This window comes from Streptomyces sp. NPDC028308 (assembly GCF_055565855.1).
Genome location: NZ_JBVHTO010000003.1, coordinates 115343 through 161156, shown reverse-complemented (window position 1 = coordinate 161156; position 45814 = coordinate 115343). Strand labels below are relative to the sequence as shown.

Here is a 45814-nt window from a genome sequence, read left to right as displayed (position 1 = left end):
CGGAGCGGCTCAACGGGGACCAGAGAGCAATCTCACGGTCGGGCCCAAAAAGCCCACGCAGGTTCGAATCCTGCCCTCTCCGCTCGTCGTATACGCGCCCGGCTTCCCGCGGCCCCGCCCCACCGGCCCGCGCGGCCCCGGTGCCGCACACCGTCGGCGACCCCCGCGCCGACGGACACCCGCGCCCCGGCGCACCGCCCGGCACTGGGCGGTGCGCCGGGGCGCAAACACGTTCGCACCTATCACCCCTTCCGGTTGACCTCTCCCGTATGGCAACCGCGCAGCTCAGCGCCCCTGCCGACAGGACTCGGACTCGTTCAGCAGAAAAATACCTTCTCAAAGGAATTATTTTGTGCCAGGATGGAGTCGGGAGGAAACCCCGGGACGGAAACGGGCCCGGGAGACCGCCATGCGGCCTCGGCCGCAGAGGTGGACCGCCGTGACCGGCGGCCCCCCGACCACTCTCTGCCGCACTGATCGCCAAGGGGGAAACATGCTGACGTTCTCGATCCTCGGGGCACTGCAGATCCGCACCGCGTCGGGACCGGCCGAGATCTCCGGCGATCTGCAACGGACCCTGGTCCAGACGCTGCTGGTCAGCGAGGGCCAGTCGGTCTCCGGTGAGGCACTGGTCGAGGAGATGTGGGGCGAGGGCGCCCCGGACAACCAGGCAAACGCCCTGCAGGCCCACGTCAGCCGGCTGCGCCGCAAGCTGCGCGGCCTGGAGCCCGACCGCACCACCTCGCGCGTCACCATCCACCCCTCGGGCTACCGCCTGACGGTCAACGAGGGGGAACTGGACGCCGCCGAGTTCGTCGGGACGGTCCGCCAGGCCGAGACCCTCGGCTCGGGCTCACCGGAGGAGGCGGCCCGGTTACTGAGGCGGGCCCTGGCCATGTGGCGGGGGCCGGTCTTCGGCGGCTTCACCGGCGGGACCGTCTGCCAGCTCGCCGGCGCCCGCTACGAGGAGTACCGCATGCGGGCCATGGAGCTCCGCTTCGACGCCGAGCTGCGGCTCGGTCGGCACGCCGCCGTCCTGGCCGAACTCGCCGAGACCCACACGAGCCACCCGCTCAGGGAACGCTTCTGCGAGCAGCTGATGATCGCCCTGTACTGCGCGGGCCGTCAGGCCGACGCCCTGGACGTGTTCCGCCGTATGCGCCGCCACCTCGCCGACGAACTCGGCATCGAGCCCTCCCCCGCGCTGCGGCAGGTCGAGAGCGCCATCCTGTCCCACGACCCGGCCCTGTCCGGTGACGTGCGCGCTCCCCTGCTCCAGCTCACCTGACGCCACCGGCCCCCGCACCGCGTAAGCGGCACGTCAGCCGCTGGTCAGCACCGCCTGGAACGATCCGGATCGGAAGTGGAAACCGCCCCCCGACCTTTGGAGAACCACATGACCACGAGCCAGTCGCCGGCCCGCGCCGTGACGACCCGGGGGCGCGCGGAGGCCGCGCGTCCGTTACGCCTCTTCCTCGGCCTCGACGCCGTCGTGACCGGCGGCAACGGCCTCATCTACCTGTTCGCCGCCGGTCCGGTGGGAGACCTGCTCGGCCTCGGCACCGGCTTCCTCCGCGGCATCGGCGTGTTCCTCACCGCCTACGGCGCACTGGTCGCCCTGCTGGCCGCCCGTCCGGTGCCGTCCACCACGGCCACCAAGGTGGTCATCGAGGCGAACCTGCTGTGGGCGGTCGCGAGCGTGGCCGCCGTGGTCTTCGGCTGGCTGGACCCGAACACCGTCGGCACGGTGTGGACCCCGCTCCAGGCGGCCGTCGTCGCGGCCTTCGCCGTGCTCCAGATGAACGGCCTGCGCCGGCTCGGCAACTGACATCCCGTCCCATCCAGGGGGAGACATGAGGTCCCACGTCGCGGAGCTGGCCGAGATACGCCGCCAAGTACTGGCCGGCCCCAGTGAGAAGGCGACGCGGGCGCAGCACGCCAAGGGCAAGCTGACCGCGCGCGAGCGCATCGGCCTGCTGTTGGACGAGGGCTCGTTCCGCGAGGTCGAGCAGCTGCGCCGGCACCGGGCGACCGGGTTCGGCCTGGAGGCCAAGAAGCCGTACACGGACGGTGTCATCACCGGCTGGGGCACGGTGGAGGGCCGTACGGTCTTCGTCTACGCCCATGACTTCCGCATCTTCGGCGGCGCGCTGGGCGAGGCCCACGCCACCAAGATCCACAAGATCATGGACATGGCCATCGCGGCCGGGGCGCCGCTGGTCTCCCTCAACGACGGCGCCGGCGCCCGCATCCAGGAGGGCGTCACCGCGCTCGCCGGGTACGGCGGCATCTTCCAGCGCAACACCCGGGCCTCCGGCGTCATCCCGCAGATCTCGGTGATGCTCGGCCCCTGCGCCGGAGGTGCCGCCTACTCCCCCGCCCTCACGGACTTCGTGTTCATGGTCCGCGAGACCTCGCAGATGTTCATCACCGGCCCGGACGTCGTCAAGGCGGTCACCGGCGAGGAGATCACCCAGAACGGCCTCGGCGGCGCCGACGTGCACGCCGAGACCAGCGGCGTCTGCCACTTCGCCTACGACGACGAGGAGACCTGCATCGCCGAGGTGCGCTACCTGCTGTCGATGCTCCCGCAGAACAACCGGGAGAACCCGCCCGCGGTGCCGTGCGACGACCCGCACGACCGTCGCTGCGACACTCTCGCCGACCTGGTCCCGGCGGACGGCAACCGGCCGTACGACATGGCGGAGGTCATCGAGGAGCTCGTCGACGACGGCGAGTACCTGGAGGTCCACGAGCGCTGGGCGCGCAACATCATCTGCGCGCTGGCCCGTCTCGGCGGGCAGGTGGTGGGCGTCGTCGCCAACCAGCCTCGGGTGCTCGCCGGTGTCCTGGACATCGAGGCCAGCGAGAAGGCCGCCCGCTTCGTGCAGATGTGCGACGCCTTCAGCATCCCCATCGTGACCCTCCTGGACGTGCCCGGGTTCCTGCCCGGCGTCGACCAGGAGCACGGCGGCATCATCCGCCACGGCGCCAAACTGCTGTACGCATACTGCAACGCAACGGTGCCGCGGATCTCGCTGATCCTGCGCAAGGCCTACGGCGGCGCCTACATCGTCATGGACAGCCAGTCCATCGGCGCCGACCTCACCTACGCATGGCCCACCAACGAGATCGCCGTCATGGGCGCCGAGGGCGCGGCCAACGTCATCTTCCGCCGCCGGATCGCCGAGGCCGAGGACCCCGAAGCCATGCGGGCCGAGCTGGTCAAGGAGTACAAGGCGGAACTGATGCACCCGTACTACGCGGCTGAGCGGGGCCTGGTCGACGACGTCATCGACCCCGCCGACACCCGCGAAGTCCTCATCCGCTCACTGGCGATGCTGCGCACCAAGCACGCCGACCACCCCGCCCGCAAGCACGGCAACCCCCCTCAGTGACGGCACAGCCGCCCCCCAGTGACGGAGGTCCCATGCTCACTCCCCCGCCCCCCATCCGCATCGAGAAGGGCCAGGCCACGGACGAGGAACTGGCCGCCGTCGCGGCCCTGCTGCTCAGCCGTGCCGCCCGGGCCGGCGTCGACACGCAGGCGTCCACCCCCGGCACCACCTCCTGGCGCCCCCACGCCTTCCACGCCCCGCACAGCTGGCAGACGCCCTGAGCGGTGACGCGCCGAAGCGCCGGACCGGCCCCCTCTCCGCGGGGCCGGTCCGGCGCTTCGGCGCCCCCGGCTCCTGTCCGGCCACCGGCCACGCCCGACCGCCAAGGAGAACCCGCAGGTCAGATGGCCTTCGAGGCAGGCTCCAGGATCGCCACGCACTCCACGTGATGCGTCATCGGGAACAGGTCGAACGCCCGCAGCGTCCGCACCTTGTAGCCGCCGTCGCGGAAGTACGCCAGGTCGCGGGCCAGGGCCGCCGGGTCGCAGGCGACGTACGCGATGCGGCGGGCGCTCAGGGACGCCAGGTGCTCCACCGTCTTCTTGCCGGCGCCCGCGCGCGGCGGGTCGAGGACGATCAAGTCGACCTCGGTGATGCCGGTGCGCGGCAGGACCGACTCGACCTTGCCCTGCTCGACGCGCACGCGCTCGAAGCCGGCGAGGTTGTGCCGGGCGTCCTCGACGGCGCGCTTGCCGGACTCGATGCCGAGGACCGCGCCCTTGTCGCCGAGGCGGTCGGCGAGCGCGCCCGCGAAGAGGCCGACACCGCAGTACAGGTCGAGCGCCATGTCGCCCTTGCGCGGCAGCAGGCCCTGCATGACGGCCTTGACCAGGGTGTCGGCGGCCTTCGGGTGGACCTGCCAGAAGCCGCCGCTGCCGACCCGGTAGGTGCGGTCGTCGGCGCGCTCGCGGACGAACGCGCGGCCGTGGACGCGGTGGATGCCGCCGTCGTGCTCCTCGACGCGCATCACCGAGACCGGCCGGTCGAGCTCGACCAGGGGCAGCCGGGCGCCCGGGCGGGGCTCCAGGATCACCATGCGGTCCTGGGACCCCGTCGCGGCGATGGCCTCGACGGACTGCATCCCGGCCCAGTCGCGCTGCTCGATGCCCAGCTCGCTCACACCCTCGGCGGCGATCATGCAGTGCTCGATCGGCTCGACCTCGTGCGAGCGGTGGCGGCGCAGCCCCGCGTTGCCGTCCGGGTCCACGGCGTACTGCACGCGCGTGCGCCACGAGGGCACCTCGCCGGGGGGCAGCTTGTCGCCCTCGGCGGGCATCACCGTGCCGTCCCAGCCGGCCTCCTCGGGCGTGAGACCCGCGAGGCGCTGCAGCTGCTCCGCGACGACCTCGCCCTTGAGCCGCCGCTGGGCGCCCGGCTTGGCGTGCTGCCAGTCGCAGCCGCCGCAGCGTCCGGGGCCCGCGTAGGGGCAGGGCGCCTCGACGCGGTCCTTGGACGCGTCGATGATCTCGACGGCGTCCGCCCGCAGGAAGCGCGCGCCCTCCTCGCCCTCGGTCACCCGGGCGCGGACCTTCTCGCCGGGCAGCGCGTGCCGGACGAAGAGGACCTGGCCCTCGGACGTACGGGCGATGCAGTGCCCGCCGTGGGCGACGGGGCCGATCTCGACCTCGTACTCCTCCCCCACCAACGACTTCTTCGGTTCTGCCTGCATGGCGGGGTGACTCCAGATGCGAAAAGGGGGACGGCCGGACAACAGCCCACCAGTCTACGTGGACGTCGCCCGGCCGTTCACCACGAGCCGTTCGGCCCGCTCGGTCCGTCTCAGGTCTTGGGGCCCTGGGACTCCTTGTGGGACTCCTTGTGCCGCTCCTCGGCGGGTCCGCGGCGCACCGCGCCGGGCGCGTTCCACTCCTGGCGCCTGCGGGCGCGCTTCTTGGCGGCCTCGGAGGACTCCAGCTGGTAGGGCACGGAGGTCACCATGACGCCGGGGGTGAACAGCAGGCGGCCCTTGAGGCGCAGGGCGCTCTGGTTGTGCAGCAGGTGCTCGTACCAGTGGCCGACCACGTACTCGGGGATGATCACGGAGACCGCGTCGCGCGGGGACTCGCGGCGCAGGCCCTTCACGTACTCGATGACGGGCCGGGTGATCTCGCGGTAGGGCGAGTCGAGGATCTTGAGCGGGACGGTGATGCCGCGCCGTTCCCATTCCTCGCGGAGGGTCTTGGTCTCGGCGGGGTCGACGTTGACGCTGAGCGCTTCGAGGGTGTCGGAGCGCATCAGCTTCGCGTAGGCGAGGGCGCGCAGCGTCGGCCGGTGGATCTTGGAGATCAGGACGACGGAGTGGACGCGGGAGGGGCGGACGCTGTCGTCGGAGGGGCCCTCGGGGGCGGCGATCTCCTCGGCGACCCGGTCGTAGTGCTTACGGATCGCGCTCATCGTGGCGTAGAAGATCACCATGCCGAGCAGGGCGACCCAGGCGCCGTGGGTGAACTTGGTGACGAGGACGACGACCAGGACGAGGCCGGTGAAGAAGGCGCCGAAGGCGTTGATCGCGCGGGAGCGGACCATGTGGCGGCGCTTGTTCTGGTCGCGTTCCGCGGCCAGGTGGCGGTTCCAGTGCCGCACCATGCCGGTCTGGCTGAGCGTGAAGGAGACGAAGACGCCGACGATGTAGAGCTGGATCAGCCGGGTGGAGTCGGCTCCGTAGATGACGACCAGGAGGGTGGCGGCGCCGGCGAGGAGCACGATGCCGTTGGAGAAGGCGAGGCGGTCGCCGCGGGTGTGCAGCTGGCGCGGCAGGTAGCGGTCCTGGGCGAGGATCGAGCCGAGCAGCGGGAAGCCGTTGTAGGCGGTGTTCGCGGCGAGGAAGAGGACCAGCGCGGTGGCGGCGGCGAGCACGATGAACAGGAGGCTGCCCTTGCCGAAGACGGCCTCGGCGACCTGCGAGATCACGGGGTTCTGCACGTAGTCGGCGCCGACCGCGACGCCGTTGTGCAGGAGGTCGTCGGCCGGGTTCTCGGCCATGCGGACCTTGGTCACCATGGCGAGCGCGATGATCCCGCAGAACATGGTGACGGCGAGCAGGCCCATCGCGGCGAGGGTGCTGGCCGCGTTCTTGGACTTGGGCTTGCGGAAGGCCGGGACGCCGTTGGAGATGGCCTCGACACCGGTGAGCGCGGCACAGCCGGAGGAGAAGGCGCGCAGCAGCAGGAAGACGAGGGCGAAGCCGGCGATGCCCTGGTGCTCGGCGACGATGTGGTAGTCGGCGGTCGGCGCGCGCATGGTGTCGTCGAGGACGAGCCCGCGGAACGCGCCCCAGGCGATCATGATGAAGACGCCCGCGACGAAGACGTAGGTGGGGATCGCGAAGAGCTTGCCCGACTCCTTCACGCCGCGCAGGTTCATCAGGGTGAGCAGCACGATGACGGCGACCGCGCAGAGAACCTTGTGCTCGACGACGAAGGGGACGGCGGAGCCGAGGTTCTCGATGCCGGAGGAGATGGAGACGGCGACGGTGAGGACGTAGTCGACCAGCAGGGCGCTGGCGACGGTGAGTCCCGCCCGGGGACCGAGGTTGGTGTTCGCGACCTCGTAGTCGCCGCCGCCGCTGGGGTAGGCGTGCACGTTCTGGCGGTAGGACGCCACGACCGTGAACATGAGCACGACGACCGCGAGCGCGATCCACGGGCTGAAGTGGTAGGCCGACACACCCGCGATGGACAGGACCAGGAGGACTTCTCCGGGTGCGTACGCCACGGAGGAGAGCGGGTCGGAGGCGAAGACGGGGAGTGCGATGCGCTTCGGCAGGAGAGTCTCTCCGAGCCGGTCACTGCGCAGTGCGCGCCCGATCAAGATCCGTTTGGGCACGTCGGTCAGTTTGGACACGCAGAGGATCGTAAGGGTTCGAACGGGCGGCCGCCCACCCGCCACCCTGCATCTGCCCTACGAGTGAAATCACTGAGGGTTCCCGCTGCGGATTCCGTGGTCGACGAGATCCGCATGCCTATATGACAAAACCCCATCCACTGCTGCTTCTGGAGGTTCCATGCACACGACCGCGGAGCTCATCGGCGCCGCCGCCGGACTGGTCGGCCTCGGAATCCTGACTCTTGTCAGTGTGCGCAGCATCAGCCGCCGTTGAGGAGGAAAACCGCAGGCGACGTGCACAGGGGTGCCCTGCGCGCACCGCGCGTGTGTAGCTTGGGCGGCGGTCTGAGACCCTGTTCCACCTGAGCCGTGACCATTGACATCGGAAGGACGGTCGTGCACATCGTCATCATGGGCTGCGGAAGAGTGGGATCCGCTCTTGCCCAGACCCTGGAGCAACAGGGGCACACGGTCGCCGTGATCGACCAGGACCCCACCGCCTTCCGACGACTGGGCTCCGGGTTCGGCGGACGCCGTGTCACCGGGGTCGGCTTCGATCAGGACACCCTGCGCGAAGCGGGCATCGAGGAGGCCGGCGCGTTCGCCGCCGTCTCCAGCGGTGACAACTCGAACATCATCGCCGCCCGGGTGGCCCGCGAGATGTTCGGCATCGAGAACGTCGCGGCCCGTATCTACGACCCGCGCCGCGCCGAGGTCTACCAGCGCCTCGGCATCCCGACCGTCGCCACCGTCCGCTGGACGGCCGACCAGATGCTGCGCCGGCTGCTCCCCTCGGGCGCCGAACCGCTGTGGCGCGACCCCACGGGCGGGGTGCAGCTCGCCGAGGTGCACGCCTCCGCCGCCTGGGTGGGCCACAAGATCAGCCGGCTCCAGGACGAGACCGGGGTGCGCGTCGCGTTCCTGACCCGTCTCGGCGAGGCGATGTTGCCGTCCTCGCAGACAGTGCTGCAGGAAGGTGACCTGGTGCACGTGATGATGCGCACGGACGACGTCGAGAAGGTCGAGGCGGCGTTCGCCGAGGGCCCTGAAGAGGAGGCCGGTCACTGATGAGGGTCGCCATTGCCGGTGCCGGTGCCGTGGGCCGCTCGATCGCGGGCGAGCTCCTGGAGAACGGTCACGAGGTCCTGCTGATCGACAAGGCGCCGACCGCCATCTCGGTCGAGCGCGTCCCGCAGGCGGAGTGGCTGCTCGCCGACGCCTGCGAGATCACCTCCCTGGACGAGGCGGCGCTCCAGCGCTGCAACGTGGTCATCGCGGCCACGGGCGACGACAAGGTCAACCTGGTCGTCTCCCTCCTCGCGAAGACCGAGTACGGCGTCCCGCGGGTCGTGGCCCGCGTCAACAACCCGAAGAACGAGTGGCTCTTCAACGAGTCCTGGGGCGTCGACGTCGCCGTCTCGACCCCGCGTCTGATGTCGGCGCTCGTCGAGGAGGCCGTCAGCGTCGGCGACCTGGTGCGGCTGCTGCGCTTCAGCCACGGCGACGCCAACCTGGTGGAGCTGACGCTGCCGCCGGAGTCGGCGCTGGCGGGCACGCAGGTCGGTGACGTCGAGTGGCCCGAGGACACCTCGCTGGTCACGATCATCCGCGGTACCCGTGTCCTGACCCCCTCCCGGGAGGACTCCCTGGAGGCGGGCGACGAACTCCTCTTCGTGGCGGCGCAGGCCCGCGAGGAGCAGCTGGAGGACCTGCTGTCGGTGCGCCGCGAGGAAGCGACGAGCTGACGCACGGCGGTACGACGAAGGGGGCGCCCGGACCTGGTCCGGGCGCCCCCTTCGTCGTACCGGTGACGGCTACTCGGCGGAGCGGGTGGCGGCCTTCTCGGCGCGCTCCGCGCGCTCCTGGGCCTCCATCTCCGCGAACACGTCGATCGGCGCGGGCGCCTTCGCCAGGAAGACCCAGGTCAGCCAGACGGCGAGGAGGAAGGGCGGGATCTTCAGGGCGACCAGGACCCAGCCGAGCTGCGTGGTGTCGGCCCACCAGTACAGCGGGAAGAGCACCGCGCACTTGGCGAGCAGGATCAGCCCCCAGGCCCAGCTGGCCTTGGCGTACGCCTTCTTGCGGCCGGGGTTGCGGGTGCGCCAGGAGAGGTTCTCCTTGAAGACCGGGCCGAGGATCAGGCCGATCAGCGGGACCCCGCACAGGGTGGTGACGATGTACGCCAGCGCCAGGCCCAGCGTGTAGAGCATGCCCGGCAGGTAGAAGTCCTTCGCGTTGCCGGTCATCATCGCGAAGACCACGCCGAACGCGACACCGAAGACGCCGCTGAAGGCGTGCTTGACGGTGTCCTTGGTGACCAGCCGCACCACGACGAGCAGCAGGGACACCGCGAGGGCGGCGATCGCCGACCAGTGCAGGTCCTTGGTGAGCGTGAAGATGGTGACGAAGAGGAGTCCGGGCAGGACCGTCTCGACCATGCCCCGCACGCCGCCGAAGGCCTCGAAGAGCGCGGCCTCGGTCACCGCCCTGGAGTCCTGCTGGGCGTCTTGGGTCGGCTTGTCGAGCGACGTCACCGGCTACTCCCGTCCGAGCGGTCTGAGTTCGTACTTCGGGTTGAACAGCACCCTACGGCCCCGGCTCATCGAGACCCGGCCCGATGCGATGAGTTTGCGGCCCGGTTCTATGCCCACGATGGAGCGCCTGCCGAGCCACACCACGTCCAGGGCGGCCGAGCCGTCGAACAGCTCGGCCTCCAGGGCCGGGACTCCCGCCCGCGGCCGCAGCGTGACCGTGCGCAAGGTACCAGTAACCGTGACGATCTGCCGGTCCTGGCAGTCACCGATGCGCGTGCACCCGGTGGTGTCGGTGTCCTCCCGCAGCTCCTCCGACTCCAGGTCCTCCTGGGAGGTGGAGAGCCGGTCGAGCATGCGCCGGAACCGGCCCACCGGCTTTTCGGAACGAGGAACAGCACTCATACCGAAAGCGTACCGGGGGGTGCCGACAGCTACGTACCCGCGCAGGTCAGCGTTCGAACCGGTAGCCCATGCCGGGTTCGGTGACGAAGTGCCGCGGGTGCGCGGGGTCCGGCTCCAGCTTGCGGCGGAGCTGCGCCATGTAGACCCGCAGGTAGTTCGTCTCGGTCCCGTAGGACGGCCCCCACACCTCCTGGAGCAGCTGCCGCTGGCCGACCAGGCGGCCCGTGTGGCGCACCAGGACCTCCAGCAGGTGCCACTCGGTCGGGGTGAGGCGTACGTCGTGGCCCTCCCGGCGGACCTTCTTGGCGGCGAGGTCGACGGTGAAGGCGTCCGTCTCGACGATCACGTCGGGCTCGTCGTCCGCGACGGGCTCCGCGCGGCGCACGGCGGCGCGCAGCCGGGCCAGCAGCTCGTCCATGCCGAACGGCTTGGTGACGTAGTCGTCCGCGCCCGCGTCGAGGGCCTCGACCTTCTCGTCCGAGGAGTGGCGGGCGGAGAGCACCAGGATCGGCACGCGGGTCCAGCCGCGCAGCCCGCGGATCACGTCGACGCCGTCCATGTCGGGCAGTCCGAGGTCGAGCACGACGACGTCCGGGGGCCGGGCGGCGGCGAGCCGGAGGGCGGTGGCGCCGTCGGGGGCCGCATCCACCTCGTACTTGCGGGCCCGCAGGTTGATCACGAGGGCGCGGGTGATCTGCGGTTCGTCGTCGACCACGAGCACTCTCGTGGGGGTCCGGGCGTCCGTCCCGGTCAGGCGCCGCATGGGGCCCGCCTTTCGTCCGTGTCGGTGGTCGTGCCGGGCGGGCGGTCCACGGCGCGCAGGGTGAGGACCATGGTGAGGCCGCCGCCCGGGGTGTCCTCGGCGTGGAGGGCGCCGCCGACGGCCTCGGCGAACCCCCGGGCCACCGCGAGGCCGAGCCCGACCCCGGTGCCGCGCGGGGCGTCGCCGTGGCGCTGGAAGGGCGCGAAGATGCGGTCCTTGGCCTCGTCCGGGACGCCGGGGCCGCGGTCCACGACCCGGACCTCGACGCGGTCGGCGAGGGCGCTGGCGAAGACCCGTACGGGTTCGCCGGGAGGGCTGTACTTGACGGCGTTCTCGACCAGGTTGGCGACCGAGCGCTCCAGGAGTCCCGCGTCGACGGCGACCATCGGCAGGGTCTCCGGGATCTCCAGCCGCACGCTGTCCTCCGGGACGCCGCCGAGGGCCATCGGCACCACCTCGTCGAGGTCGACCTCGCGGATCAGCGCGGTGACGGTGCCGGTCTGGAGGCGGGACATGTCGAGGAGGTTGCCCACCAGGTGGTCGAGGCGGTCGGCGCCGTCCTCGATGCCCTCCAGCAGCTCGGCCCGGTCCTGCTCGGACCATTCGACCTCGTCGGAGCGCAGCGACGAGACGGACGCCTTGATGCCGGCCAGCGGTGTGCGCAGGTCGTGGCTGACGGCCGCGAGCAGGGCGGTGCGGATGCGGTTCCCCTCGGCGAGGGTGCGGGCCCGGTCGGCCTCGGACTGCAGGCGCCGGCGGTCCAGTACGACGGCGGCCTGGGCGGCGAAGGCGGCGAGCACGCGCCGGTCCTCGGCGGGCAGGACCCGTCCCGAGAGGGCGAGGGCCAGGTGGGCGCTGACGGGCACGTCCACGTCCGCGTCCTCGGGCCGCCCGGGAGGCTGCGGGCCCGCGCTGCCGGCGCAGGTCCACGGGTCGACGTCGCTCGTACGCTCCAGCAGCGCCGCCGACTCCATCCCGAAGGTCTCCCTGACCCGCTCCAGCAGGGCCTCCAGGCTGGTCTCGCCGCGCAGCACGCTGCCGGCGAGGAAGGAGAGTATCTCCGACTCGGCGCGCAGCCGGGCCGCCTGGTGGGTCCGCCGGGCGGCGAGGTCGACGACGGAGGCCACCGCGACGGCGACGCCGAAGAAGACGGCGATCGCCAGGATGTTCTTGGGGTCGGAGACGGTGAGGCGGTGCAGCGGCGGGGCGAAGAAGTAGTTGAGCAGCAGCGAGCCGAAGGCGGCGGACGCGAGCGCCGGGAGCAGTCCGCCGAGCAGCGCGGCGGTGACGGTGAGCGACAGGAACAGCAGCATGTCGTTCGCGATGCCGAGGTCGGTGTCGGTGTGGGTGAGCACCACCGCGAGGAGAGCCGGTCCGGCCAGGCCGGTCAGCCATCCCCAGATGATCCGGGAGCGGCCGAGCCGTGCGCCCCGCGCGACCGGAAGGCCGCGCCCCCGGGCGGCCTCCTCGTGGGTGACGATGTGCACGTCGAGGTCGGGGCCCGACTCGCGGGCGACGGTGGCGCCGACGCCCGGTCCGAAGGCGTACTGCCAGGCCTTGCGGCGGGAGGAGCCGAGCACGATCTGGGTGGCGTTGGCGCCGCGGGCGAAAGCGAGCAGGGCGGCGGGCACGTCGTCGCCGACGACGTGGTGGAAGGTGCCGCCGAGGTCTTCCACGAGGGTGCGCTGGAGGGCCAGCTCCTTGGGTGAGGCACTGGTCAGCCCGTCGCTGCGGGCGATGTAGACGGCCAGTACCTCGCCGCCTGCGCCCTTCTCCGCGAGGCGGGCGGCCCGGCGGATCAGCGTGCGCCCCTCGGGGCCGCCGGTCAGACCGACAACGATGCGTTCGCGGGAGCCCCAGATCCTGGAGACCCGGTGCTGGTTGCGGTACTCCGTCAGGCGGGCGTCGACGCGGTCGGCGACCCACAGCAGCGCCAGTTCGCGCAGTGCGGTCAGGTTGCCGGGGCGGAAGTAGTTCGAGAGGGCGGCGTCGACCTTCTCCGGCCGGTAGACGTTGCCGTGCGCCATGCGGCGGCGCAGTGCCTCCGGGGACATGTCGACCAGTTCGATCTGGTCCGCGTGGCGTACGACCTCGTCGGGGACGGTCTCGCGCTGCCGTACGCCGGTGATCGACTCGACCACGTCGCCGAGGGACTCCAGGTGCTGGATGTTGACGGTCGAGACGACGTCGATGCCGGCGGCCAGCAGTTCCTCGACGTCCTGCCAGCGCTTGACGTTGCGCGAGCCGGGGACGTTCGTGTGGGCCAGTTCGTCCACGAGGGCGACGGCGGGGGCGCGCCGCAGTACGGCGTCCACGTCCATCTCGGTGAACCGGGAGCCCCGGTGGTCGAGCTCCTTGCGGGGGACCTGCTCCAGGCCGTGCAGCATGACCTCGGTGCGCGGCCGGTCGTGGTGCTCGACGAAGGCGACGACGCAGTCGGTGCCCCGCTCCGCCCGGCGGTGCGCCTCGGACAGCATCGCGTATGTCTTGCCGACGCCCGGTGCCGCGCCGAGGTAGATCCGAAACTTGCCGCGTCCCATGGCCTCATTGTCTTCCCGTGCCGGCGATGTCCGCCGCGTCGACCCTACGGCCGATGATCCCGGCCGAGGCGCCGGTGGGCCGGGTGAGGGGCGACCTTGACGCAACCCTGACGGCCGGGCGCACGGGGGCCCGGCCGTCGGGGTCCGCGGTCAGTTCGGGTTGTCCCCGTGGGTGAGCGTCTCCCACGCCACGAAGAGGTTGTTGCTGCCCGCCGGGCGGTTCTGCTGGGTGAGCGTCTGGGTGTTGGTCATCGCGTGGCCCAGGCGGTTGTGCATGGCGTTGTAGCCGACCTCGGTGACCGGCCCGAGTCCCAGGTGCAGGGACCCGCCGCACAGCCAGCCGGGGACGGCCTCGCCGAGCTGGTACCGGGACTGGAAGCCGAGGGCCTGCCGCAGCCGCTCGCCGACGTCCGTGGTGTAGAGGTCGGTGCCCTGGATGCGGCTGGTCTCGGCGACGTGCGAGATGGCGGAGATGCCGTACCCGGTGTGCGTGAAGTCGCGGCAGGTCTCCTGGGTGAGGCCGGTGACGAAGGTGGACTGCCCCTGCCAGTAGTTGACGATCTTCGCGGTGGTGTCGAGGTTCTGGCTGGGGACGGTCTTCGGCACGGAACCGTCGGAGGCGAGGTAGACGTAGGCGGCGGTGCGGGTCCGGAACTTGGCCATGGCCTTGTCGTACGAGGTGCGGTCCTCCAGGAAGACGGAGATGCCGACGGCGGCCTCCATCATCGACAGCTCCCAGTTCCCGTTGGAGTTGGAGCCGTTGATGATCTCGGGGAGGTAGACGTCGCGGAGCATGGTCGCGAAGCGGCCGGAGTTCGCCCAGGTCCCGGTGTACGTGTACTTGATGATCTCGGCGGCCCTGGGCCAGGAGGAGCCGGCCCAGCCGGTCTGCAGGGGCGCGTTGCTGTTGGTGTGGTCCCTGATGGTGGCCGACCAGGCGTCCATCAGCTCGATGGACTTGCGCGCGTACCGCTCGTCCCGGGTGATGTACCAGGCGAGGGCGTCCGTGTACGCGGCTATCGCGTCCTCGCGCTCGTCGGTGCAGCCGTAGTTCGGGTTGGAGTAGGAGCCGCATTCCACGGTCGCGCGGGGCGTGGGGGTGCGCGAGAGGGAGGCGTACTTGCTCGCCATCATCTGGTCGAAGGCGGCCTTCCAGGGCTGGGCTCCGGCGTTGACCTGGGTGCGCGCGAAGTCCAACTGGCTCTTGGAGACGGTCACTCCGGGGTGGGCGAAGACCGCCGGGGCGGCCTCGGCCCGGGGTGCGGCGGGCCAGGCGAGGAAGCCGCCGACCAGGGCGGTGGTCACGGCGGCGACGGTGGCGAGCAGGGCCGGACGCCGTCTGCGCCGGTGGGTTGCGGGGGTCTCGGGCATGTGGGGGGCCATCCGTTCTCGTATGTGAACGATGAGCGCGTCTTTGAACGCAGGTGATGGCCGGGACCCTAGGTATGGACCAACTGCCCGTCAAGAGGCCGGACATGAGAAAGGGCCGCATCCCCTCAGGGATACGGCCCGATCCACGTCCGCGCGTGCGAGGTGGTCAGCGCACCTCGGTGATCTCCGGTCCGCGCTGGAGCTGGCCCATGCCCCCGGAGAAGCGGGAGCCGGCCTGGTCCTCCTGCTGCACACCCTCGGGGACCATCTGCGCGTCGTTCGGCAGCTTCAGGACGATGGGGTCACGCGGGGCCATCGGGCCCTCGCCGCGGACGACCACCGTGTCCCGGAAGATCTGCTCCAGCAGCCCCGCGGCCTGCGGCTGCACCGCGCCCTGCCCGGAGATCACTCCGCGCAGGAACCAGCGGGGGCCGTCCACACCGACGAACCTGACCACCTGGAAACCACCCGTGCCGTCGGGCAGCTGCACCGGCACCTGCGCCCGCAGCTCCCAGCCCAGCGGCCCCTCGACCTCGTCGATGACACCGCCCTGCTGCGTGATGCCCGAGGCGATCTCCTCGCGGACCTCGCCCCAGATGCCCTCGCGCTTGGGAGCGGCGAAGGCCTGCAGCTGGATGGCGCTGTCCTTGAGGACGACGGTGGCCGCGACGATCGCGTCGCCCGCGACCTCGACGCGCAGCTCCATGCCGTCGACTCCGGGCACGAAGAGACCACCGAGGTCCACCCGGCCCTCGGCCGGGTCACGCACCTCCGAGTCGTCCCAGGGCCCGTCGGGACGCGGTTCCGGCTCCAGCCTCACGCGCTCCCGCTCCGCCTCGTCCGCCTCAGCGTCGACAGCGCCGACGACCTGCTCGGCCTCGCCCGCCGCGTCCTCGGCGGCACTGCCCTTCTTGCGACGTCCGAACACGTCACTGTCCTTCCCGGTCGGATACGACCGAAGCGTATCGATTCCCACCCGCCCCGCCGCCCACGGCGGCATGACCGCCGGTGGACCCGAAGCCCCCTGCGGCCCGCTCCGAGTCGGGAAGCTCCGCGACCTCGTGGAAGCGGACCTTCTCGACCTGCTGGACGACCAGTTGGGCAATCCGGTCGAAGCGCTCGAACCGCACGGACTCGTGCGGGTCGAGATTCACCACGATCACCTTGATCTCCCCACGGTACCCGGCATCCACCGTCCCCGGGGCATTCACGAGGGCGACACCGCAGCGGGCGGCGAGGCCGGAACGCGGGTGCACGAAAGCCGCGTACCCCTCCGGGAGCGCGACAGACACTCCGGTGGGGAGAACCGCGCGTTCGCCCGGCTTCAGTTCGCGGCTCTCGGTGGTGCGCAGATCCGCGCCCGCGTCACCGGGATGCTCGTACGAGGGAAGCGGGACCTCCGGGTCCAGGCGGCGGATCCGCACGTCCAGCTCGGGACGGGGCTCACGGCTCACGGGTTCACCTCGAAGGCACGGGTCCGTCGGATCTGGTCCGGGTCGTCCATGGCGGCCCGGATCTCCTCGGGCCGTCCGTTGTCGATGAAGTGGTCGACCTTCACCTCGATGAAGAGGGCGTCCGCGCGGACGGCGACGGGACCGTCAGGACCGCCGATCCGCCCGGTCGCGGTCGAGTAGATCTTGCGGCCGGCGACGGCGGTGGCCTCGGCCTCCAGGTGGAGGACCGTGCCCACGGGCACGGGCCGCACGAAGTCGGTCTCCAGCCGGCCGGTCACCGCGATGGTGCGCAGCAGCCAGTTCAGCGAACCGAGCGTCTCGTCGAGGGCGGTGGCCAGGATCCCGCCGTGGGCGAGGCCCGGGGCGCCCTGGTGCGCGGGGCGCACGGTGAACTCCGCCGTGACCCGCACTCCCTCGCCCGCACGGGCTTCGAGGTGGAGGCCGTGGGCCTGTCCCTCGCCGCACCCGAAACACTGTCCGTAGTGCGCGCCGAGAAGGACGCCCGGGGCGGGGGCGTCGGGGTGCCGCACCGGCGCGACGGCGTCGGCGGGGGGCCTCAGAGCTGCGGAAGTACCACTCACAGGCGCAGACCTTACCCGCGCGTCGGCCCACCGCCGACACCGTGCCAAGCTTGGCTTCATGCAGCTTTCCGCCTCGCCGTACGAAGAACGCCTCACCGCGCCCCGCATCTGGTGGCTGATCTCCCTGATGGTCGGGGTGGCGATGGCGCTGATCCTGCTGCCGTTCGGCACCCTGCCGCTGCTCGGCGGGCTGGTGGGCGGCACCGCGGTCTCGGCGATCGTGGCGAGCTCGTACGGGTCGGTGCGCATCCGCGTGGTGGGCGACTCGCTCGTCGCGGGCGACGCGCGGATCCCGGTGGCGGCGCTCGGCGAGGCCGAGGTCCTGGACCCGGAGGAGACCCGGGCCTGGCGCACCTACAAGGCCGACACCCGCGCCTTCATGCTGCTGCGGGCGTACATCCCGCGGGCCCTGCGCGTGGAGGTCACCGACCCCGAGGACCCGACGCCGTACCTGTACCTGTCGACGCGGGAGCCGGAGCGGCTCGCGGCGGCGCTGGAAGCGGCACGGGCGACGGCGAAGTAGCCCCGCGGGCCGGCGCCCGTACGGCGGGTCGCCGGACCCGCCGATCCACCCGAAAGGGCTCAGCCGCCCAGCTCCCTGGGGATCTCCCCGGGGCGCACCGGGTCCGCGGGCTGTTCGAGCGGGGGCAGGGCGGGCAGCGCGTCCCAGGGCACCTGGGCCTTGCGCAGGTCCTTGCGGATGCGCCCGGCGACGCGTTTGGTGTCGCGGCGGTTCATGACCGCGCCGACCGCGGCTCCCACCATGAACGGCAGCAGGTTCGGCAGGTCGCGGACCATGCGCTTCATGATCTGCTGGCGCAGCTCGCGCTTCATCTGGCCGCCGAGGGCGGTCTGGACGGTGAGCGGCTTGGTCACCTCGATCCCGCGCTCCCCGGACCAGGAGTTCAGGTAGGCGGTGCTGCGCTGCTTCAGGTTCCCCGGCGGTCTCAGGCCGTAGACCTCGTGCAGTTCGGCGATCAGTTTCAGCTCGATGGCGGCGACGCCGGTGATCTCGGCCGCCAGTTCGGTGGGCATCGCGGGCGGTACGGGCAGCATGGCGGCCGCGCCGATGCCGGCCCCGACGGTGGAGGTCGCGGCGGCGGCGCCCGCGACGAGTTTGTCCGCGAGCTGTTCGGGGCCGAGGCCCGGGAACTGCCGGCGCAGCGTGTCGAGGTCCCGTACGGGGACGCGTGGGGCGATGTCGATGATGCGGTCGGCGAGGTACGCCAGGCCCGCCCTGGCCCGGCTGCCGCCCTTGCGGACGCCTTCCCTCACGCCGTCCCGGAGGACCGCGGCGCGGCGCCTGGCGGCGGGCGCAGGGGTCTCCACGGGGGTCGGCAGTCCGCCTGTGGCGGACGCAGCTCCGAGCGAGGCTGATCCTGGTTCGGAAGAGCCTCGCCCGTCGTCACGCGCGCCTTCGGGGCCGTCGAACGGCCCGTCGTCCGCTTCCGATTTCCGGAAGCGGCGCTTCCAAGGTGGGGTCGAGCCAGTCACGGCCGACCCTGCCTCAGTCGCAGTCGCGGCAGATCGGCTGACCGTTCTTCTCGCGGGCCAGCTGACTGCGGTGGTGGACCAGGAAGCAGCTCATGCAGGTGAACTCGTCCTGCTGCTTCGGCAGGACCCGGACGGCCAGCTCTTCGTTCGAGAGGTCCGCGCCGGGAAGCTCCAGGCCTTCTGCGGCCTCGAACTCGTCGACGTCCACCGCGGAGGTCGACTTGTCGTTCCTCCTGGCCTTCAGTTCCTCAAGACTGTCCGAGTCGACGTCGTCGTCGGTCTTGCGTGGGGTGTCGTAATCCGTTGCCATGTCGCGCTCTCCCCCTCTGGGTGTCTGCGGTGTCTCCAGCGCACGTAACGCGTGAGAGGCCGGACTTGTGCCCGACCCGAGGCGGAGATTTTGCCTCACATCAAGGTCTGTTACTCAATCGACACCCAACCGGACCCCTCAAGAGTGATCGGCTTGGATGGCGATGGGGACCGTACACGGTCCGAATGGCGCACTTCAAAGCGGTCTCACCGTGTACTTCCCGTGATCAAGACCCCCGAAAACCCGGATTTTCCCGGCTTTCCGACAGCGCACATGATCACGGAGAGTATATGGCCAGAAAATCGTCCTTGTGATCGATCACACAGCGGCCTCCTGGACGGGGGGCCCGAAAATTCCGCGCAAAGCGAACATCGTCGTGTGTCGGCGACATGGTCTCAGATCGGCAGGGTGACCCGCATCACGAGCCCACCTCCCTCCCGCGGCTCCGCGTAGATGTGCCCGCCGTGCGCGCGGGCCACGGAGCGCGCGATGGACAGACCCAGGCCTACGCCCTTGTCGCTGCCCGTGCGCTCCGTACGCAGCCGCCTGAAGGGTTCGAAGAGGTTGTCGATCTCGTAGGCCGGGACCACCGGGCCGGTGTTCGCCACGACGAGGACCGCGCGGCCGTGCTGGACCTCGGTGGTGACCTCGACCCAGCCGTCCTCGGGCACGTTGTACCGCACGGCGTTCTGGATCAGGTTCAGGGCGATCCGCTCCAGCAGCACGCCGTTGCCCTGGACGACCGCCGGAGCGCGCTCCCCGCGGATCTCCACGCCCTTCGCCTCGGCCTCGGCCCGCACCTGGTCGGTGGCCTGCTGGGCCACCTCCGCGAGGTTCACCGGCTTGCGCTCGACGATCTGGTTGTCGCTGCGGGCGAGCAGCAGCAGCCCCTCCACGAGCAGCTCGCTGCGCTCGTTGGTGGCGAGCAGGGTCTTGCCGAGCTGCTGGAGCTCCACGGGTGCGCCCGGATCGGACAGGTGCACCTCCAGGAGCGTGCGGTTGATCGCCAGGGGCGTGCGCAGCTCGTGCGAGGCGTTGCCGACGAACCGCTGCTGGGCCGTGAACGCCCGCTGGAGCCGCTCCAGCATGTCGTCGAAGGTGTCGGCCAGCTCCTTGAGCTCGTCGTCGGGGCCGTCCAGCTCGATGCGGCGGGACAGGTCGGAGCCGGCCACCGCGCGCGCGGTGCGGGTGATCCGGCCGAGCGGCGACAGGACCCGCCCGGCCATGGCGTAACCGAAGGCGAAGGCGATCACGGCGAGGCCGAGCAGGGCGAGCAGCGAGCGGCTGAGCAGTCCGTCGAGCGCGTGCTGGCGCTGGACGGCCGTGCACTCCTTGAGCATCGCGTTCAGTTCGTCGATGCCGGCGGCGCCGCTCAGCTGCGGACAGGTGCCGCTGGCGAGTTCGAGGTTGCTGCCGGTGACCTTGAAGTCCATGCCGCTGCCCTCGTGCAGCGCCTGCGCGGCCAGCAGGTAGATGATCGACAGCAGCAGGATGCCGGCGATCAGGAACATTCCGCCGTACAGCAGCGTGAGCCGTATGCGGATGGTCGGCCGCAGCCACGGGAACGGCGCCTGCGGCTTCCGCGGGTCCCAGGTGGGCTTGGGGGGCGCCGTCGGCGGCGCGGGTGCGGTCACGGGGATCAGATCCGGTAGCCCGAGCCGGGGACGGTGACGATCACGGGCGGCTCGCCGAGCTTGCGCCGCAGGGTCATCACGGTCACCCGGACGACGTTGGTGAACGGGTCCGTGTTCTCGTCCCAGGCCTTCTCCAAGAGCTGTTCGGCGGAGACCACGGCGCCCTCGCTGCGCAGCAGCACCTCCAGGACGGCGAACTCCTTGGGCGCGAGCTGCACCTCCTTGCCGTCACGGAAGACCTCGCGGCGGTTGGGGTCCAGCTTGATGCCGGCGCGCTCCAGGACGGGCGGCAGCGGCATGCTCGTACGGCGGCCGAGGGCCCGAACGCGCGCGGTGAGCTCGCTGAAGGCGAAGGGCTTGGGCAGGTAGTCGTCGGCCCCGATCTCCAGCCCCTCCACGCGGTCGCTGACGTCGCCGGACGCGGTGAGCATCAGCACGCGCGTGGGCATGCCGAGCTCGACGATCTTGCGGCAGACGTCGTCGCCGTGCACGAGCGGGAGGTCGCGGTCGAGGACCACCACGTCGTAGTCGTTGACGCCGATGCGCTCCAGGGCGGCCGCGCCGTCGTACACGACGTCGACGGCCATGGCCTCCCGGCGCAGTCCGGTGGCCACCGCATCGGCGAGCAGCTGCTCGTCCTCGACGACGAGTACGCGCACGTCGCTTGTCCTTCCTCTGTCCACCCGCGTAGCGCCGTGACGGCGTCGCGTGAGGGGGTTTCCGGGGGTCCCGCCCGCTCGATCCGAACCGAGAAGGGGGGCTGAGGCATCCATCCTGCCCTTTTCGGCCATAAGTCGGCTGTAAGGCGGCTGAGGGGCCCGGGAATGCCGGATTTTCTCGTGCGGTTGAGGTTTCCGCGGAAGGGAGCGGGGGGAGGACGGCTTTACACCCCGCGATCACGCTCTGCCTGTGGCACGCCACCTGGTGGTTCTCCGACCGCTTCCGCAGAGTGGGCGTGGGTGTCCGGCACCGTCGCCGCCCGGCCGGGCTGCGCTGGGCACCCACCGGAGACGTGATCGCCCCTTCCGAATGGCACACCCCCGTGCCACCGACCCACGACCCAGGACGAGGGGGCGCAGCATGGACGCATTCACCGCAGGACTTCTTCAGCGCATACAGGCGACCGAGTCCGACCTGACGCGGGCGCGCGAGACAGGCGACGACTTCCTCGCGGAGGTCGAGCAGGGAGAGCTGGAAGACCTGCGCCGCCTGGCGGCCGAGCACGGCGTGGAGGTCGGCGCCGTGCACGTCTGATCGGTTCCTACGAGAGCGGGGCCCCGGCATCGATCCAGTGCCGGGGCCCCGCTTCGTTCCGCTCTCCCGCGCCGGCCCTGGGGCGGCGCGGGACGCGCTAGTCGTGCCAGGCGCCGAGATCCTCCAGGCGGGCCTGGAGGGCCTCGAAGAGACCGGGCGGGGCGGCGACGGTCAGCTCCGGCGAGAGGGGCTCTCCGGGGCGGCCACCGGTCAGGGCGCCCGCCTCGCGGGCGATCAGGTCGCCCGCCGCGTAGTCCCAGTGGTTGAGCCCGCGCTCGTAGTAGGCGTCGAGGCGGCCCGTGGCCACGTCGCACAGGTCGATCGCGGCGGAGCCGCCGCGGCGGATGTCCCGCACCTCGGGGACCAGTTCCCGCAGGACCTCCGCCTGCCGGGCCCGGCGCTCGGCGAGGTAGCCGAAGCCGGTGCCGACCAGGGCCAGCCCGAACGCGGGGGCGGGCCGCACGCGCGCGGGGCGGTCGTTCACGAAGGCGCCCCCGCCCAGCGCGGCCCGGTACGTCTCGCCCCGCACGGGTGCGTGCACGACGCCGACGAGGGTCTCCCCGTCCTTGCGGGCCGCGATCGAGACGGCCCAACTGGGCAGTCCGTAGAGGTAGTTGACGGTTCCGTCGATCGGGTCGATCACCCACTGGACACCGCTGGTGCCCTCGACGCTCGCGCCCTCCTCGCCGAGCACGCCGTCGTCCGGCCTGCGGTCGGCCAGCAGGCCGGTGATGAGCTTCTCGGAGGCGATGTCCATCTCGGTGACGACGTCGACGGCGCTCGACTTGGTGGCGGCCACCCCGAGGTCGGCGGGGCGGGAGTGGTGCAGGAAGTCGCCCGCGCGGTGGGCTGCTTCCAGCGCCAGCTCCAGCAGCTCAGCGACGAGGCGGTCGTCTGCGGTGTCGGTCACGGCGTTCCTCACGCGTAGGGGCTGTCGGCGCCCGCGGCGGCGGGGCGCGGGGAGCGGGCGGGGCAGCAGCCCACCGGGCACAGCTGGTGGCTCGGGCCCAGTGCGCCGAGGGCGCAGGGCGTCACCGGCCGGCCGCTCTCGGCGGCGGCGCGCTCCAGGACGAGGTCGCGGACGGCCGCCGCGAACCGCGGGTCGGCGCCCACGGTCGCCGAGCGGCGCACCGGCAGGCCCAGCTCGGCGGCCTTCGCGGTGGCCTCCGTGTCGAGGTCGTACAGGACCTCCATGTGGTCCGAGACGAACCCGATGGGGACCATCACGGCGGCCGGGACCCCGGCGCCGTGCAGCTCCTCCAGGTGGTCGCAGATGTCCGGTTCGAGCCACGGGACGTGGGGAGCTCCGGAGCGGGACTGGTAGACCAGCCGCCAGGGGTGCTCGACGCCGGTCTCCTCGCGCACGGCGTCGGCGACGAGCCGTGCGACGTCCAGGTGCTGACGGACGTACGCGCCGCCGTCGCCGTGCCCCTCGACAGGCCCGGAGGTGTCGGCGGCCGCGTCCGGGATCGAGTGCGTGGTGAAGGCGAGGTGAGCGCCTTCCCGTACGTCCTCGGGCAGCTCGGCGAGCGACTTCAGGACGCCGTCGACCATGGGCCGCACGAAGCCGGGGTGGTTGAAGTAGTGCCGGAGCTTGTCGACGGCGGGCGGCTCCACGCCCTCGGCCTCCAGCGTGGCCAGGGCCTCCGCGAGGTTCTCGCGGTACTGGCGGCAGCCCGAGTAGGAGGCGTACGCGCTGGTGGCGAGGACGAGGACGCGGCGGCGGCCGTCGGCGGCCATCTCGCGCAGGGTGTCGGTCAGGTACGGCGCCCAGTTGCGGTTGCCCCAGTACACCGGCAGGTCGAGCCCGTGCTCGGCGAAGTCCTTGCGGAGGGCTTCGAGCAGGGCGCGGTTCTGTTCGTTGATCGGGCTGACCCCGCCGAAGAGGAAGTAGTGCTGCCCCACCTCCTTGAGCCGTTCCTTGGGGATGCCCCGTCCGCGCGTCACGTTCTCCAGGAACGGGACCACGTCGTCCGGGCCCTCGGGGCCGCCGAACGAGAGCAGGAGCAGGGCGTCGTAGGGGGTGGCATCGAGCACGTCTGGCATGTCTCGATCCTGCCACCCGCCCGAGCGGGCCGGGATCCCGGCCCGCGGAGGGGGGTGCGTTAGGGTTACCTAACCCGTAAGCTGTATCGGCTGCCTTCGCGCCTTACCGGAACCCCCGGAGACCCCTCGTGCCCAGCCCCTACGCCGCCCTGTTCGCCGCCCCAGGCTCCAAGGGCTTCTCCGCCGCGGGACTCCTCGGCAGGATGCCGCTGTCGATGATGGGCATCGGCGTGGTCACGATGATCTCCCAGCTCACCGGCCGGTACGGCCTCGCGGGCGCCCTGTCCGCGACCATGGCCCTGGCGGCCGCCGTGATGGGTCCGCAGGTCTCGCGTCTGGTGGACCGCCACGGGCAGCGGCGGGTGCTGCGCCCGGTGACACTGTTCGCACTGGCCGCGGCCGCCGGACTGCTCCTGGCCGCGCACTACGGGTGGCCCGACTGGGTGCTGTTCGCGTGTTCGGCCGGCATCGGCTGCGTGCCGAGCATCGGCGCGATGATCCGCGCGCGCTGGGCGGCCCTCTACCGGGACACCCCACAACTGCACACCGCGTACTCCTTCGAGTCCGTGATCGACGAGGTCTGCTTCATCTTCGGACCGATCATCTCCATCGGTCTCTCGACGGCCTGGTTCCCCGAGGCCGGGCCGCTGCTCGCCGCCTGTTTCCTGGCGGCCGGCGTCTTCTGGCTGACGTCCCAGCGCGCCACCGAGCCGGTCCCCCATCCGCGCGAACAGCACTCCCGGGGCTCGGCGCTGCGCGCGCCCGGGCTGCAGGTGCTGGTGGCCACCTTCGTGGCGACCGGCGCCATCTTCGGCGCGGTCGACGTCGTCACCGTGGCCTTCGCGGAGGAGCAGGGCCACAAGGGCGCGGCGAGCGTGGTCCTCGCGCTGTACGCGGCCGGTTCCTGCGTGGCGGGTGCCGTCTTCGGGCTGCTGCGGTTCTCCGGGGCGCCCGAGCGCAGGTGGCTGCTGGGCGTGTGTGCGATGGCCGTGAGTATGATCCCCCTCCTACTGGTCGGGAACCTGCCGTTTCTGGCCGTGGCGCTGTTCGTTGCGGGCCTGTCCATCGCACCCACGATGATCACGACGATGTCCCTCATCGAGCAGCACGTTCCACGCGCGAAACTGACCGAGGGCATGACCTGGGTGAGCACCGGACTCGCGGTCGGGGTCGCGCTCGGCTCCTCCGTGTCCGGCTGGGTGATCGACGCCGCCGGCGCGAAGGCCGGGTACGGGGTTCCGGCGGTGTCCGGGGCCGTCGCGGTCGTCGTGGGTTTCCTCGGGTATCGCCGGCTGAACAGGCCGGTTCCGCAGCGGGGAGGGACCCATGAGCAGCACAGCGAGCGGGAAGAGCGGAACGTGGCGTAACTGGGCCGGGAACGTCACCGCGCGCCCGGTGCGGGAGGTCGCCCCGGCGTCCGTCGAGGAGTTGTCCGCGGCCGTGCGCCGGGCCGCCGAGGACGGGCTGCGGGTGAAGGCCGTCGGCACCGGCCACTCGTTCACGGCCGCCGCCGCGACCGACGGCGTGCTGGTACGCCCCCATCTGCTGACGGGGATCCGCGGGATCGACCGCGAGGCGGGCACCGTCACCGTCGAGGCGGGCACCCCGCTCAAGCGTCTCAACGTGGCTCTCGCGCGCGAGGGACTGTCGCTCACGAACATGGGCGACATCATGGAGCAGACGGTCTCCGGCGCGACCAGCACCGGCACGCACGGCACCGGCCGCGACTCCGCCTCGATAGCCGCGCAGATCAAGGGACTCGAACTGGTCCTCGCGGACGGCTCGGTGCTCACCTGCTCCGAGAAGGAGAACCCGGAGGTCTTCGCCGCCGCCCGCGTCGGGATCGGCGCCCTCGGGATCGTCACCGCGATCACCTTCGCCGTGGAGCCGGTCTTCCTGCTGACGGCCCGCGAGGAGCCGATGACCTTCGACCGGGTCACCGCGGACTTCGACGCGCTCTTCACCGAGAACGAGCACTTCGAGTTCTACTGGTTCCCGCACACCGGCAACTGCAACACCAAGCGCAACAACCGCAGCGCGGGCCCCGAGAAGCCGGTGAGCCGGATCAGCGGCTGGATCGAGGACGAGTTCCTCTCCAACGGTGTCTTCCACGCGGTGAACCTGCTCGGCCGCGCCGTGCCCGCCACCATCCCGGCGATCGCGAAAGTGTCCAGCCGCGCCCTGTCCGCGCGGACGTACACCGACATCCCCTACAAGGTGTTCACCTCCCCGCGCCGGGTGCGCTTCGTGGAGATGGAGTACGCCGTCCCGCGCGAGGCCCTCGTCGAGACGCTGCGGGAGTTGAAGACGATGGTCGACCGCTCTCCGCTGCGGGTCAGCTTCCCCGTCGAGGTCCGCACGGCCCCCGCCGACGACATCACGCTCTCCACTGCGTCCGGCCGGGAGAGCGCGTACATCGCCGTGCACATGTTCCGGGGGACGCCCTACCAGGCGTACTTCACCGCGGCGGAGCGCATCTTCACCGCGCACGAGGGCCGGCCGCACTGGGGCAAGGTGCACACGCGCGACGCGGACTACTTCGCCGGTGTGTATCCGCGCTTCGGTGAGTTCACCGCTCTGCGGGACCGTCTGGACCCGGATCGGCGCTTCGGGAACGACTATCTGCGTCGGGTGCTGGGGGCGTAGTCGCGTCGGCCGAGGGCGCCGGGGTGACACCGCCGTCACCGGTGCCCTCGTCCTCGGTGCCGGTGTCCGTACCGGTGTCGGGAGTCCGCGTGGGAGGGGGCGTCGGGGCCGGACTGTCCACGGTCGCTCCGCCGCCGCTCTCCGACGGGGCCTCGCCCGCGGGGGTGCCGGCGTCCGACGGGGTGGGCGTCGGCGAAGGGGCACGGGACGGGGTGCCCGGTGACTTGCCGTGACCGGGGAGGGCGTCGCCCACTGTGGTGCCCGTGCCGCCGCCGAACCTGTCGCCGGACACCAGTTCGTAGGCGCTGATGCCCGCCATGGCGACGCCGAAGACGAGAACCGCGGCGGCCAACGGCCGCTTCCAGCCCTTGATCCGCGCGCGGTGGACGGTTGCCTCCCCGAACTCGTGTGCCGGGCGCGCCACTTGGCCGGGCGGCGCGGTACGCGGGCGCACTCCGGGTGACGGCCCCGGCCGGCCCTGCACCGTGACGTCGCGCAGTTGCTCGCCGGTGCGCTTGAAGAAGTGCTGGAAGACCGTGCCCCCGCAGGTGGCGATCGCGCTCACCACCCCGGCGCCCAGGATCGTCCCGTAGACCCCGAAGTACGAGGCGAGTTTCGCCGCGACCACCGCGGCGACCGCGCTCCCCGCCACCTGAGGGACGCTCAGGTCCACCCGCCCGCGCCGCGGTTCCTCCAGAGCATCCGGCTTCTCACCCATTCCCGAACCTTGCCTGCCTTTCCCGTACTTGCTCGACTTCCTGCACGAGAAGGGGACGTATGGGCGAAACCAATGGTTCCGTTTCTGGCGATTTCGTGAAGTGCGCCACGATCACGATCCCGGAGGGCACACGAGGGGTAGCCGACTCGACGGCTCCACCAGAACTCGAGCGGCGCGCCGAACCACGCAGGTGGCCCGAATGGAGTACTGTTGCGAGCCCTGGGTCCGGACTCCCGCCAGGGTGTCCGGGGCCTTGCAGGACCGCCGGGAGGGGGCTCGTTGCACAGGGTGATGAGGTTCGTCACTCAGCGTTGCGAATAGGTAACCGTGCCATAACGGCGATCACGGGCCCGCGCCCGACACGCCGGGCAACTCGGCAAGGTTGTGGCAGGCTGCACCCGGGCAGGCCACACTCGACTAGCGGAAGCAGCGACGCACGTGACGTCGGCAGGCACCACCCGGGAGGTCCCCATGCCCGAACTGCGTGTCGTGGCCGTCTCCAATGACGGCACACGGCTGGTGCTGAAGGCTGCGGACAGCACGGAGTACACGCTTCCGATTGACGAACGTCTCCGCGCCGCCGTGCGCGGCGACCGTCCCCGCCTCGGCCAGATCGAGATCGAGGTGGAGAGCCATCTCCGCCCCCGAGACATCCAGGCGCGTATACGTGCCGGCGCCTCCGCCGAGGAGGTCGCACAGTTCGCCGGCATCCCCGTCGACCGCGTGCGCCGCTTCGAAGGTCCCGTGCTGGCCGAGCGCGCCTTCATGGCCGAGCGGGCCCGGAAGACTCCGGTCCGCCGCCCCGGTGAGAACGCCGGACCCCAACTCGGTGAGGCCGTGCAGGAGCGGCTGCTGATCCGCGGGGCCGAGAAGGACACCGTCCAGTGGGACTCGTGGCGCCGCGACGACGGCACCTGGGAGGTCCTGCTCGTCTACCGGGTCGCGGGTGAACCGCACTCGGCGAGCTGGACGTACGATCCGCCCCGGCGGCTCGTCCAGGCCGTCGACGACGAGGCGCGCTCGCTGATCGGCGAGTCCGACGACCTCGCGGCGTCGCCCGAGCCGAGCTTCCCGTTCGTGCCGCGCATCGCCCGGCTGCCGCGCGACCGTCCGCTGGACCGCGCCCTGGACCGGCAGATGGAGCGGCCGAGTCTGCCCGCGGCCTCGGCCGAGCCGGTCGAGGAGAGCGAGCGCGATTCGCTCACCAGTCTGCTGGAGGCGGTGCCCAGCTTCCGCGGCGACATGGTCGTGCCCGAGCGTCCCTCGACGCCGGAACGGCCCGCCGCGGAGGAGCCCCCGGAGCCCGAGCCCGAGGTGGAGGAGCCGCCGGCTCCCGCGGCTTCGGCCGGAGCCGGTTCGGCGTACGCGGACGTCCTCATGCCTCGCTCGGTCGGCAGCCACCGCGACCGTCTCGTCGGGTCCACCGACCGTCAGGCCGAGGCCGACGGGGTCCGGCCGGGCCGCCGCGCGGCGGTCCCGAGCTGGGACGAGATCGTCTTCGGCACGCGCCGCAAGAAGCAGGAGTAGTCGCTCCGTACGCCTGGTACCGGCTCAGGTACCGGCGTACGGACGGCAGTTGAGCGGGACGAAGGGGACCGCGCCCGGCCGGGCGCGGTCCCCTTCCCCGTCACCGACTACTGGGGGTCCGGGCCGACGGCCACGGGACGGGCGGTGTCCCGGGACCACTCCGACCACGAACCGACGTACAGGGCAGCCGGAATGCCCGCGATCGCGAGGGCGAGGACCTCCTGCGCCGCGGAGACGCCGGAGCCGCAGTACACACCGACCTCCGTCCCCTCCGTCGCGCCGAGCGCCTTGAAGCGCGCTGCGAGTTCCCCGGCGGGCAGGAAGCGTCCGCTTTCGGCCAGATTCTCGGAGGTCGGCGCCGAGACCGCCCCGGGGATGTGGCCCGCGACCGGGTCGATCGGCTCGACCTCCCCGCGGTAGCGCTCCCCCGCCCGCGCGTCGAGCAGGAGTCCGGTACGGGCGAGCGCCGCCGCGCCGTCCGCGTCCAGCAACGGAAGCCCTCCCGGCGTGGGTTCGAAGTCCCCCGGGGCCGGGTCCGGCACCTCGGACGTCAACGGCCCGTTCCAGGCGGCCAGTCCGCCGTCAAGCACACGCACCGCCGGATGACCCGTCCAGCGCAACAGCCACCAGGCACGTGCGGAAGCCCAGCCGAGACCGCCGTCGTACACCACGACCTCGCGGCGCGCGGAGACTCCCGCGGCCCGCATCGCGGCGGCGAACACCTCGGTGTCCGGCAGCGGATGGCGGCCCCCGGCACCCGCCGGACCAGCCAGCTCCGACTCCAGATCGACGAAGACGGCACCCGGCAGATGCGCCTTCTCGTACTCGGGGCGCAGGCTCGGGCTGCCCAGCTGGTAACGGACGTCGAGGAGGACCGGCGGGTTCGGCCCCGTCAGTGCGTCGGCTAGTTCGGCGGCGGAGATGATGACGTTCATGGCCACCATCCTCGCGCACGGGGTGGCCGCTTCGTCCAGGTCCGGCTACTCTGCTCCGCCGGACAGCCCCGATCACGAGGCGTATGGGATCGGGCACATGCTGTACAGCTGACGGTCACCGGCCGACAATGTCGCGGAAACGGATGAGTGCCCGCATATCGGGCACCCTCTTGCGGGAGTACGGCGCCCGGCGGCGCGGCCGGAACGCTCGGTGCGACCGGTGGTGCCAACATCGGCACGGGGCGTGCAGGCACCTGACTGGCGTACGCGCATGCACAGGCGGAAGTCGACCGGCCACCGCGAGGGGCCGAGAAGAGAGTGACGATGACCGAGGCACGGGGGTCGGCCGGCCTGAACGGCACCACGCACGCCCGCCGCCCGCCCGGCACGCCCTGCTGGGTGAGCCTGATGGTGCACGGGACGGACGCGACCCAGGAGTTCTACGGAGCGCTGTTCGGCTGGGAGTTCGAGCCGGGCCCCCGCCAGCTCGGCCCGTACGTGCGGGCGCTGCTCGACGGCCACGAGGTCGCCGGGATCGGTCAACTGCCTCCCGACCGGCACCTGCCCGTCGCCTGGACCCCCTACTTCGCCTCGGACGACGTGAACGTGACCGCCGAGACCGTGCGGCACTCCGGCGGCACCGTCGGGGTCGGTCCCCTGGACGCGGCCGACGCCGGCCGGCTCGCCATCGCGTCCGATCCGACGGGCGCCGTCTTCGGCATCTGGCAGGCCGCGGCCCACCTCGGCACCGGCATCACCGGCGTGCCGGGCACGCCCGCGTGGAACGAGCTGCTGACCCGGGACAGCGCGAGCGTCGCCAAGTTCTACCAGGGCGTCTTCGGCTTCGAGTTGGAGCCGTCCGACTCCGCCGACCTCGACCACGTCACGCTCCGCCTCGACGGGCGCCCGGTGGCGGGCATCCACGGCGTGGGCCGCGCGCTGCCGCGCGACCGGGGCGCGCACTGGCTGACGTACTTCGAGGTCGCCGACCCCGAGGCCGCCGCCGGACGCGTGGCCGAGCTGGGCGGTCACGTCCTGAAGGAGCCGCACGACTCACCGCACGGCCGGAAGGCCACGGTGGCCGATCCGGAGGGCGCGGTGTTCTCGGTGCTCCACACGGCGCCCTGAACCGCCCGGCCCGGACCGGCCGGTGTCAGGCGGAGGCGATGGGCAGGACGTCCGGGGACAGGGCACCGGCCCGGGCGGTGGCCGCCGTCATGCGGCGCCGGTGGTGGCGGCGGCACAGAACCTCGTAGCCGACGGCGTCCGACTGGTTGACGTCGCCCACGACCACCTGGGCGCCCTCGACCACCATCTCGCCGCCTATCGTGCGGGCGTTGTGCGTGGCACGGGCGCCGCACCAGCACAGCGCCTCGACCTGGAGGACCTCGACCCGGTCGGCCAGCTCCACCAGACGCTGCGAGCCGGGGAAGAGCTTGGAGCGGAAGTCCGTGGTGATGCCGAACGCGAAGACGTCGATGCCGAGGTCGTCCACGATGCGCGCCAGCTGGTCGATCTGGTCCGGCGCCAGGAACTGCGCCTCGTCCGCGATCACGTAGTCCGCGCGGCCGCCCTGCGAGAGGTGGTCGACCACGTACGCGTACACGTCCTGGCCCGCCATCACCTCCACGGCGTCCGTGACCAGCCCGAGCCGGGAGGAGAGCTTGCCCTCCCCGGCGCGGTCGTCACGCGTGAAGATCAGGCCCTGAAGGCCCCGGGCGGACCGGTTGTGCTCGATCTGCAGAGCCAGCGTCGACTTCCCGCAGTCCATCGTTCCGGAGAAGAACACCAGCTCGGGCATGGCGGGTTGAGCACCTTTCGGCGGAAGGTCGGCAGGGGTTCGGGGCACGTGCGGATCGGGCGGATGACTCAGGAGCGTACTTGGAGCAGCGGGACCAGTTGTTCGACGGGGGTCATCGAACCGTGGTTGCCGACCATGGCCGACTCCTTCGGCTCGCGCTCGGAGGCGATCAGCAGGACGTCGTCCCGGGCCGCCGCGACCACGTCGCCGATCCGCCCGTACACCCGCTCGTCGACGTGCGGGCCGAACCAGCCCGCCGCGACGGCCTCGTCGCGCGAGGCCACCCAGAACTGCTCGCCGAGCACCTCGCGCCAGCAGGTCAGCACGTCCGCCTCGGCGCCGGGCACCGCGTAGACGTGGCGGGCGCGGCCCTCGCCGCCCAGCAGGGCGACGCCGGCCTTGAGCTCCCAGTCCTCGTCGAAGTCGATGCGGTGCTGCTCGTCGAAGGGGATGTCGATCATGCCGTGGTCGGCGGTGACGTAGAGGGCGGTGCGCGGCGGGAGCTGTTCCGCCAGGCGCTGGACCAGCCGGTCGACGTACATCAGCTGGCCGCGCCACGGGTCGGAGTCGACGCCGAAGCGATGGCCCTTGCCGTCCACCTCCGCGTAGTACGTGTAGACCAGGGAGCGGTCACCCGCGGCCAGTTGCTCGGCCGCGAAGTCCATGCGCTCCTCGCCGGTCAGCCGGCCGTGGAAGGTGCCGCCGCTGAGCGCGACCTTCGTCAACGGGGTGTTCTGGAAGCCGGGCGAGGAGACCTGGGCGGTGTGCACACCGGCCGCGTCCGCCAGCTGGAAGACGGTGGGGTAGGGCTGCCAGACGCCCGGTTCCGTCCAGGGGTTCCAGCGCAGCTGGTTCATCAGGGCGCCCGTGTCCGGGTTGCGCACGGTGTAGCCGGGCAGGCCGTGCGCGCCGGGCGGCAGCCCCGTGCCGACGGAGGCGAGCGAGGTAGCGGTGGTGGCCGGGTAGCCCGCGGTGATCGGGCGGCCCGTGCCCCCGCGGGAGGACGCCAGCAGCGAGGTCATGAAGGGGGCCTCGTCCGGGTGCGCCTTCAGCTGCTCCCAGCCGAGACCGTCGATCAGGAAGACGCAGTTGCGGTCGGCCGCGGCCAGCTCCGGTATGGCGACGGTCGCGCCGGGCACCTCCATGCCCGCGGCGAGCGTGGGCAGCAGGTCGGCCAGCGAACCGGTGCCGTACTCGGGGACGGGCGCGGAGTCGAGGGCGAGCGGTTCCGGGTGGTCCCAGGCGGGCAGAACCATCAGCGCGTGACGTCCGCGGTCGCTTCGGAGAGGGCCTGCGCGAAGGCGAGGGCCTGACGCACCGTCTCCGGACCGTCCCCGGCCTCGCTGACACGCAGGCTCAGGTCGTCCGCCGTGGAGCTGCCGGTGTAGCCGTGGTCGGCCTCGCAGTTCGGGTCGCCGCAGGCCGCCGGCTCCAGGTCGATGCGGGAGACCGCGCCCCAGCCGATGGTCAGGACGACCTCGCGGGGCAGCGTACCCGGCGCGTACGACTCGGGGTTCGCCACGACGCGGCTGACCACGACCGACGAGATCCGGCTGAGCTTCACGGACTCCGTCGACGTCGTGGCGTACGGCGTCGGGGAGGTGGTGTCCGCCGCCTGCTCGTCGGTGTGGCTCACGATGAAGCGGTTGGCGGTGAGGACCAGCACCGTGACGTGCCTGCGGACCTCGTTCGCGTCGAACGTCGTCTCCTGGTGGACCAGGAACGACCTGACGGCATCGCCGCCGACGGCGGCTTCCACCGCCTCGGCCACGAGAGCCGGGTAGTAGCCGCTGCGCTCGATCGCCGCTCGCAGCCCCTGGGTCGTCGTACTGGTCTTGGCCATGACGTCCATCCTACGGTGGCGCACCGGCTGCGAGGCACCGCTCGCGGGTGTCGGGCGGGGGACGGGCCACCCGGCGGGGGCGGCGGGGCGCGGTCAGACGACGGGGAGCGTGCGGGGGCCCAGGTCGTCGCGGGCGGGGGGACGGGCGAGCCGCACGGTGGCACCGAGGACGCTCACGCCGTGCGGCGCGACGACGACCGGCTCCAGGGAGACCGCGACGACCTCCGGGTGGTCGTCGACCAGCCGCGACAGGCGCAGCATGAGCTCTTCGAGGGCGGCCGTGTCGACGGGGGCCGAGCCGCGCCAGCCGAACAGGAGCGGCGCCGTCCGCACCGACCGCACCAGCGAGGCCGCCTCCCGGTCGGTGACCGGGATCAGCCGGTGCGCCGTGTCGCCGAGCAGCTGGGACGCGGCCCCGGCCAGCCCGAACGAGAGCACGGCACCGGCCGCCGGGTCGATGACGGCCCGTACGACGGTGTCGACCCCGCGGGGCGCCATGGCCTGGACGACCGGCCGCAGCTCCTCCGGCGTGCCGAACAGCTCGGTCAACTCGGCGTAGGCCCGGCGCAGTTGCTCCTCGTCGGCGAGGTCGAGCCGGACGCCCCCGAGGTCGGCGCGGTGGCGCAGGTGCGGGGCGGTGGCCTTGAGGGCCACGGGGTAGCCGAGGGTGCGGGCGGCCTCGGCCGCGTCGTCGGGCGTGGGCGCGGGCAGGGCCCTGCGGACGGCGATCCCGTACCGCCCGAGGAGGTCGCAGGTCTCGTCCGGGCCCAGCGTGAGCCCCTCAGTGCTCGCGAGGAGTCCGTCGATCAGCGCGGCGGCGCCCCTCTCGTCGATGTCCTCGCACTCCGGGACCTTGCCGGGGTCGGCGGCCTCCCGGCGCCACTGGGCGTACTTCACGGCCTCGGCGAGGGCGCGGACGGCCCGCTCGGCGGCGGGGTACGCCGGGATGAGGCGGGGGCTCGCGGCGAGGTCGTCGCCGGCTGCGCGCTCCGCCGGGCGCGGCGTCCCGGCGGTCCGCTCGGAGGGTGCCGGGGAGGTCCGGGCCCCGGCCGGCTGGGGGGCGGTGCTCGCGGCGGCGGACAGCGCCTCGGCGAGACCGCCCAGCTCGACGTGGACGACGAGCACCGGTTTGGCGGGAGCGGCCGTGGCGGCGGAGCGCAGCGCCTCGGCCAGCGCCGCGTCGGCCGCGGACGTCTCCCCCACGGCCGGGATGGCGGTCACCACCACGGCGTCGCAGTCGTCGTCGGCCAGCGCGTGGGCCAGCGCGTCGTGGAAGTCGTCCGCCGAGGCCGCCGTCGTCAGGTCGAGCGGGGGCAGCGGGCGCAGTCCCTGGGCGAGGCAGGCGTCGTAGGTGAGGAGGCCGAGCGACTCCGAGTTGCCGAGGATCGCGACCCTGGGGCCCTGCGGAAGGGGCTGGCGGGCCAGCAGCAGCCCCGCGTCGACGAGCTCGGTGATCGTGTCGACGCGGATGACGCCGGCCTGCCGCAGCAGCGCGGAGACCGTCGCGTGCGGGAGCCGGGTGGCCCGTACGGCGTGGCCCTGCGGGGCGGCCCCGCCGTGCCGCGCGCCCTGGACGACGACCAGCGGCTTCGCCGCCGCGGTCCGCCGGGCGAGCCGGGTGAACTTGCGGGGGTTGCCGATGGACTCCAGGTACATCAGGGCGACGTCGGTGTCCGGGTCGTCGTACCAGTACTGGAGCACGTCGTTGCCGGACACGTCCGCACGGTTGCCGGACGAGACGAACGTCGACACGCCCGTGACGCCCGTGACGCCGCCGCCGCGCCGGTGCAGCCGGGACAGCAGCGCGATGCCGATCGCCCCCGACTGGGCGAACAGGCCGATCCGGCCGGCGCGCGGCATCTCCGGCGCGAGGGAGGCGTTGAGGCGCACCCGGGGGGAGGTGTTGATGACCCCGAAGGCGTTGGGCCCGATGATGCGCATGCCGTACGTACGGGCCTGGCGGACCAGCTCGCGCTGGCGCTCGCGTCCCTCGGGACCGCTCTCCGCGTATCCGGCGGAGACCACGACGAGTCCCTGCACGCCGTGCACACCGCACTCGGCGACGATCTCGGGCACCTGTTCCACGGGGACGGCGACGACCGCCAGGTCGACGGGCTCGGCGATCTCCCGGACGGAGCGGTGGGCCGGGACGCCGGCCAGCTCCTTCTCCTCGAACGCCCGGTTCACCGCGTACAGGCGGCCGGTGAAGCCGGCGTCGCGCAGGTTGTCCAGGACGCTGCGGCCGACTCCCCCGGGGGTGCGGCCCGCTCCGATCACGGCCACCGAGCCCGGCGCGAGCAGCCGCTGCACGGACCGCGCCTCGGCCCGCTGCTCCCGCGCCCACTGGACGGCGCGTGAGCGGTCCGTCGGCTCCAGGTCGAACTCCAGCCGGACGACGCCGTCCTCGAAGCTGCGCTTCTGCTGGTAGCCGGCGTCCGTGAACACCTTGATCATCTTGCTGTTGGCCGGCAGCACCTCGGCGGCGAACCTGCGGATGCCGCGCTCCCTGGCCACCGCCGCGATGTGTTCGAGGAGGGCCGAGGCGACGCCGCGCCCCTGGTGGGCGTCCTGGACGAGGAAGGCGACCTCGGCCTCGTCGGAGACGGGGGGCGCCTGTCCGCCGTCGGGGCCGGCGGGCGCCGGGTGGGAGGAGGCGGGCAGTCCGTCGGGGGTGATGCGGTCGTAGCGCACGGTGGCGATGAACTCGCCGCCGACGGTGGCCGCGAGTCCCACGCGGTCCACGAAGTCGTGGTGCGTGAAGCGGCGGACGTCCTTGGCGGACAGGCGCGGGTAGGGCGCGAAGAAGCGATAGTACTTCGACTCGTCCGAGACCTGCTCGTAGAAGCTGACCAGCCGCTCGGCGTCGTCGACCGTGATGGGCCGGATGCGCGCGGTGCCGCCGTCGCGCAGCACCACGTCGGCCTCCCAGTGGGCGGGGTACTCGTGCCGGTCCGACGACGTCTGCATGGGGCCCAGCGTACGGCGCGGGTCCGACACCGTCGCGGCGCAGGCCCGGGCGCGCGACACCCCTTGAGGGCAGGTCCGGCGGCGGCTTCGGGGGGCATCCTGGAGGCGGAGTCCGCCCGGGTCCCGTTCGCGGGCCGCCGGGACACGCTCCACCGTATGGGACACTGGTCTAGACAACCCTGAAACACTCGAAGGGCAGCATCACATGGCTGAGCGCCGCGTCAACGTCGGCTGGGCCGAGGGCCTCCACGCCCGCCCCGCCTCCATCTTCGTCCGGGCGGCCACGGCCTCCGGCGTCCCCGTGACGATCGCCAAGGCGGACGGCGACCCCGTCAACGCCGCGTCGATGCTCGCGGTCCTCGGCCTCGGCGCCCAGGGCGGCGAGGAGATCGTCCTGGCCTCCGACGCCGAGGGTGCGGACGCCGCGCTCGACCGTCTGGCCAAGCTGGTCTCCGAGGGTCTCGACGAGCTTCCCGAGACCGTCTGACCCCGCGGACACCCCGCATGCGGCGAAGCCGCGTCGAACCCGGACCGGGCCGACGCGGCTTCGCCGTTTTCCATGCCCGGACGGAAGCCCCCGCCTCCGTCCGGGTCTTTTCCGTGCACCGCCCCCGACCATTTTCCGCTCCCGGCCCGAACACGGCGTCCGGAGCATGCGGAAAAAGCGCCCCCGTGAATTACCGGCGCACGGAAAAGAAGGCAGCGGAAATACTCCCCCGCCACATATCCCTCTTTGTATACGGCGCTTCTGTTAATGCCGCAGGCCCGACGTGTTTACGGGATGTTGCGAAGTCCTCACACGGTCCGCGAGGTCGCCCCGGCCAGGCGAGCGGAAGCGGTGCGCGGAGCCGGCGCGCTCGGTGTGCAGCGCGGTGATGGCGCGCGCCCGCTCACTGTCCCCGCGTGCGACGGCGTCCACGATGCCGCCGTGCTCGGCCCAGGACTCCGCGGGACTGGCAGGGGCGTCCACCGCGTACATCCAGGCGATCTTGTGCCGCAGCTGGGCGAGCGTCGACGTGAGCGCGGGGCTTCCGGACGCCTGCGCGAGCGTCTCGTGGAACCAGACCCCCAGGGACCGCAGATCCTCGCTGTGGCCCCTCCTGGCCCGCTCCTGCCCCAGCCTGACCAGTCCGCGCAGCACCTTGAGGTGGGCCTCGGTGCGGCGCTGCGCGGCCCGCGCGGCGCCCAGCGGCTCCAGCAGCATCCGCATCTCCAGGAGGTCGGCCGCCTCCTGCTCGGTGGGCTCGGCCACGCACGCGCCCGCGTGCCGCCGGGTGACGACGAAGCCCTCGGCCTCCAGGGTGCGCAGCGCCTCGCGCACCGGGACGCGCGAGACGCCGTAGCGGCGGGCGAGCAGTTCCTCGGTGAGCCGGCCGCCGCGCTCGTAGACACCCGCGACGATGTCGTCACGGATCGCCGTGCATACCGAGTGCGCCGGAATGCGCATGAGCGGACCTCCGCCTTAATCATCGCGAAACGCCGTCGATTGACGCCCATTCAGTGACTCTATTGCAGCGGGACGGAATTTCCGACGGCGGACCGGAATCCATGGCTATTTTTTGGACAGAGGGCCGTTCGAAACGACGAAGGCCCCGGCTCACGGAGCCGGGGCCTTCGGAAGTCGTACGGGTGTCAGAGGCTGACGCCGTGCGAGCGCAGATACGAGACGGGGTCGAGGTCCGAGCCGTACTCGGCCGTCGTACGGGCCTCGAAGTGGAGGTGGGGTCCGGTGGTGTTGCCGGTGGACCCGGAGAGGGCTATCTGCTGTCCCGGGGTGACCGTCTGCCCCTCGGTGACGCTGATGGACGACAGGTGGCCGTACATGGTGTACGTGCCGTCGTGCATCTTGATGACGACCTGGTTGCCGTAGGCACCGCCCCAGCCGGTCGTGACGACGGTGCCCGCGCCGACGGCGTGGACGACGGTGCCCGACGCGGCGTGGAAGTCGACGCCGGTGTGGCTGCCGGAGGACCAGAGGCTGCCACCGGTCTTGTAGCCGGTGGAGACGTAGGAGCCTGCGATCGGCGCGACGAAGGTGTTGAGGAGCTTGCGCTCGGCGGCGCGGGCGGCGCGCGCCTTGGCCGCGCGCTCCTCCTTCACCTCGGCCAGAGCGCGCTGCCGCGCGGCCTCCTCGGCCTTCTTCAGCGCCGCGGCCTCTTCGGCGGCGTGCTGCTGGGCGGCGGCCTGCGCGTCGATCTGCTCGGCGACCGTGTCGCCGATCGTGATGGCCTGGGTGAGCCCGGTCTGCTGGACGGCGGTGTCCGCGGCGAACGCCGGGGCGGCCAGGGTTCCGATGACACCGGTGGTGGTGAGAGCCGCCACGCCCGCCGCACTCTTGGTGGTCCGCGTGATCCGGCTCGGACGACGATGCTTCCCGGTGGCACGGGTGAACGCCATGAAGGGGCTGGTCCTTTCCTTCCCTCTCGCCTACCGGGTTAGCTGACGGGTTCGGAGCAGGAAGGTCTCCTACGGGCCTCCTCCGCGAGGAAGGACGCCCGATTCACCCCAGGGACTGCGATGGGTCCCCGGCTCCCCTGGCTCGCGCCGTACGGGGACTCGGCGATGACTGTCCGGTGCCGCGGACGCGGCGCACTGCCTGACGAACAGCCGGATTGACGCTAAGGGGGGCGTCTTTCGATCGACAAACGGATCGCGGTTTTTGTAGTGCATGCCACAGGGCAGAAGGGCAACCACCTAGCAATACGGACATATTGAGGACGAAGTCGGGTAAGCGCGCGCGAAACCCCGGATGGACCACGGGTAAACGCGAGAACCCCGGCGACCTCTCGGTCACCGGGGTCCTTGTCCGCACGGTCCTACTCGGCTCGTACGACGCTGACTTCACCGATCCCGAGCGCCCTCACGGGCTCCGCGATCTGCGCGGCGTCGCCCACCAGGACGGTCACCAGCCGGTCCACCGGGAAGGCGTTCACGACCGCGGCGGTGGCCTCCACCGTGCCCGTGGCGGCGAGCTGCTGATAGAGGGTCGCCTGGTAGTCGTCCGGGAGGTGTTGCTCGACCTGGTCCGCGAGCGTGCTCGCGACCGCCGCCGCCGTCTCGAACTTGAGCGGGGCGACCCCCACGAGGTTCTGCACGGCCACATCGCGCTCCGCGTCCGTCAGGCCCTCCGCGGCGAGCGTGCGCAGGACCTTCCAGAGGTCGTCCAGGGCGGGACCCGTGTTGGGCGTGTCGATGGAGCCGCTGATGGCGAGCATCGCGGCACCCGAGCCGTCCGGGGCCGAGCGCAGCACCTGGCCGAACGCCCGCACTCCGTAGGTGTAGCCCTTCTCCTCGCGCAGGACGCGGTCCAGGCGCGAGGTGAGCGTGCCGCCGAGGCAGTAGGTGCCGAGCACCTGGGCGGGCCACACGCGGTCGTGACGGTCGGCTCCGACGCGGCCGATGAGCAGCTGCGTCTGCACGGCACCGGGGCGGTCGACGATGATCACGCGGCCCCGGTCGTCCGCGGTCACCGGCGGCACCGGGCGCGGCTCGGCCGACGAGCCGGTCCACGCACCGAGGGTGTCCGCGAGCAGCGCGTCCAGGTCGATCCCGGTGAGGTCGCCGACGATGACGGCGGTGCCGGTGGCGGGGCGGACGTGCTTCTCGTAGAAGGCGCGTACGGCCGCCGCGTCGATCTTCTCGACCGTCGCCTCGCTGCCCTGGCGCGGACGCGACATGCGCGAGGTGGCCGGGAACAGCTCCTTGGAGAGCTCCTTGGCGGCACGGCGGGCCGGGTTGGCGGCCTCGTGAGGGATCTCGTCCAGCCGGTTGCGCACCAGCCGCTCGATCTCGCTGTCCGCGAACGCCGGTGCCCGCAGCGCGTCGGAGAGCAGCCCGAGCGCCTTCTCCAGCCGGGAGACCGGGACTTCGAGGGACAGGCGGACGCCCGGGTGGTCGGCGTGCGAGTCGAGGGTGGCGCCGCAGCGCTCCAGCTCGGCGGCGAACTCCTCGGCGGAGTGCTTGTCGGTGCCCTCGGAGAACGCGCGCGCCATGATCGTGGCGACACCGTCGAGGCCCGCGGGCTCGGCCTCCAGGGGCGCGTCGACGAACACCTCGACGGCGACGACCTGCTGGCCGGGGCGGTGGCAGCGCAACAGCGTCAGGCCGTTGTCGAGCGTGCCGCGCTCGGGCGCCGGGAACGCCCACGGCTTGGCCTCGCCGGCCTGGGGCTGCGGGTGGAACTCCATGGTCGCGAGCTCGGTCACTTGGCCGACTCCTCGTCCTCGTCGGTGGCTTCGGCGGCCTGCGCCTCTTCGGCGGCGACGGGCTCGTAGACGAGCACCGCGCGGTTGTCGGGGCGCAGCCGGGCCTTGGCGACCTCCTGCACCTCCTGGGGGGTGACGGCGAGCACCCGCTGCACGGCGGTCAGGGCCAGCTGCGGGTCGCCGAACAGGACGGCGTAGCGGCACAGTTCGTCGGCGCGGCCGGCGACCGTGCTGAGCCGGTCCAGCCACTCGCGCTCCAACTGGGCCTGGGCGCGCTCCATCTCCTCGGCCGTGGGGCCCTCCTCGGCGAACCGGGCGAGCTCCTCGTCCACGGCCGCCTCGATGACCGGCACCTCGACGTCGCCGGACGTCTTCACGTCGAGCCAGCCCAGGGAGGGTGCCCCGGCGAGCCGCAGCAGGCCGAACCCGGCGGCGACGGCGGTACGGTCCCGGCGTACGAGCCGGTTGTAGAGGCGGGACGACTCGCCGCCGCCGAGGACGGTCAGCGCCACGTCGGCCGCGTCACACGCGCGTGTGCCGTCCTCCGGGAGGCGGTAGGCGGCCATCAGCGCGCGGGCCGGGACCTCCTCCTCGACTACCTCGCGCAGCTGCTCGCCGATGATGTCCGGCAGGGAGCCGTCGCGCGGTGCGGGCTTGCCGTCGTGCCCGGCGATGGAACCGAAGTACTTCTCGATCCAGACGAGCGTCTGCTCCGGGTCGATGTCCCCGACGACCGACAGCACCGCGTTGTTGGGCGCGTAGTAGGTGCGGAAGAACGCGCGGGCGTCCTCCAGGGTGGCCGCGTCCAGGTCCGCCATCGACCCGATCGGGGTGTGGTGGTAGGGGTGGCCCTCCGGGTACGCGAGGGCGGTCAGCTTCTCGAACGCGGTGCCGTAGGGCACGTTGTCGTAGCGCTGCCTGCGCTCGTTCTTGACGACGTCCCGCTGGTTCTCCATGGACTCCTCGTCCAGCGCGGCGAGGAGCGAGCCCATGCGGTCGGCCTCCAGCCAGAGGGCGAGCTCCAGCTGGTGGGCGGGCATGGTCTCGAAGTAGTTGGTGCGCTCGAAGCTCGTCGTGCCGTTCAGCGAGCCGCCCGCGCCCTGGACGAGCTCGAAGTGCCCGTTGCCCTTCACCTGGCCGGAGCCCTGGAACATCAGGTGCTCGAAGAGGTGGGCGAGGCCGGTACGGCCCTTGACCTCGTGGCGCGAGCCGACGTCGTACCAGAGGCACACCGCCGCGACCGGGGTCAGGTGGTCCTCGGAGAGCACCACGCGCAGGCCGTTGGCCAGGCGGTGCTCGGTCGCTGTCAGGCCGCCGGAGCCTGCCTCAGCTGTGGCCGTGTGACCCATGGGCATGTACGTCCCTTCGATCGCGGAAAACTGCAGAATTCCTGCCGGTCCTGCCACTGTATGCAAGCGCGCAGACGCCTGGCGAAGTTCCCGCACCTCGTACGCCCACAGCGAGACTTCCGTGACCCGCAGGCGGACCGGTGTGCGAGCCGAAGCCGCCGGTCGCCGCGGCGGACCCGGGCCGGGACGGACGGAGCGGTCCGGGACGGGACGGGAAGGTCCCGGCCGGTCGAGGGCGAGGGTCCGGAGACGCGAACGGGCGGGCCGGCGAGGGCAGGCCGGGAGGGCCGCGACGGAGGCCGGCCGGGGATCACGGTGGGGGCCGGTGCCCTGCGGCAAGCGGGCTCCGCGTGCCCGGCGGGGGCGGGTCCCCGGCCCCGCCCGGGGCCCTTAATGACGGGTCGTGGTCGGCGTTGTCAGTGCGGCGGTCCACAATGGTGCGCGTCAGATCCCGTTCATGTTGGTGAAGGAGCCGCAGCAGCGATGGCCCGCCGCAGCACGAAGACCCCGCCGCCCGACGACTTCGAGGAGCGGATCCTCGACATCGACGTCGTCGACGAGATGCAGGGCTCCTTCCTCGAGTACGCGTACTCGGTCATCTACTCGCGCGCCCTGCCGGACGCACGTGACGGACTCAAGCCCGTACACCGCCGCATCGTCTACCAGATGAACGAGATGGGCCTGCGCCCCGACCGCGGCTACGTGAAGTGCGCCCGCGTCGTCGGCGAGGTCATGGGTAAGCTCCACCCCCACGGCGACGCGTCGATCTACGACGCCCTCGTGCGGCTGGCGCAGCCCTTCTCCATGCGGCTCCCCCTGGTCGACGGCCACGGCAACTTCGGCTCCCTGGGCAACGACGACCCGCCCGCCGCCATGCGGTACACCGAGTGCCGGATGGCCGACGCCACGTCCCTGATGACGGAGTCGATCGACGAGAACACCGTCGACTTCGCCCCGAACTACGACGGGCAGGAGCAGGAGCCCGGCGTCCTCCCGGCGGCGTACCCGAACCTCCTGGTCAACGGCGCCTCCGGCATCGCCGTCGGCATGGCGACCAACATGCCGCCGCACAACCTCGGCGAGGTCATCGCGGCCGCCCGCCACCTGATCCGCCACCCGGGCGCCGACCTGGACACCCTGATGAAGTACGTCCCCGGCCCCGACCTGCCGACCGGCGGGCGGATCGTCGGTCTCTCCGGGATCAGGGACGCGTACGAGACGGGCCGCGGCACCTTCAAGATCCGCGCCACGGTCGCCGTGGAGAACGTGACACCCCGCCGCAAGGGCCTCGTCGTCACCGAACTCCCCTTCACCGTGGGCCCCGAGAAGGTCATCGCCAAGATCAAGGACCTGGTCGGCGCGAAGAAGCTGCAGGGCATCGCCGACGTCAAGGACCTCACCGACCGCTCGCACGGCCTGCGCCTGGTCATCGAGATCAAGAACGGCTTCGTGCCCGAGGCCGTCCTCGAACAGCTCTACAAGCTGACGCCGATGGAGGAGTCCTTCGGCATCAACAACGTGGCTCTGGTGGACGGCCAGCCCCTCACCCTGGGCCTCAAGGAACTGCTCGAGGTCTACCTGGACCACCGCTTCGACGTCGTCCGCCGGCGCAGCGAGTTCCGGCGCACCAAGAAGCGCGACCGCCTGCACCTCGTCGACGGGCTCCTGATCGCCCTGATCGACATCGACGAGGTCATCCGGCTGATCCGCTCCAGCGACAACTCCGCCCAGGCCAAGGAGCGTCTGATCGGGCGCTTCTCGCTCAGCGACATCCAGACGCAGTACATCCTGGACACGCCGCTGCGCCGGCTCACCCGGTTCGACCGCATCGAGCTGGAGACCGAGCGCGACCGGCTGAACGGCGAGATCGACGAACTGACCGGCATCCTGGAGTCGGACGCGGAGCTGCGCAAGCTGGTCTCCGGTGAACTGGCCTCCGTGGCCAAGAAGTTCGGCACCGACCGGCGTACGGTGCTGCTGGCGTCCGCCGGTTCCCCGGCGGCCACCGTCCCCCTCCAGGTCGCGGACGACCCGTGCCGGGTCCTGCTGTCCTCCACGGGCCTGCTCGCCCGCACGGCGAACGGCGACCCCTTCTCCGAGGACACGGACGGCAAGCGCACCAAGCACGACGTGATCGTCTCCTCGGTGCCGGCGACGGCCCGGGGCGAGATCGGCGCGGTCACCTCCTCCGGCCGCCTGCTCCGCCTGAACGTCATCGACCTCCCGCAGCTGCCGGACTCGGCGACGGCGCCCAACCTCTCCGGGGGCGCACCGATCTCGGAGTTCCTGCCCTCCCTGGAGGCGGACGAGACGGTGGTCTGCCTGATGACGCTGGACGAGTCGTCACCGGGCCTCGCGATCGGCACGGCGCAGGGTGTCGTCAAGCGCGTCGTCCCGGACTACCCGTCGAACAAGGGCGAGCTGGAGGTCATCACGCTCAAGGACGGCGACCGCATCGTCGGAGCCGTCGAGCTGAGCACCGGCGACGAGGACCTGGTCTTCATCACCGACGACGCCCAGTTGCTGCGCTATCAGGCGGCGCAGGTCCGCCCGCAGGGCCGCCCCGCGGGCGGTATGACCGGCATCAAGCTCACCGAGGGCGCCAAGGTGATCTCGTTCACGGCGGTCGACCCCGCCGCGGACGCGGTGGTCTTCACGGTCGCGGGCTCGCGCGGCACCCTGGACGACTCGGTCCAGACGACCGCCAAGCTCACCCCCTTCGACCAGTACCCGCGCAAGGGCCGCGCCACGGGCGGCGTGCGCTGCCAGCGGTTCCTGAAGGGCGAGGACTGCCTGTCGCTGGCCTGGGCCGGTCCCGCCCCGGCACGGGCGGCGCAGAAGAACGGCACGCCCGCCGAGCTGCCCGAGATGGACCCGCGCCGCGACGGCTCGGGCGTGTCCCTGGCGAGGACGGTGGCGGTGGTGGCCGGACCGGTGTGACCCCCGGTCACTCCCGCGGGCCCTGCTCCTGTACGTAGCGGAGGACGCCCCACATGCTGTGCTCATCGGCGTGCGGGGCGTCCTCCTTGCATGTCTCCAGTTCCTTGCCGAGGGCACGGGCGTCGATGCCGGCCCCGATGAGCACGAGCTGGGTCAGCCGCTCCCCGGTCCCCGTCCAGGGCTCCGGGTAGAAGCGCAGGAAACGTCCGACGGCGTGTACGGCGTACCGGTTGCGCGGGTCGGCCGGACCGAAGTCGACGTACCCCTTGATGCGGTAGAGCCCCTCGGGCCTGCTGTCGAGGAAGTCCATGAGGCGGCGGGGCGCGAGCGGCACGTCGGAGGTGAAGGACAACGACTCGTAGCCGGAGTGCAGATGCCCGCCGCGGCCGCCCCGGTCTCCCCCGTGGTCTCCATGTCCGTCTCCGTCTCGGTGGACATGGAGGTCGTCGAAGGACAGCTGCCCGATGCGCTCCTCGGACGGCCTGCAGTCGAAGAGGAACTCGGGGTCGACGCGGCCGAAGGTCGCCGGTACGACGGCGGCACGGCCGGCGAGGTCACGGACGGCCCGCAGCACGCGCTCGCCGTCGGCGTGCGGCTCGTCCGGGCCGTCGCCCTGCCCCTGCCGCCCCGCCACGGCCCGGTCGAGCTTGTTGACGACGACGAGGTCGGCCAGGGCGAGGTGCCGTTCGATCTCGGGGTGCCTTTCGCGCGTGGCGTCGAACTCGGCGGCGTCCACGACCTCGACGAGCCCGCCGTAGACGACACGCGGGTTCTCACTCGCCAGCACCATCCGCACGAGTTCCTGCGGCTCGGCCAGCCCGCTCGCCTCGATGACGATGACGTCGATCCCGGCCGAGGGCCTGGCGAGCCGCTCCAGGTAGTCGTCGAGCTCGCCGGCGTCGACGGCGCAGCACAGGCATCCGTTCCCGAGGGCGACGGTGGAGTCGCCGAGCACTCCGGCGACGGCCATGGCGTCGATGTCGATCGCCCCGAAGTCGTTGACGATCGCGCCGATACGGCTGCCTCCGCTGTGGTGCAGCAGATGGTTGAGCAAGGTGGTCTTGCCGGAGCCCAGGAAGCCCGCGAGGACGACGACCGGGATCTGCGGACTCGACTGACTCTGCTGGCTCGACATGCGCCCTCTCTGTGCCTGAGCGTGCACCGGCTCGTGGACCGGCTCCCGTGCGCGGAATGAATGCCGAACCAGGATACGAGCGGGAGGAAACGCCGCGAAGTGAACGATTGTTAGCAGCGCTCGCGGGGCACACGTTGGGCAT

The 45814-nt window shown here is 71.9% G+C and carries 41 protein-coding genes, 1 tRNA gene and 1 riboswitch; of the genes, 15 read left to right on the top strand and 27 right to left on the bottom strand.

The window, feature by feature from the left end; genetic code table 11:
• The first annotated feature begins 1 nt into the window (after position 1).
• The 5 genes from ACZ4VA_RS08365 (at position 2) to ACZ4VA_RS08345 (ending at position 3619) form a co-directional block, all read left to right on the top strand.
• Positions 2-82: transfer RNA gene (locus ACZ4VA_RS08365), tRNA-Phe, on the top strand.
• 411 nt (positions 83-493) lie between these two features.
• Positions 494-1288, top strand: a complete 795-nt coding sequence (locus ACZ4VA_RS08360) for an AfsR/SARP family transcriptional regulator (RefSeq protein ID WP_355794638.1) — start codon at positions 494-496, stop codon at positions 1286-1288.
• Between the two features lie 108 nt (positions 1289-1396).
• Complete coding sequence (locus tag ACZ4VA_RS08355; RefSeq protein ID WP_356172891.1) at positions 1397-1828, top strand: hypothetical protein; 432 nt, start codon at positions 1397-1399, stop codon at positions 1826-1828.
• Positions 1829-1853: 25 nt separating this feature from the next.
• On the top strand, positions 1854-3398 hold the full coding sequence (locus ACZ4VA_RS08350; protein ID WP_468080437.1) for an acyl-CoA carboxylase subunit beta: 1545 nt from the start codon (positions 1854-1856) through the stop codon (positions 3396-3398).
• Between the two features lie 32 nt (positions 3399-3430).
• Complete coding sequence (locus ACZ4VA_RS08345) at positions 3431-3619, top strand: acyl-CoA carboxylase epsilon subunit (RefSeq protein ID WP_355794183.1); 189 nt, start codon at positions 3431-3433, stop codon at positions 3617-3619.
• 119 nt (positions 3620-3738) lie between these two features.
• Here the strand turns inward: ACZ4VA_RS08345 and ACZ4VA_RS08340 are convergent, their stop codons facing one another.
• Together ACZ4VA_RS08340 and ACZ4VA_RS08335 are read right to left on the bottom strand one after the other, a co-directional pair.
• Positions 3739-5067 (bottom strand): class I SAM-dependent RNA methyltransferase, encoded by a 1329-nt coding sequence (locus ACZ4VA_RS08340; RefSeq protein WP_356173735.1) that lies wholly within the window; start codon positions 5065-5067, stop codon positions 3739-3741.
• 110 nt (positions 5068-5177) lie between these two features.
• Positions 5178-7241, bottom strand: coding sequence for an APC family permease (locus ACZ4VA_RS08335; protein WP_468080434.1), 2064 nt, complete (start codon positions 7239-7241; stop codon positions 5178-5180).
• A 378-nt stretch (positions 7242-7619) separates the two neighbouring features.
• On the opposite strand from ACZ4VA_RS08335, the gene ACZ4VA_RS08330 reads away from it, so the two are divergent.
• Entirely contained in the window at positions 7620-8291 is a 672-nt protein-coding gene (locus tag ACZ4VA_RS08330) for a potassium channel family protein (protein ID WP_355783312.1), read from the top strand.
• Complete coding sequence (locus ACZ4VA_RS08325; protein ID WP_355783304.1) at positions 8291-8968, top strand: potassium channel family protein; 678 nt, start codon at positions 8291-8293, stop codon at positions 8966-8968. The genes ACZ4VA_RS08330 and ACZ4VA_RS08325 overlap by 1 nt, the downstream gene beginning before the upstream one ends.
• Positions 8969-9037: 69 nt before the next feature.
• On the opposite strand, the gene ACZ4VA_RS08320 is transcribed toward ACZ4VA_RS08325, so the two are convergent.
• The 8 genes from ACZ4VA_RS08320 to ACZ4VA_RS08285 form a co-directional block, all read right to left on the bottom strand.
• Entirely contained in the window at positions 9038-9757 is a 720-nt protein-coding gene (locus ACZ4VA_RS08320; protein ID WP_355783301.1) for a DUF3159 domain-containing protein, read from the bottom strand.
• Between the two features lie 3 nt (positions 9758-9760).
• Positions 9761-10159: an OB-fold nucleic acid binding domain-containing protein gene (locus tag ACZ4VA_RS08315; protein ID WP_355783298.1), complete on the bottom strand. Its 399-nt coding sequence runs from the start codon at positions 10157-10159 to the stop codon at positions 9761-9763.
• A 46-nt stretch (positions 10160-10205) separates the two neighbouring features.
• Positions 10206-10922, bottom strand: a complete 717-nt coding sequence (locus ACZ4VA_RS08310; RefSeq protein ID WP_389390273.1) for a response regulator — start codon at positions 10920-10922, stop codon at positions 10206-10208.
• Complete coding sequence (locus ACZ4VA_RS08305) at positions 10910-13462, bottom strand: sensor histidine kinase KdpD (RefSeq protein ID WP_355783293.1); 2553 nt, start codon at positions 13460-13462, stop codon at positions 10910-10912. The genes ACZ4VA_RS08310 and ACZ4VA_RS08305 overlap by 13 nt, the downstream gene beginning before the upstream one ends.
• Positions 13463-13612: 150 nt before the next feature.
• Positions 13613-14833, bottom strand: a complete 1221-nt coding sequence (locus ACZ4VA_RS08300) for an alginate lyase family protein (protein WP_356173746.1) — start codon at positions 14831-14833, stop codon at positions 13613-13615.
• A 166-nt stretch (positions 14834-14999) separates the two neighbouring features.
• Complete coding sequence (locus tag ACZ4VA_RS08295) at positions 15000-15761, bottom strand: DUF3710 domain-containing protein (RefSeq protein WP_355790662.1); 762 nt, start codon at positions 15759-15761, stop codon at positions 15000-15002.
• 1 nt (position 15762) lies between these two features.
• Positions 15763-16287: a dUTP diphosphatase gene (gene dut, locus ACZ4VA_RS08290; protein ID WP_355790665.1), complete on the bottom strand. Its 525-nt coding sequence runs from the start codon at positions 16285-16287 to the stop codon at positions 15763-15765.
• Positions 16284-16868, bottom strand: coding sequence for a PaaI family thioesterase (locus ACZ4VA_RS08285; protein WP_355790667.1), 585 nt, complete (start codon positions 16866-16868; stop codon positions 16284-16286). Before ACZ4VA_RS08285 ends, dut begins: the two co-directional genes overlap by 4 nt.
• Positions 16869-16926: 58 nt before the next feature.
• Here ACZ4VA_RS08285 and ACZ4VA_RS08280 point away from each other — a divergent pair, with 58 nt between their 5' ends.
• A complete protein-coding gene (locus ACZ4VA_RS08280; RefSeq protein WP_468080428.1) occupies positions 16927-17391 on the top strand; it encodes a DUF3093 domain-containing protein in 465 nt (154 codons plus the stop codon).
• Positions 17392-17450: 59 nt separating this feature from the next.
• Here ACZ4VA_RS08280 and ACZ4VA_RS08275 read toward each other — a convergent pair whose 3' ends face one another.
• From ACZ4VA_RS08275 to ACZ4VA_RS08260, 4 genes are all read right to left on the bottom strand, one after another.
• Entirely contained in the window at positions 17451-18362 is a 912-nt protein-coding gene (locus ACZ4VA_RS08275; protein ID WP_355790673.1) for a hypothetical protein, read from the bottom strand.
• Between the two features lie 13 nt (positions 18363-18375).
• Positions 18376-18672 carry a DUF4193 domain-containing protein gene (locus ACZ4VA_RS08270; protein WP_005481602.1) on the bottom strand — a complete coding sequence of 99 codons (297 nt, stop codon included), beginning with the start codon at positions 18670-18672 and terminating at the stop codon, positions 18376-18378.
• A gap of 395 nt (positions 18673-19067) precedes the next feature.
• Positions 19068-20306 (bottom strand): sensor histidine kinase, encoded by a 1239-nt coding sequence (locus ACZ4VA_RS08265; protein ID WP_355795513.1) that lies wholly within the window; start codon positions 20304-20306, stop codon positions 19068-19070.
• Between the two features lie 5 nt (positions 20307-20311).
• The gene (locus ACZ4VA_RS08260; protein WP_055615445.1) at positions 20312-20965 is read right to left on the bottom strand and encodes a response regulator transcription factor; all 654 of its coding nucleotides are present in this window, start codon (positions 20963-20965) and stop codon (positions 20312-20314) included.
• Positions 20966-21386: 421 nt separating this feature from the next.
• Here ACZ4VA_RS08260 and ACZ4VA_RS08255 point away from each other — a divergent pair, with 421 nt between their 5' ends.
• Complete coding sequence (locus ACZ4VA_RS08255) at positions 21387-21560, top strand: hypothetical protein (protein ID WP_356173752.1); 174 nt, start codon at positions 21387-21389, stop codon at positions 21558-21560.
• Positions 21561-21657: 97 nt separating this feature from the next.
• Here ACZ4VA_RS08255 and ACZ4VA_RS08250 read toward each other — a convergent pair whose 3' ends face one another.
• Positions 21658-22470, bottom strand: a complete 813-nt coding sequence (locus ACZ4VA_RS08250; RefSeq protein WP_356173755.1) for an inositol monophosphatase family protein — start codon at positions 22468-22470, stop codon at positions 21658-21660.
• Between the two features lie 8 nt (positions 22471-22478).
• Positions 22479-23606, bottom strand: a complete 1128-nt coding sequence (locus ACZ4VA_RS08245; protein ID WP_356173758.1) for a ferrochelatase — start codon at positions 23604-23606, stop codon at positions 22479-22481.
• Between the two features lie 128 nt (positions 23607-23734).
• On the opposite strand from ACZ4VA_RS08245, the gene ACZ4VA_RS08240 reads away from it, so the two are divergent.
• Both ACZ4VA_RS08240 and ACZ4VA_RS08235 read left to right on the top strand, forming a co-directional pair.
• Positions 23735-24973: an MFS transporter gene (locus tag ACZ4VA_RS08240; protein WP_355786571.1), complete on the top strand. Its 1239-nt coding sequence runs from the start codon at positions 23735-23737 to the stop codon at positions 24971-24973.
• Complete coding sequence (locus ACZ4VA_RS08235; RefSeq protein WP_355786569.1) at positions 24933-26252, top strand: D-arabinono-1,4-lactone oxidase; 1320 nt, start codon at positions 24933-24935, stop codon at positions 26250-26252. The genes ACZ4VA_RS08240 and ACZ4VA_RS08235 overlap by 41 nt, the downstream gene beginning before the upstream one ends.
• Here ACZ4VA_RS08235 and ACZ4VA_RS08230 read toward each other — a convergent pair.
• The gene (locus ACZ4VA_RS08230) at positions 26176-26970 is read right to left on the bottom strand and encodes a hypothetical protein (protein WP_355786567.1); all 795 of its coding nucleotides are present in this window, start codon (positions 26968-26970) and stop codon (positions 26176-26178) included. The two genes, ACZ4VA_RS08235 and ACZ4VA_RS08230, sit on opposite strands and share 77 nt — an antisense overlap.
• Before the next feature lie 438 nt (positions 26971-27408).
• Between ACZ4VA_RS08230 and sepH the strand changes: the two genes are divergently transcribed.
• Positions 27409-28497: a septation protein SepH gene (gene sepH, locus ACZ4VA_RS08225; RefSeq protein ID WP_468080422.1), complete on the top strand. Its 1089-nt coding sequence runs from the start codon at positions 27409-27411 to the stop codon at positions 28495-28497.
• A gap of 107 nt (positions 28498-28604) precedes the next feature.
• Here the strand turns inward: sepH and ACZ4VA_RS08220 are convergent, their stop codons facing one another.
• Positions 28605-29432, bottom strand: coding sequence for a sulfurtransferase (locus tag ACZ4VA_RS08220; RefSeq protein ID WP_355794770.1), 828 nt, complete (start codon positions 29430-29432; stop codon positions 28605-28607).
• Positions 29433-29756: 324 nt separating this feature from the next.
• Here ACZ4VA_RS08220 and ACZ4VA_RS08215 point away from each other — a divergent pair, with 324 nt between their 5' ends.
• Positions 29757-30560, top strand: coding sequence for a VOC family protein (locus ACZ4VA_RS08215; RefSeq protein WP_356242054.1), 804 nt, complete (start codon positions 29757-29759; stop codon positions 30558-30560).
• A gap of 25 nt (positions 30561-30585) precedes the next feature.
• On the opposite strand, the gene ACZ4VA_RS08210 is transcribed toward ACZ4VA_RS08215, so the two are convergent.
• From ACZ4VA_RS08210 to ACZ4VA_RS08195, 4 genes are all read right to left on the bottom strand, one after another.
• Entirely contained in the window at positions 30586-31233 is a 648-nt protein-coding gene (locus tag ACZ4VA_RS08210; protein ID WP_355792348.1) for a thymidine kinase, read from the bottom strand.
• A gap of 68 nt (positions 31234-31301) precedes the next feature.
• Positions 31302-32489 (bottom strand): alkaline phosphatase family protein, encoded by a 1188-nt coding sequence (locus ACZ4VA_RS08205; protein WP_355792345.1) that lies wholly within the window; start codon positions 32487-32489, stop codon positions 31302-31304.
• Positions 32489-33085, bottom strand: coding sequence for a DUF5998 family protein (locus tag ACZ4VA_RS08200; RefSeq protein ID WP_355792351.1), 597 nt, complete (start codon positions 33083-33085; stop codon positions 32489-32491). The genes ACZ4VA_RS08205 and ACZ4VA_RS08200 overlap by 1 nt, the downstream gene beginning before the upstream one ends.
• Positions 33086-33169: 84 nt before the next feature.
• Positions 33170-36043 (bottom strand): bifunctional acetate--CoA ligase family protein/GNAT family N-acetyltransferase, encoded by a 2874-nt coding sequence (locus tag ACZ4VA_RS08195; RefSeq protein WP_388903300.1) that lies wholly within the window; start codon positions 36041-36043, stop codon positions 33170-33172.
• A 205-nt stretch (positions 36044-36248) separates the two neighbouring features.
• Here ACZ4VA_RS08195 and ACZ4VA_RS08190 point away from each other — a divergent pair, with 205 nt between their 5' ends.
• On the top strand, positions 36249-36530 hold the full coding sequence (locus ACZ4VA_RS08190) for an HPr family phosphocarrier protein (protein ID WP_355789688.1): 282 nt from the start codon (positions 36249-36251) through the stop codon (positions 36528-36530).
• A gap of 264 nt (positions 36531-36794) precedes the next feature.
• Here ACZ4VA_RS08190 and ACZ4VA_RS08185 read toward each other — a convergent pair whose 3' ends face one another.
• The 4 genes from ACZ4VA_RS08185 to ACZ4VA_RS08170 form a co-directional block, all read right to left on the bottom strand.
• Positions 36795-37490 (bottom strand): GntR family transcriptional regulator, encoded by a 696-nt coding sequence (locus ACZ4VA_RS08185; protein WP_355789691.1) that lies wholly within the window; start codon positions 37488-37490, stop codon positions 36795-36797.
• A 185-nt stretch (positions 37491-37675) separates the two neighbouring features.
• On the bottom strand, positions 37676-38440 hold the full coding sequence (locus ACZ4VA_RS08180; RefSeq protein WP_355789693.1) for a M23 family metallopeptidase: 765 nt from the start codon (positions 38438-38440) through the stop codon (positions 37676-37678).
• Between the two features lie 12 nt (positions 38441-38452).
• Positions 38453-38615: riboswitch (cyclic di-AMP (ydaO/yuaA leader) on the bottom strand.
• Between the two features lie 244 nt (positions 38616-38859).
• Positions 38860-40248 (bottom strand): M16 family metallopeptidase, encoded by a 1389-nt coding sequence (locus tag ACZ4VA_RS08175; protein WP_356173775.1) that lies wholly within the window; start codon positions 40246-40248, stop codon positions 38860-38862.
• A complete protein-coding gene (locus ACZ4VA_RS08170) occupies positions 40245-41603 on the bottom strand; it encodes a M16 family metallopeptidase (protein ID WP_355779088.1) in 1359 nt (452 codons plus the stop codon). The genes ACZ4VA_RS08175 and ACZ4VA_RS08170 overlap by 4 nt, the downstream gene beginning before the upstream one ends.
• A gap of 477 nt (positions 41604-42080) precedes the next feature.
• Between ACZ4VA_RS08170 and ACZ4VA_RS08165 the strand changes: the two genes are divergently transcribed.
• The gene (locus ACZ4VA_RS08165) at positions 42081-44537 is read left to right on the top strand and encodes a DNA gyrase/topoisomerase IV subunit A (RefSeq protein ID WP_355779085.1); all 2457 of its coding nucleotides are present in this window, start codon (positions 42081-42083) and stop codon (positions 44535-44537) included.
• Between the two features lie 7 nt (positions 44538-44544).
• Here ACZ4VA_RS08165 and ACZ4VA_RS08160 read toward each other — a convergent pair whose 3' ends face one another.
• On the bottom strand, positions 44545-45672 hold the full coding sequence (locus ACZ4VA_RS08160; RefSeq protein ID WP_468080417.1) for a CobW family GTP-binding protein: 1128 nt from the start codon (positions 45670-45672) through the stop codon (positions 44545-44547).
• Positions 45673-45814 lie beyond the last annotated feature (142 nt).

Excerpts from the sequence above, each read along its gene's own strand:
- ACZ4VA_RS08360 (WP_355794638.1), top strand. The coding sequence starts at position 494 with ATGCTGACGTTCTCGATCCTCGGGGCACTGCAGATCCGCACCGCGTCG.
- ACZ4VA_RS08355 (WP_356172891.1), top strand. The coding sequence starts at position 1,397 with ATGACCACGAGCCAGTCGCCGGCCCGCGCCGTGACGACCCGGGGGCGC.
- ACZ4VA_RS08350 (WP_468080437.1), top strand. The coding sequence starts at position 1,854 with ATGAGGTCCCACGTCGCGGAGCTGGCCGAGATACGCCGCCAAGTACTG.
- ACZ4VA_RS08345 (WP_355794183.1), top strand. The coding sequence starts at position 3,431 with ATGCTCACTCCCCCGCCCCCCATCCGCATCGAGAAGGGCCAGGCCACG.
- ACZ4VA_RS08340 (WP_356173735.1), bottom strand. The coding sequence starts at position 5,067 with ATGCAGGCAGAACCGAAGAAGTCGTTGGTGGGGGAGGAGTACGAGGTC.
- ACZ4VA_RS08325 (WP_355783304.1), top strand. The coding sequence starts at position 8,291 with ATGAGGGTCGCCATTGCCGGTGCCGGTGCCGTGGGCCGCTCGATCGCG.
- ACZ4VA_RS08315 (WP_355783298.1), bottom strand. The coding sequence starts at position 10,159 with ATGAGTGCTGTTCCTCGTTCCGAAAAGCCGGTGGGCCGGTTCCGGCGC.
- ACZ4VA_RS08310 (WP_389390273.1), bottom strand. The coding sequence starts at position 10,922 with ATGCGGCGCCTGACCGGGACGGACGCCCGGACCCCCACGAGAGTGCTC.
- ACZ4VA_RS08305 (WP_355783293.1), bottom strand. The coding sequence starts at position 13,462 with ATGGGACGCGGCAAGTTTCGGATCTACCTCGGCGCGGCACCGGGCGTC.
- ACZ4VA_RS08300 (WP_356173746.1), bottom strand. The coding sequence starts at position 14,833 with ATGCCCGAGACCCCCGCAACCCACCGGCGCAGACGGCGTCCGGCCCTG.
- ACZ4VA_RS08280 (WP_468080428.1), top strand. The coding sequence starts at position 16,927 with ATGCAGCTTTCCGCCTCGCCGTACGAAGAACGCCTCACCGCGCCCCGC.
- ACZ4VA_RS08270 (WP_005481602.1), bottom strand. The coding sequence starts at position 18,672 with ATGGCAACGGATTACGACACCCCACGCAAGACCGACGACGACGTCGAC.
- ACZ4VA_RS08255 (WP_356173752.1), top strand. The coding sequence starts at position 21,387 with ATGGACGCATTCACCGCAGGACTTCTTCAGCGCATACAGGCGACCGAG.
- ACZ4VA_RS08245 (WP_356173758.1), bottom strand. The coding sequence starts at position 23,606 with ATGCCAGACGTGCTCGATGCCACCCCCTACGACGCCCTGCTCCTGCTC.
- ACZ4VA_RS08235 (WP_355786569.1), top strand. The coding sequence starts at position 24,933 with ATGAGCAGCACAGCGAGCGGGAAGAGCGGAACGTGGCGTAACTGGGCC.
- ACZ4VA_RS08230 (WP_355786567.1), bottom strand. The coding sequence starts at position 26,970 with ATGGGTGAGAAGCCGGATGCTCTGGAGGAACCGCGGCGCGGGCGGGTG.
- ACZ4VA_RS08220 (WP_355794770.1), bottom strand. The coding sequence starts at position 29,432 with ATGAACGTCATCATCTCCGCCGCCGAACTAGCCGACGCACTGACGGGG.
- ACZ4VA_RS08215 (WP_356242054.1), top strand. The coding sequence starts at position 29,757 with ATGACCGAGGCACGGGGGTCGGCCGGCCTGAACGGCACCACGCACGCC.
- ACZ4VA_RS08210 (WP_355792348.1), bottom strand. The coding sequence starts at position 31,233 with ATGCCCGAGCTGGTGTTCTTCTCCGGAACGATGGACTGCGGGAAGTCG.
- ACZ4VA_RS08205 (WP_355792345.1), bottom strand. The coding sequence starts at position 32,489 with ATGGTTCTGCCCGCCTGGGACCACCCGGAACCGCTCGCCCTCGACTCC.
- ACZ4VA_RS08200 (WP_355792351.1), bottom strand. The coding sequence starts at position 33,085 with ATGGACGTCATGGCCAAGACCAGTACGACGACCCAGGGGCTGCGAGCG.
- ACZ4VA_RS08195 (WP_388903300.1), bottom strand. The coding sequence starts at position 36,043 with ATGCAGACGTCGTCGGACCGGCACGAGTACCCCGCCCACTGGGAGGCC.
- ACZ4VA_RS08190 (WP_355789688.1), top strand. The coding sequence starts at position 36,249 with ATGGCTGAGCGCCGCGTCAACGTCGGCTGGGCCGAGGGCCTCCACGCC.
- ACZ4VA_RS08185 (WP_355789691.1), bottom strand. The coding sequence starts at position 37,490 with ATGCGCATTCCGGCGCACTCGGTATGCACGGCGATCCGTGACGACATC.
- ACZ4VA_RS08180 (WP_355789693.1), bottom strand. The coding sequence starts at position 38,440 with ATGGCGTTCACCCGTGCCACCGGGAAGCATCGTCGTCCGAGCCGGATC.
- ACZ4VA_RS08170 (WP_355779088.1), bottom strand. The coding sequence starts at position 41,603 with ATGCCCATGGGTCACACGGCCACAGCTGAGGCAGGCTCCGGCGGCCTG.
- ACZ4VA_RS08165 (WP_355779085.1), top strand. The coding sequence starts at position 42,081 with ATGGCCCGCCGCAGCACGAAGACCCCGCCGCCCGACGACTTCGAGGAG.
- ACZ4VA_RS08160 (WP_468080417.1), bottom strand. The coding sequence starts at position 45,672 with ATGTCGAGCCAGCAGAGTCAGTCGAGTCCGCAGATCCCGGTCGTCGTC.